The 57,671-nt window shown below is 56.7% G+C and carries 42 protein-coding genes (1 of these 42 running past the window's edge); 30 read left to right on the forward strand and 12 right to left on the reverse strand.

Translation table 11 applies throughout. The features are described 5' to 3' along the window. Positions 1-1,525, reverse strand: a 1,525-nt coding sequence (locus AC1ATL_RS03075; RefSeq protein ID WP_476568377.1) for an IS3 family transposase, incomplete at its 3' end; no start/stop codon positions are given. 56 nt (positions 1,526-1,581) lie between these two features. Here AC1ATL_RS03075 and AC1ATL_RS03080 point away from each other — a divergent pair. The 3 genes from AC1ATL_RS03080 to AC1ATL_RS03090 all read left to right on the forward strand — a co-directional run bounded on the left by AC1ATL_RS03080 (position 1,582) and on the right by AC1ATL_RS03090 (position 2,561). Continuing rightward, complete coding sequence (locus AC1ATL_RS03080; protein ID WP_432623939.1) at positions 1,582-1,728, forward strand: helix-turn-helix domain-containing protein; 147 nt, start codon at positions 1,582-1,584, stop codon at positions 1,726-1,728. A gap of 187 nt (positions 1,729-1,915) precedes the next feature. Next, positions 1,916-2,212 carry a type II toxin-antitoxin system RelB/DinJ family antitoxin gene (locus AC1ATL_RS03085; RefSeq protein WP_476568380.1) on the forward strand — a complete coding sequence of 99 codons (297 nt, stop codon included), beginning with the start codon at positions 1,916-1,918 and terminating at the stop codon, positions 2,210-2,212. Next, a complete protein-coding gene (locus tag AC1ATL_RS03090) occupies positions 2,190-2,561 on the forward strand; it encodes a type II toxin-antitoxin system PemK/MazF family toxin (protein WP_476568382.1) in 372 nt (123 codons plus the stop codon). The genes AC1ATL_RS03085 and AC1ATL_RS03090 overlap by 23 nt, the downstream gene beginning before the upstream one ends. A 496-nt stretch (positions 2,562-3,057) precedes the next feature. Here the strand turns inward: AC1ATL_RS03090 and AC1ATL_RS03095 are convergent, their stop codons facing one another. Continuing rightward, positions 3,058-4,128, reverse strand: coding sequence for a YeiH family protein (locus AC1ATL_RS03095; RefSeq protein WP_476568384.1), 1,071 nt, complete (start codon positions 4,126-4,128; stop codon positions 3,058-3,060). A 177-nt stretch (positions 4,129-4,305) separates the two neighbouring features. On the opposite strand from AC1ATL_RS03095, the gene AC1ATL_RS03100 reads away from it, so the two are divergent. Further along, the gene (locus tag AC1ATL_RS03100; protein WP_432623943.1) at positions 4,306-5,175 is read left to right on the forward strand and encodes a putative ABC transporter permease; all 870 of its coding nucleotides are present in this window, start codon (positions 4,306-4,308) and stop codon (positions 5,173-5,175) included. Positions 5,176-5,256: 81 nt separating this feature from the next. Further along, positions 5,257-5,706 (forward strand): GatB/YqeY domain-containing protein, encoded by a 450-nt coding sequence (locus AC1ATL_RS03105; protein ID WP_432623944.1) that lies wholly within the window; start codon positions 5,257-5,259, stop codon positions 5,704-5,706. 95 nt (positions 5,707-5,801) lie between these two features. Here AC1ATL_RS03105 and AC1ATL_RS03110 read toward each other — a convergent pair whose 3' ends face one another. The 4 genes from AC1ATL_RS03110 to AC1ATL_RS03125 all read right to left on the reverse strand — a co-directional run bounded on the left by AC1ATL_RS03110 (position 5,802) and on the right by AC1ATL_RS03125 (position 9,240). After that, positions 5,802-6,482 carry a methionine ABC transporter permease gene (locus tag AC1ATL_RS03110; protein WP_432623945.1) on the reverse strand — a complete coding sequence of 227 codons (681 nt, stop codon included), beginning with the start codon at positions 6,480-6,482 and terminating at the stop codon, positions 5,802-5,804. 1 nt (position 6,483) lies between these two features. Next, a complete protein-coding gene (locus AC1ATL_RS03115) occupies positions 6,484-7,302 on the reverse strand; it encodes a methionine ABC transporter ATP-binding protein (protein ID WP_432623946.1) in 819 nt (272 codons plus the stop codon). Positions 7,303-7,397: 95 nt separating this feature from the next. Continuing rightward, positions 7,398-8,243 (reverse strand): MetQ/NlpA family ABC transporter substrate-binding protein, encoded by an 846-nt coding sequence (locus tag AC1ATL_RS03120; RefSeq protein WP_476568388.1) that lies wholly within the window; start codon positions 8,241-8,243, stop codon positions 7,398-7,400. A gap of 196 nt (positions 8,244-8,439) precedes the next feature. Beyond that, positions 8,440-9,240 (reverse strand): Cof-type HAD-IIB family hydrolase, encoded by an 801-nt coding sequence (locus AC1ATL_RS03125; RefSeq protein WP_476568390.1) that lies wholly within the window; start codon positions 9,238-9,240, stop codon positions 8,440-8,442. Positions 9,241-9,374: 134 nt separating this feature from the next. Between AC1ATL_RS03125 and AC1ATL_RS03130 the strand changes: the two genes are divergently transcribed. From AC1ATL_RS03130 to AC1ATL_RS03170, 9 genes are all read left to right on the forward strand, one after another. Beyond that, complete coding sequence (locus AC1ATL_RS03130; protein WP_476568392.1) at positions 9,375-10,523, forward strand: M20 metallopeptidase family protein; 1,149 nt, start codon at positions 9,375-9,377, stop codon at positions 10,521-10,523. A gap of 91 nt (positions 10,524-10,614) precedes the next feature. Next, complete coding sequence (locus AC1ATL_RS03135; RefSeq protein WP_476568394.1) at positions 10,615-12,312, forward strand: NAD+ synthase; 1,698 nt, start codon at positions 10,615-10,617, stop codon at positions 12,310-12,312. A gap of 80 nt (positions 12,313-12,392) precedes the next feature. Beyond that, positions 12,393-12,602, forward strand: coding sequence for a hypothetical protein (locus tag AC1ATL_RS03140; RefSeq protein ID WP_476568396.1), 210 nt, complete (start codon positions 12,393-12,395; stop codon positions 12,600-12,602). A 159-nt stretch (positions 12,603-12,761) separates the two neighbouring features. After that, entirely contained in the window at positions 12,762-15,137 is a 2,376-nt protein-coding gene (gene pflB / locus AC1ATL_RS03145; RefSeq protein ID WP_476568398.1) for a formate C-acetyltransferase, read from the forward strand. A 118-nt stretch (positions 15,138-15,255) separates the two neighbouring features. Next, on the forward strand, positions 15,256-16,134 hold the full coding sequence (gene pflA, locus AC1ATL_RS03150) for a pyruvate formate-lyase-activating protein (RefSeq protein ID WP_476568400.1): 879 nt from the start codon (positions 15,256-15,258) through the stop codon (positions 16,132-16,134). 173 nt (positions 16,135-16,307) lie between these two features. Continuing rightward, positions 16,308-16,943 carry a DUF3000 family protein gene (locus AC1ATL_RS03155; RefSeq protein WP_476568402.1) on the forward strand — a complete coding sequence of 212 codons (636 nt, stop codon included), beginning with the start codon at positions 16,308-16,310 and terminating at the stop codon, positions 16,941-16,943. Next, positions 16,924-18,225 (forward strand): HRDC domain-containing protein, encoded by a 1,302-nt coding sequence (locus tag AC1ATL_RS03160; protein WP_476568404.1) that lies wholly within the window; start codon positions 16,924-16,926, stop codon positions 18,223-18,225. Before AC1ATL_RS03155 ends, AC1ATL_RS03160 begins: the two co-directional genes overlap by 20 nt. Before the next feature lie 53 nt (positions 18,226-18,278). Then, positions 18,279-19,649 carry a trigger factor gene (gene tig / locus AC1ATL_RS03165; RefSeq protein ID WP_476568406.1) on the forward strand — a complete coding sequence of 457 codons (1,371 nt, stop codon included), beginning with the start codon at positions 18,279-18,281 and terminating at the stop codon, positions 19,647-19,649. Between the two features lie 162 nt (positions 19,650-19,811). Then, a complete protein-coding gene (locus tag AC1ATL_RS03170) occupies positions 19,812-20,450 on the forward strand; it encodes a 3'-5' exonuclease (protein WP_476568408.1) in 639 nt (212 codons plus the stop codon). Between the two features lie 169 nt (positions 20,451-20,619). Here the strand turns inward: AC1ATL_RS03170 and AC1ATL_RS03175 are convergent, their stop codons facing one another. Beyond that, the gene (locus AC1ATL_RS03175; RefSeq protein ID WP_476568410.1) at positions 20,620-21,372 is read right to left on the reverse strand and encodes an ElyC/SanA/YdcF family protein; all 753 of its coding nucleotides are present in this window, start codon (positions 21,370-21,372) and stop codon (positions 20,620-20,622) included. Between the two features lie 285 nt (positions 21,373-21,657). Between AC1ATL_RS03175 and AC1ATL_RS03180 the strand changes: the two genes are divergently transcribed. After that, positions 21,658-22,314 carry an ECF transporter S component gene (locus AC1ATL_RS03180; RefSeq protein ID WP_476568412.1) on the forward strand — a complete coding sequence of 219 codons (657 nt, stop codon included), beginning with the start codon at positions 21,658-21,660 and terminating at the stop codon, positions 22,312-22,314. Positions 22,315-22,452: 138 nt separating this feature from the next. On the opposite strand, the gene AC1ATL_RS03185 is transcribed toward AC1ATL_RS03180, so the two are convergent. From AC1ATL_RS03185 to AC1ATL_RS03195, 3 genes are all read right to left on the reverse strand, one after another. Next, entirely contained in the window at positions 22,453-23,163 is a 711-nt protein-coding gene (locus AC1ATL_RS03185; RefSeq protein ID WP_476568414.1) for an SDR family oxidoreductase, read from the reverse strand. Positions 23,164-23,206: 43 nt separating this feature from the next. Further along, a complete protein-coding gene (locus AC1ATL_RS03190; protein ID WP_476568416.1) occupies positions 23,207-23,983 on the reverse strand; it encodes a hypothetical protein in 777 nt (258 codons plus the stop codon). A 217-nt stretch (positions 23,984-24,200) separates the two neighbouring features. Next, a complete protein-coding gene (locus AC1ATL_RS03195; protein WP_476568418.1) occupies positions 24,201-25,274 on the reverse strand; it encodes an ROK family protein in 1,074 nt (357 codons plus the stop codon). A 325-nt stretch (positions 25,275-25,599) separates the two neighbouring features. On the opposite strand from AC1ATL_RS03195, the gene AC1ATL_RS03200 reads away from it, so the two are divergent. The 9 genes from AC1ATL_RS03200 (at position 25,600) to AC1ATL_RS03240 (ending at position 34,211) form a co-directional block, all read left to right on the forward strand. Continuing rightward, positions 25,600-26,292 (forward strand): nucleoside/nucleotide kinase family protein, encoded by a 693-nt coding sequence (locus AC1ATL_RS03200; RefSeq protein WP_476568420.1) that lies wholly within the window; start codon positions 25,600-25,602, stop codon positions 26,290-26,292. A gap of 25 nt (positions 26,293-26,317) precedes the next feature. Beyond that, positions 26,318-27,577: an MFS transporter gene (locus AC1ATL_RS03205; RefSeq protein WP_476568422.1), complete on the forward strand. Its 1,260-nt coding sequence runs from the start codon at positions 26,318-26,320 to the stop codon at positions 27,575-27,577. A 517-nt stretch (positions 27,578-28,094) separates the two neighbouring features. Beyond that, the gene (locus AC1ATL_RS03210; protein ID WP_476568424.1) at positions 28,095-29,309 is read left to right on the forward strand and encodes an MFS transporter; all 1,215 of its coding nucleotides are present in this window, start codon (positions 28,095-28,097) and stop codon (positions 29,307-29,309) included. Between the two features lie 303 nt (positions 29,310-29,612). After that, the gene (locus AC1ATL_RS03215) at positions 29,613-30,611 is read left to right on the forward strand and encodes an alcohol dehydrogenase catalytic domain-containing protein (protein ID WP_476568426.1); all 999 of its coding nucleotides are present in this window, start codon (positions 29,613-29,615) and stop codon (positions 30,609-30,611) included. Next, on the forward strand, positions 30,608-31,108 hold the full coding sequence (locus AC1ATL_RS03220) for a MarR family winged helix-turn-helix transcriptional regulator (RefSeq protein WP_476568428.1): 501 nt from the start codon (positions 30,608-30,610) through the stop codon (positions 31,106-31,108). The genes AC1ATL_RS03215 and AC1ATL_RS03220 overlap by 4 nt, the downstream gene beginning before the upstream one ends. Beyond that, the gene (locus AC1ATL_RS03225) at positions 31,101-31,859 is read left to right on the forward strand and encodes an ABC transporter ATP-binding protein (RefSeq protein WP_476568430.1); all 759 of its coding nucleotides are present in this window, start codon (positions 31,101-31,103) and stop codon (positions 31,857-31,859) included. The genes AC1ATL_RS03220 and AC1ATL_RS03225 overlap by 8 nt, the downstream gene beginning before the upstream one ends. Further along, a complete protein-coding gene (locus AC1ATL_RS03230; RefSeq protein WP_476568432.1) occupies positions 31,856-32,524 on the forward strand; it encodes an ABC transporter permease in 669 nt (222 codons plus the stop codon). Before AC1ATL_RS03225 ends, AC1ATL_RS03230 begins: the two co-directional genes overlap by 4 nt. Continuing rightward, the gene (locus AC1ATL_RS03235) at positions 32,517-33,182 is read left to right on the forward strand and encodes an ABC transporter permease (protein ID WP_476568434.1); all 666 of its coding nucleotides are present in this window, start codon (positions 32,517-32,519) and stop codon (positions 33,180-33,182) included. The genes AC1ATL_RS03230 and AC1ATL_RS03235 overlap by 8 nt, the downstream gene beginning before the upstream one ends. Positions 33,183-33,278: 96 nt before the next feature. After that, complete coding sequence (locus tag AC1ATL_RS03240) at positions 33,279-34,211, forward strand: ABC transporter substrate-binding protein (protein ID WP_476568436.1); 933 nt, start codon at positions 33,279-33,281, stop codon at positions 34,209-34,211. A gap of 476 nt (positions 34,212-34,687) precedes the next feature. Here AC1ATL_RS03240 and AC1ATL_RS03245 read toward each other — a convergent pair whose 3' ends face one another. Then, positions 34,688-35,572, reverse strand: a complete 885-nt coding sequence (locus AC1ATL_RS03245; protein WP_476568438.1) for an Abi family protein — start codon at positions 35,570-35,572, stop codon at positions 34,688-34,690. A gap of 455 nt (positions 35,573-36,027) precedes the next feature. Here AC1ATL_RS03245 and AC1ATL_RS03250 point away from each other — a divergent pair, with 455 nt between their 5' ends. Continuing rightward, positions 36,028-36,891, forward strand: a complete 864-nt coding sequence (locus tag AC1ATL_RS03250; protein ID WP_476568440.1) for a hypothetical protein — start codon at positions 36,028-36,030, stop codon at positions 36,889-36,891. Between the two features lie 89 nt (positions 36,892-36,980). On the opposite strand, the gene AC1ATL_RS03255 is transcribed toward AC1ATL_RS03250, so the two are convergent. Next, a complete protein-coding gene (locus tag AC1ATL_RS03255) occupies positions 36,981-41,063 on the reverse strand; it encodes a YobI family P-loop NTPase (protein WP_476568442.1) in 4,083 nt (1,360 codons plus the stop codon). A gap of 265 nt (positions 41,064-41,328) precedes the next feature. Between AC1ATL_RS03255 and AC1ATL_RS03260 the strand changes: the two genes are divergently transcribed. The 5 genes in view from AC1ATL_RS03260 to AC1ATL_RS03280 are tightly spaced (at most 11 nt apart) and all read left to right on the forward strand, a layout consistent with a single transcriptional unit that may run on beyond the window. Further along, entirely contained in the window at positions 41,329-43,305 is a 1,977-nt protein-coding gene (locus AC1ATL_RS03260) for a DEAD/DEAH box helicase (RefSeq protein WP_476568443.1), read from the forward strand. After that, the gene (locus tag AC1ATL_RS03265) at positions 43,302-44,336 is read left to right on the forward strand and encodes a hypothetical protein (RefSeq protein ID WP_476568445.1); all 1,035 of its coding nucleotides are present in this window, start codon (positions 43,302-43,304) and stop codon (positions 44,334-44,336) included. Before AC1ATL_RS03260 ends, AC1ATL_RS03265 begins: the two co-directional genes overlap by 4 nt. A gap of 11 nt (positions 44,337-44,347) precedes the next feature. Then, entirely contained in the window at positions 44,348-49,207 is a 4,860-nt protein-coding gene (locus AC1ATL_RS03270) for an Eco57I restriction-modification methylase domain-containing protein (protein WP_476568447.1), read from the forward strand. Beyond that, complete coding sequence (locus tag AC1ATL_RS03275) at positions 49,204-55,740, forward strand: DEAD/DEAH box helicase (RefSeq protein WP_476568449.1); 6,537 nt, start codon at positions 49,204-49,206, stop codon at positions 55,738-55,740. Before AC1ATL_RS03270 ends, AC1ATL_RS03275 begins: the two co-directional genes overlap by 4 nt. Continuing rightward, positions 55,740-57,671, forward strand: the 5' portion of a protein-coding gene (locus tag AC1ATL_RS03280) for a UvrD-helicase domain-containing protein (RefSeq protein WP_476568451.1). Its footprint extends 570 nt past the window's final position; only the first 1,932 of its 2,502 coding nucleotides appear in the window; it begins with the start codon at positions 55,740-55,742; its stop codon lies off the right edge, out of view. The genes AC1ATL_RS03275 and AC1ATL_RS03280 overlap by 1 nt, the downstream gene beginning before the upstream one ends.

Here is a 57,671-nt window from a genome sequence, read left to right on the forward strand (position 1 = left end):
TGCGTTTATGGAAGAACTCCTGCTTGAGACGGCCGAAGAACCCCTCCGCGGCCGCGTTGTCCGGACTGCATCCCTTCGCGCTCATCGAACGCGTCAGATCGTGTTCCTTGCAGATGCGGATCCATTCCGGCCACCTATAGTGGCAGCCACGGTCGCTGTGGATGATCGGCCTCTCGCCGTCCTTGAGCGTGGAGCACGCGTCCAACAGCATGCCGTTGGCCAACGCCGCGTTGGGGCTCGTTCCGATCGTCCACGCGACCGGAAGCCCGTCGTAGCAGTCGATCACGGGCGACAGGTACGCCTTGCCCGCGGGGATGGAGAACTCCGTGAGGTCCGTGACCCACAGCATGTTCGGCCGCTCGGCGTGGAAGTCGCGGTTCACCAGATTCGCTGGCGCTTTGGTCAGCTCGCCCTTGTACGAGCTGTACCGCTTCGCGCTCTTGAACAGGGGCACCAGACCATGCGAGGTCATCAGCCGCATGACCCGTTTGGCCGATGCCCTGACGCCCATGCTTTTCAGCTCCAGGTGGATCCGCTTGTATCCATAGCGGCGTCTGCTGTTCTCGAACGCCTCGCGCACGAGCTCCAGGAGGGAAGCATCCTTGTCGGGACGTTTCATGGCGTTGAGCTGGTAATGGTAGGTGCTGCGCGCGATGCCGACCACGGGCAGCAGGCTCCTGGCGGTCACGCCCAGCGTCTCGCTAACGGTCCTGACGAGGAGCGTCTTCTCGCGGTTGGTCAGGTTTTCCGGGTCTGCGCCCGGCTCTTTTCCCAACAGCTCCAACGCGCCCTTCCGGATCGCGATCTCGATGTCCAGCTCCTTCTTCTCCCGCCGCTGCCGTTCGATGTCGGCGTCCAGCTCGTCCAGACGGGCCCGCGTCTCCGCCAGCCTCCTCTCCAGCGACGCCACCGCGTCCGCCAGGCCGGCCGCGTCCCCTGAACCGCCAGCGGCCGTCGGCGCGTCCGGGACCACGGGCCGCGCGACGGCCCTCCCGTTCCCGGCCTTTCCCTTGCGTTCCTTCGTCACGGGCGTCTCCTTGGATCCGGCGAGCATCTGTCGTTTCCAGTTTCTCACGACGGACGCCTCCACGCCCAGCTCGGCGGCCGCCTCACGTGATTTCAGCCGTCCGGACGCGACCGCGACCACCGCCTTCCGCTTCAGTTCCTCGGGCACCGGCCCGTGCCTCAGCTTGCGTTGGCCGGGCGCGAGCTCGTCGATCCACGCCATGAGCAGTTCCTTGCTTTTCGGATATCCCAGCATCCGCATGGTGCGGCTGAGCCGTCTGCCGTATTCGAGGTAGTGGTCCACCGCGGCCTGTTTCTGCTCGTCGCTGTAGCGCCTGTGGCGTTCCCCGCGCCTGGAGGGGACGCCGGTGCGCTCCTCCTCGAGCCGGTCTTTGTGCCACATCCACAGCGAGCCCCTGCTGGGATAGCCGAGCTCGCGGATCACGTCGGCGGCGCAGCGTTCGTATTTGATGTACAGGTCCACGGCCCTGTCTCGCTGCTCCCTGCTGTATTTAGCCATAAGGGGGTTCTCCTCCCGGTCAGGGAGTCCAAGAAAACGTCACCACCTCGGTCTAGGTGCTGCTGAACAAGACCATTGCCAAACGGCTCGGACTGAGTGAGGTCACTGTGCGCTCCTGCATATCTGAGATCTCGGGTACGCGAACCGCGGCGAGCTTACCATCACCGCCATCAAGGCCGGATACTGACCGGTTGCGGATTTGAACTCCGGTGAGTGGTAGTGCTTTTTGCCATGAATACCATCATCTCCCATCGAGTCGGGAAATGCGGAGCCAAAAAATTCATATCTTGTCGCTTGCGTGCGAAATGCAGTCGAGTGGGTTGTGATTAAGCGTCGAAACTATGTATAATTTACATAATTCTTATGTAATAAGCACGGATGGGGGCTGCTATGGCTGTGAAGGAACGGACGACCATTGCGTTGGATCCCGAGGTCAAGCGCGAGGCGACGGACGTACTTGAGCAGATGGGTCTGAGCCTGAGCTCGTTCACGGAGATCTGCCTGCGGCAGGTGGTGCGTGACAAGGGCATGCCGTTCACACCGAGTCTGAGGCCGGTCCGATCCGACGGGTATCCGGTTCCTCCGGCTCACGATGCGTATCGGTTCGAGCGCTCGAAGAGCACGGGCAACATCGTGTTGCCTCAGGAGTGGGACGATCCGGCGGATGACATCTATGATCATGCGTGAGCCGGAAGTATACGACGTGTGGCTGATGCGCGTCGAGTTCCCCGATCATCCCGGCGTGGGCAAGGTCAGACCTGTCATCGTCACCAGGGTTGAGGGCGATCAGGTCTCGGGTATCGTCGTCAAGGTGACCAGTGTGACGACATGGAACGGTCCGGGTGACGTGCCGTTGCTTGATTGGCGTCAGGAGGGGCTATACAAGCCATCCGTGGCGAGATGCTCGCAGCGTTTCTGGTTTGGCGATGGTGACTTGTTGAAGTATTTCGGCAGGTTGTCGTTGCGTGACGCGAACGACCTTGATGCAGGTCTTGAGGCGACGGGCGATATCCCGCCTCACCGGTCGTATCCATGATGCTGACGTGGTCAATGTGTTTTCTCCCCGGGTGTTACCTGCAATGCGGGGAATTGTGAGCGGCGCCGGCTGGCGAAGATACTAGGCTTCAATGGAACGTTCCCGGATTATTTTCGGGTGCCTGTAGGTGCCTCGTGGAAAATGAGCGTGACCGACAGGTTTCCCAAGGACAGAAAACCTCGGAATAAAGCCAAAAACAGTCGATCACGGTTATCATGCGAGGTGCGCATGATAACTGTAGTCATGGTCTTAAGTGTCTCATGGGCTTGAGACTGGGGGAGAATGTATGGCTCTCGTTATTGTGCCGGCGCGGGCGCCATGGACAGGTGCCACAAGCTCGGTCTTGTGCCGTGGTTGGCGGTGACGGGATCGATGACGAGTCGAGCAAAACGCTGCCGGTCCATATACGACAAGCCTCCCGCAGGTACGGGAGGCTTGTGATTCGTCGATTGCGGATAAAAATCACCGTTGCGGAACGGTGTACGACTTGTTTCGATCAGAAGAACAGGAAGGCGATACCGACGCCGAAGAACATGAGCAGCACCGAGGTGATGAAGCTGGCGGCAAAAGCCGGCAGGCCCTTGGCGGCGATGGCTTTGAAATTCACGTTGATGCCGAGCGCGGCCATGGCCATGCCGAGTATGGTGTAGGACACGTCCACCAGATTCGCGGCGATGGCGTTCAGGAACGGCACGTAGGTGCCGAGGACCGACGCGGCGATGAAGCCGAGCATGAAGTAGGGGAAGGTGATTTTGCGCTTGCCGCCGGTGGAGGCAGTGTCCTTGGCCTTATCCCACCAGATGGCGATGATGATTGCGGCAAACACCAGCATGAGCACACGGCTCAACTTCATGATGGTGGCCATGTTCAGGGCTGTGTCGCCGAACGCGCCGCCGACGGCGACCGCATGGGCGATTTCATGCAACGTGGCGCCCGCGGCCACACCCTGCTGCGTGGGGGACATACCGAACAGCGGGAAGACGGTGATTTCGATCAACGCGAAGATGGTGCCCATGATGGCCACGGTGGCCACGGCCATCACCACGTCATCTTCCTTCTCCTGTTGCTGGTCTTCGCCTACGGTGATGGAGCCGGCTAGACCCATCACGGCGGCCGCGCCGCAGATGCCGGTGCCGCCGGCGGTCAGGATGGCCAGCATCGGGCTGACCTTGAACGCGCGGGCCAGCAGATAGGTGACTACAATGGTCAGGGTCACGATCACGGCTGCGATGGGCAGGCATTTAACACCTTGGGTGAACAGCATCTGTAGGTTGAGCTTAAAGCCAAGCAGGATGATGCCCAGACGCAATAGTTTGTTGGAGATCAGGCCGGCGGCGTCCTTCACCCCGGCCGCGCGTTTGGCGCTGGTCTTCACATATATGCCTCGGATCGGGAACTGGATGATCATGCCGATGATCAGTGCGATGATCAACGCGCCGAACAGCGAGAACCCGGGGAACTGCTTGAGCCAGGATCCGATGAAGGAGATGGCCAAGGTCAGAGCTGCGATGAGCAACATATCGGTGGTGGTGATGCGATTCCACCATTTCGTACAGAACTCTCTCATGCCTTCATATTGAACACCTGTTGAAAGTATCAATCAAATGGGATTATCCGATGGTTGTCATCGGTTTCTCCGATGACGCATGGTTATGCCTCACTGGCTTGGGATCGGGTGGGCCGCCTGTGAAGGATTTTTATGATGCGAGTTGGAAAATGCGTGCCGGGAACGTAAGGTCGTCGTATGGGTTTGCTGAATCTTGCGGAACAGGTGGTCCTGTGGTGGATGTGCTACTCCTGCATCGGCTGGGTGTGGGAGACCGGGCTCAACCTGGTGCTGAAGCACAAGTGGGTGGATCGAGGCGCGCTGAACGGCCCGATCTGCCCGATCTACGGCAACGGCGCGCTGCTGGTGATACTGCTGCTGCACGACGTGACCAATCCGGTGGCGTTGTTTCTAGGAAGCGGCGTCATCGCCTGCACCTTGGAATACGTGGTGTCGTGGCAGTACGAGCGCATGTTCCACATTCGGCTTTGGGATTACACCGATAAACCGTTCAACATCAACGGTCGCGTCTATTTGAACGGATTCCTGGCGTTCGGCGCGGGCGCCACGCTGGTCAAACTGGTCGTACAACCCTGGCTGGCGCAACTCACCGCCACCATACCCCAACCGTGGCTCCATATCGCGGCCTGGGGTCTCCTGGCCGTAGCGTTCGTCGACTGGCTGGCCAGCACCATGGGCATGGCCGACATGGACAACAGGCTCGCGCGGCTCGGCGAGGACGTCAAGGCCGGGCGTCTGGAGGCGATCGACAAGGCGAACGACGATATGGCCGAGGCGAACGCGCGCATGGAGCATCGTCTTGCGCAGGCCCAGCGGTCCGCTCAGGAACGTCTTGACCAGACCCGCGAGCGTATCGACGGCACAATCGCCGATATTCGTACGGTCGGACGAAAAGACAAGCCTGCCGCGTTGGACAGACTCACCAAGGAGCATGTGCGTCGTGCGTTGAGCCGTCAGCAGGTCCGTCTGCTTCGGGCGTTCCCTTCGATGCGTTCGTCGACGCATCGCGAGCTGACCGATCGCATCCACGATCTGCTGGAACGCTGACGGTTTCCGTTTGCGGAGGGCGTCTGGTGACTATTGTGGTATAAAGACGTGTGCCGAACGATTCGGAAAAGAGGAATGAACATGTCGATGAAGGATACGTTGAAGAAGGCCAAGATCGCCGCGATGAAGGCCAAGGACAAGGCGAAGCTCAATCCGATCAACCTGACGCTCGCGGACATTCAGAACATGGAAATCGCCAACGGTCATGAGGCCACCGACGAAGAGGTGCTGAAAGTCATCCAGAAGGGCGTCAAGACCCGTCGTGAAACGGCCAAGCTGTATGAGGATAAGGGACTGACCGATAAGGCTGCTCCTGAAACCGCCGAAGCGGATTTCCTGGAGACCTTCCTTCCGGCGGGCGCCACCGACGAGGATTACGACAAGGCCGTCGCCGATGCCATGGCGGAAGTGCAACCGGCAGGTCCCAAGGATATGGGCCGTGTCATCAAGGCGGCCCGTGCCGCGCTTGAGGGCAAGACCATCGATGGAGGCAAGCTGGCCGGTCTGGTCAAGGCCGAACTCAACAAGTAACATTTCCGGCCGTATATGGTCTTATATGGAAATCGGGTCCAGACGGATTGTGTCTGGACCCGATTCTTTTGTGATTGGACGTTCGGTGGAATGTCTCAGCGTTCGTGATGGTCGATGCGGTTGGACACCACGTCGCCGATGGTCTGCACGATCTGCACGAGGATGACGCACAGTATCACGGCCGCGGTCATCACATCGTACTGGTAGCGCTGGTAGCCGTAGCGGATGGCGATGTCGCCCAAGCCGCCCGCACCAACGGTACCGGCCATGGCGGAGAAGCCGAACAGGGTGATGAACGTCAGTGCGGCGCCGCGGATCAGCGAAGGCAGGCTTTCGAACAGCAGCACTTTGAACACGATCTGCAGATTGCTGGCGCCGAAGCTTTGCGCGGCTTCCACCAAGCTGCCGTCCACTTCGGCGAGCGATTGTTCCACCACGCGGGCCACGAACGGCGCGGCGGTGAGGACCAGTGGCACGATGGCGCCCGGCACGCCGAGCGAGGTGCCTACGATCAGCCTCGTCAACGGGATGATGGCCACCAGCAGGATGATGAACGGGATGGATCGCACTATGTTCACGATCCAGCCGAGCACGGTGTTGAGCGGCGCGTTAGGGCGGATGCCCTTCTTCGCGGAAGTGATGAGCAGCACGCCGATCGGTAGGCCGATCACATACGCCAGCAGCGTCGCGACGGCGGTCATGATGATCGTGTCGCGCACGCCTTCGGCCAGCAGTTCGCCATATTCGGCGATGAATTGCGAGATAACCTGTCCCATTTCACTTCACCTCTTCCTTGGTCCGCGTATCCGCCTGCCCGTCGGATGCGGTGGAATCGTGCCTATGACGGTGGCTTTCCACCTTCGCGTCGGCTATCAACGTCTTCAGAATGTCGCTTTGCGGATTGGCGAACAGTTCCTCGGTGTCGCCCATCTCCACGATTCGGCCGCCGTCGATCATGGCCACTCGGTCGCAGATGTTACGTGCCACCGACAGGGAGTGCGTGATGATGACCAGCGTCACGTTGAGCTCGCGATTGATGCGTCGCAGCAGGTCGAGAATCTGCGCCGTGGTGGTGGTGTCGAGCGCGCTGGTGGCCTCATCGCACAGCATGATGGACGGATTGTTGGCCAACGCGCGTGCGATGGCGACGCGCTGCTGCTGGCCGCCGGAAAGCTGGCTGGGATACCGGTCGGCAAGATCGGCCAGTCCGACCAGGTCGAGCAGGTATCGGGCGCGCTCCTCACGCTTGGCTTTCGGCGTGTGGTTGAGTTCAAGCGGGAACGCGACGTTGCGCAGCACGGTGCGCTGCTGGAACAGGCTGAAATTCTGGAAGATCATGCCGATTCCAGCGCGCACGCCCGCCAGATCCTTGCCTTTCACGTCGGTGATGTCCCTGCCGTCGATGAGCACCTTGCCGGATGTGGGCCGCTCCAGCAGGTTGATGCAGCGCACCAGCGTGGATTTGCCCGCGCCGGAGGAGCCGAGGATGCCGAACACCTCACCCGAATCGATGGTCAGGTTGATGTCGTGCAGCACCTCATGCGCTTCGGCACCGCTGCCGTAGCTTTTATGCAGATGGTCGATCTGAATCGTCATAATGTCCTGTTCCTGTTTTCATGGTTCATAGCAAGAATGCCGCAGGACATGTTATCCTGCGGCATTGAATTAATCGGCAGCCGGAGCGGTCGGCCTTAGAAGACCGGAACCACGGCACCCTTGTAGTTCTTGTTGATGTAATCGCGGACCTCGTCGGACTTCAGGGCCTTCTTGAGCTCCTTGGTCTTGGCGGTGTTCTCGTTGCCCTTCTTGACCACCAGGATGTTCTGGTAGGTCTTCGCGGCCAAACCGCCGGCCTTCTCGGTGGCCAACGTGTCCTTTGTCGGGTCGAAGCCCGCCTGGATGGCATAGTTGCCATTCAGGGCTGCGATGTCGACGTCCTTGATGACGGTCGGCACGACAGCGGCCTCAAGCTCCTTGAACTGCAGGTTCTTCGGATTGGAGGTGATGTCTTTCGGCGTGGTGTTGATGTCCTTCGGATTCTTCAGCTTGATCAGTCCGGCATCCTGCAGGAGCAGGAGGGCACGCGCCTCGTTGGTGGCGTCGTTCGGCACGGCCACAGTAGCGCCGTCCTGAAGATCGTCCAGGGTCTTGGTCTTGCCCGGGTACAGGCCGAACGGCTCGAAGTGGATGCCTTCCACGGACACCAGATGGGTGCCCTTTTCCTTGTTGAAGTTGTCGAGATACGGCTTGTGCTGGAAGTAATTCGCGTCGACTTCACCCTCTTCAGTGGCGGTGTTCGGTTGCACATAGTCGGTGAATTCCTTGACTACCAGCTTGTATCCGTCCTTCTCAACGAGCGGCTTGACGGCCTTGTTCAGAATTTCCGCGTGCGGGGTAGGGGAGGCGGCCACGGTGATGGTCTTGTCGTCTTCCTTGGAGGAGGCTCCATTCGAATCGGAGTTGCCGCAGCCGGCCAGACCGAAGGTCGCGAGGGTGGTGACGGCGAGCAGAGCGCCGAGAATCTTCTTGCTATGCATGGTTGAGTTCCTCTCTCGAATCGTCTTACGGCCCGTACGTCTGTATGCTTGCGGGCCAACGATTGACCAATATAGAGGAAACCTCACCGGCAACACGGCGCCCGACTATCGGAATTACTTATAGAGTGTGCGAGAACCGTAGGAACTTGCGAGATTCGCAGCTTCAAATCGGAAGAAAAATTCTGCGGTACGCCTTTTACAGGATGTCGAAATGCCTGAGCGCGTTCGCGATGCCGGCGTCGTCGACATTATCGGTGACGTAATCCGCCACCGACTTTGGCTCGTCCGTCGCATTGCCCATCGCCACACCGATGCCGGCATAGCGCAACATGTCCACGTCATTGCCGCCGTCGCCGAACGCGATCGCATTGTCCTTCGACCAGCCGAAATGCTCAAGCACGACCTGCATACCGACCGCCTTGCCTCCATCCGCGGGAATCAGGTCGGTGAAAGCAGGATGCCATCGCACGCCGCGCACATTGCCGCACAGGGAGGAGATGCGTGCTTCCGTATCCCTGTCGATATACGGGCTGATCTGGAACGTGCGATGAGAGCCGATACGTTCGCGCGGGTCATGGACATCGATTTTCGGCGCGGTTTTGCCGAGACTGTCCCACGTGCTTTCCAACGTTGCGTTGGTCCGGTTGAAATACCCGTAGTCGCTTTCCGCATAGTTGGCGATCACGTCGGTATGCTCCTCCAGCCAGGAGGTAATGATCTCCACGTCGGCCTGGTCGATAGGATGCTGATAGCTCAGGCCGTCGCGAGTGGTGCAGTATTGACCGTTGAGACCCACGATGCCGTCGAAACGCACGGGAATGGTGTCCAGCACCACACCCATGTAAGAGGGTGCGCGGCCCGAACAAATGAACACCTTCACGCCCTTCTCCTGCAACGCGTGCAGCGCGTCGATGGTTGACTGCGGCACCACATGCGTGACGAAACTCGTCAACGTGCCGTCGATATCAAAAAACGCCGCCCTGATGTCCGATCCCATGCCAGCCTCCCTAATGAATACCGTGTCAGACCACCATCCAGCTTACGGGAGGATAAGAGGAAACGCCGTCGACGACATGGAACAGCGGACACGAAAATAGGAAAAACGTCCGCATATGCCTACAATCGACAACCATGAGCGAACATATCGAGATCACGCCGGAGATCATCGAAATCCGACACTACCTGCACGCGCACCCCGAACGCAGCTTCAAGGAATACGAGACAAGCGCCTACATCGAAAAACTGTTGCGCGCGCATGACATCGAAGTGCTCAACAATCCGCTGGAAACCGGCGTGGTCGGCCTGATCCGCGGCGAACAGCCGGGACCGCGCATCGCATTGCGCGCCGACATCGACGGCCTGCCCATCCAAGAGGACACCGGTCTGCCGTTCTCATCCGTCAACGACGGCGTCATGCACGGATGCGGCCACGACCTGCACATGTCGTACATGCTCGGCGCGGCGTTCTGGCTCGCCAAGCATCGCAAGCGCATCAAGGGTTCCATCAAACTGCTGTTCCAGCCGGCGGAGGAGCTCGGACTCGGCGCCAAATCCATGGTCGACGCAGGTCTGCTCGCCGACGTATCCGCTGCCATCGGCGCGCACAACAATCCGAACTACGCGCCGGGGCAGATCGCGGTCGGCCCCGAACCGATGATGGCTGGCTGCGTGAAATTCCACGTCACCTTGCATGCTACCGGCACCCATGCCGGCTATCCGCATAAGGGAACCGGACCGATCGAGGCGCTCGCTACGATGATTCTCGCATTGCAGACCATCGTGAGCCGCAACGTCTCGCCATTCCATCCGCTCGTGCTGTCCATCACCGAACTGCACGGAGGCCACGTGTGGAACGTCGTGCCCGACAAAGCGAGTTTCCAAGGCACGGTACGCTATTTCCACAAATCCGACGGTGAGCTGGTCGAGAAGCGCTTCAAACAGCAGGTCCAATCCATCGCCTCCGGATATGGCATCACTGCCGACGTCGACTGGGATGACTTCCAGAATCCGCTCGTCTCCGACACTGAACTGTCCAAAATCGTCGCCGACAGCGTACGCGACTACGCGCAGCTCGAACCCATCCGCCCGTCGATGGCGGGGGAGGACTTCTGCGATTTCATGCCCGTCACCCTGCCGGTGTTCGCCTTCATCGGCTCCAACGGTGAGGAAGGCTGCCCCGACTGGCACAGCCCGCACTTCGTCGGACTCGACGAATCATTGCAGACCGGCGTGGAATTCTACGCCAACGCGGCATTGACGGTACTCAACGAACTCTCATGACGCATCTCGCGTCCGTCCGCGTTCCATGATCGCGGACGGACGCAATCGCAAAAAACAAACGTCCAACAAACCAACGGTAAGCTAGGCAGATATGACAGACATTCGTTTCGCACTCGCCCAGATCGACACCTGCGTTGGAGACCTCGACTCCAACGCCGACAAGGTCATGCAATACGCGCATCGCGCCGCGCAACAAGGCGCGAAAGTGGTCGTTTTCCCGGAAATGACACTGACCGGATACCCCATCGAGGACCTTGCACTGAGAGCCACCTTCCGCAAGGCCGCTTGGGACAAGGCCAACTGGCTCGCCACCGAACTGGCCGCCGACGGACTCGACGGACTGTACGTGGTGGTCGGCACCGTGGGCACCGACCGCGAGACATCCAAACCACGCAATCGTCTCGTCGTACTGCACAACGGCGTCGTCTGGGCCGGCTACGACAAGCACTTCCTGCCCAACTACGGCGTATTCGACGAATTCCGCATCTTCAGCCCCGGCAACAAGTCCATGGTGCTCGACGTGGACGGAGCCCGCATCGGCGTAGCCATCTGCGAGGACATCTGGCAGGACGGAGGCCCCGTGGCCGAACTCGCCAAGGAGAACATCGACCTGCTGCTCACCATGAACGGCTCGCCATACGAGGAAGGCAAGACCGATACGCGATTCGACCTCGCCGTGAGACGCGCTGCCGAAGTGCGCGCGCCGATGATCTACCTCAACCAAGTGGGCGGCCAGGACGACCTCGTCTTCGACGGCGGAAGCTTCGTCGTGGACTCCGACGGCACCCTGCTCGAGCGCTCGCCGATGTTCATGGAGGACCTGAGCTTCTTCGATTTGGACACATCCGCCGAACATCAGACGGTCGGCGTGATTGTGGACAAGCCGGATCCGGACGAGGAGGTGTACACCGCCTGCGTGCTGGGGCTGAAGGACTACATGGCCAAGAACCATTTCAAGGGCGTGTGCCTAGGCCTGTCCGGAGGCATCGACTCCGCGCTTGTCGCAGCCATGGCCGCCGACGCCGTGGGCGGCGAGAACGTGTATGGCATCTCCATGCCGAGCATGTACTCGTCCGACGGTTCCAAGGATGACGCCGCAGATCTGGCGCGCAACATCGGCGCGCATTACGACATCCAGCCCATCGAGCCGCTGTTCGTCTCCTTCCAGCACCAGCTGAAATTGGAAGGGGTCGCCGCCGAGAACCTGCAGGCGCGCATTCGAGGCGTGATCGTCATGGCTTATTCGAATTCCAAGGGGCTTCTGGCCGTGGCTACCGGCAACAAGTCGGAACTGGCCTGCGGTTATTCCACGATCTACGGTGATGCGGTCGGCGGCTATGCACCGATCAAGGATCTGCTCAAGACCCGCGTGTGGGAGATCTCCCGTTGGCGCAACAAGGCCGCGGCCGCCGGCATGGGCATCGGGGGACTCCACATCGTGGGCAACGAGCAGGGGAGCGCTGGCGTTCCTCTGCCGGACGGCGTGATGATCCCTGTCAATTCGATCGAGAAGGCGCCATCCGCTGAGCTGCGTCCCGGTCAGAAGGATTCCGATTCCCTGCCGGAGTACGCGCTGCTCGACCAGGTGCTGGCGATGTATATCGAGCATGCGCACGGTCGGGCCGATCTGCTTGCCGACGGCTTCGACGAGGCCACCGTGGACACGGTCATGCGACTGGTGGACCGCGCCGAATGGAAGCGTCGCCAGTATCCGCTTGGCCCGAAGGTGACGGCGTTGGCGTTCGGCCGCGACCGCCGTCTGCCGGTGACCAACGCGTTCCGCGAGTAAGACGAAACACACGCAAGCAAGACATTCGGCCGCGGACCGGATGGACGGGCCGTGATTGCAGGAAGGGATGAAGACCGTAAATGGAAAAGCAGTGGTATTTCAACACGGTCACGGAGCAGCCGGAACTGGGCATGATCTCTCCGGCAAGCCACCGCATGGGGCCGTACAGGACCCGTGAGGACGCGCTCGACGCGTGGAAGATCGTGCAGGAGCGCAACCTCAAATGGGAGGAGCAGGACCGCGAATGGAAACGCTGGTCCGGTGGCTCCGGCTCGTCCTCCGAAAACTGACCCAGTGTCGATTCACGAATGAAAGCCACGCCTGATTGTGATTTATGTCACTAATTTCAGGTGTGGCTTTCATGTTTTTCACAGACGCCGGCCATTACAATCAAAAGGTAGCGACGACGTAACGATGCGTCGCCAACCAAACACCCAGAAGGAGTGGAAATGGCAGCAGTTGATGCAACGGCGGTCTCCCAGGAAGAACTTGAGGCTAAGGCTTGGGAAGGTTTCGCTGAGGGCAACTGGCAGAAGGACATCGATGTCCGTGACTTCATTCAGAAGAACTACACGCCATATGAGGGCGATGAGTCCTTCCTGGCGGATGCCACCGAGAAGACCAAGCACCTGTGGAAGTATCTCGATGACAATTATCTGGCCGTGGAGCGCAAGCAGCGCGTCTACGACGTGGACACCCACACCCCGGCCGGCATCGATGCTTTCCCGGCGGGCTACATCGACTCCCCGGAAGTCGACAATGTGATCGTCGGCCTGCAGACTGACGTGCCCTGCAAGCGCGCCATGATGCCGAACGGCGGCTGGCGTATGGTCGAGCAGGCCATCAAGGAGGCCGGCAAGGAGCCCGATCCGCAGATCAAGAAGATCTTCACCAAGTACCGCAAGACCCACAACGACGGCGTCTTCGGCGTCTACACCAAGCAGATCAAGCTTGCCCGCCACAACAAGATTCTCACCGGTCTGCCGGATGCCTACGGCCGTGGCCGCATCATCGGCGACTATCGTCGTGTGGCGCTGTACGGCGTGAACACCCTGATCAAGTTCAAGCAGCGTGACAAGGACTCCATCCCGTACCGCAACGACTTCACCGAGCCGGAGATCGAGCATTGGATTCGCTTCCGTGAGGAGCATGACGAGCAGATCAAGGCCCTGAAGCAGCTGATCAACCTCGGCAACGAGTATGGTCTTGACCTGTCCCGCCCAGCGCAGACCGCGCAGGAGGCCGTACAGTGGACCTACATGGGTTACCTCGCCTCCATCAAGAGCCAGGATGGCGCCGCCATGTCCTTCGGCCGTGTCTCCAATTTCTTCGACATCTACTTCGAGCGTGACCTCAAGGCCGGCAAGATTACCGAGACCGACGCCCAGGAGATCATCGACAACTTGGTCATGAAGCTGCGCATCGTGCGCTTCCTGCGTACCAAGGACTATGACGCCATCTTCTCTGGCGATCCGTACTGGGCGACTTGGTCCGATGCGGGCTTCGGCGATGACGGCCGCACTATGGTCACCAAGACCTCGTTCCGTCTGCTCAACACGCTGACCCTCGAGCATCTCGGACCCGGCCCGGAGCCGAACATCACCATCTTCTGGGATCCGAAGCTGCCGGAAGCCTACAAGCGCTTCTGCGCCAGGATCTCCATCGATACCTCGGCCATCCAGTACGAGTCCGACAAGGAAATCCGCTCCCATTGGGGCGATGATGCCGCCATCGCATGCTGCGTCTCCCCGATGCGCGTGGGCAAGCAGATGCAGTTCTTCGCCGCTCGTGTGAACTCCGCCAAGGCCCTGCTGTACGCCATCAACGGCGGCCGCGACGAGATGACCGGCATGCAGGTCATCGACAAGGGCGTGATCGACCCGATCAAGCCGGAAGCCGACGGCACCCTGAGCTACGAGAAGGTCAAGGCCAACTACGAGAAGGCCCTCGAATGGCTGTCCGAGACCTATGTGATGGCGTTGAACATCATCCATTACATGCACGATAAGTACGCATACGAGTCCATCGAGATGGCCCTGCACGATAAGGAGGTCTACCGCACCCTCGGCTGCGGCATGTCCGGCCTGTCCATCGCGGCCGACTCCCTGTCCGCATGCAAGTACGCCAAGGTCTACCCGATCTACAACAAGGATGCCAAGACCACTCCGGGCCATGAGAACGAGTACGTCGAAGGCGCGGACGACGATCTGATCGTCGGCTACCGCACCGAAGGCGACTTCCCGATTTACGGCAATGATGATGACCGCGCCGACGACATCGCCAAGTGGGTCGTCTCCACCGTCATGGGCCAGGTCAAGCGTCTGCCGGTGTACCGCGACGCCGTTCCGACCCAGTCCATCCTGACCATCACCTCCAACGTGGAATACGGCAAGGCTACCGGCGCCTTCCCGTCTGGCCATAAGAAGGGCACCCCGTACGCTCCGGGCGCCAACCCGGAGAACGGCATGGACTCCCACGGCATGCTGCCGTCCATGTTCTCGGTCGGCAAGATCGACTACAACGACGCGCTTGACGGCATCTCGCTGACCAACACCATCACTCCTGATGGCCTGGGTCGCGACGAGGACGAGCGCATCAGCAACCTGGTGGGCATCCTGGATGCCGGCAATGGCCACGGCCTGTATCACGCCAACATCAACGTGCTGCGCAAGGAGCAGCTTGAGGACGCCGTCGAGCATCCGGAGAAGTATCCGCACCTGACCGTGCGCGTCTCCGGCTACGCGGTGAACTTCGTCAAGCTCACCAAGGAACAGCAGCTCGACGTGATTTCCCGTACGTTCCATCAGGGCGCTGTCGTCGACTGACGGTCCTATCGGACGGATGATTGCCGCCGTATGAGACGGCGATGAAGGCAAGGGGCGGAGCTTATGCTCCGTCCCTCTTTTTTCGATAGGATGGGAAGGATGATGAAAGGGGATATCGATGCCTGAACCCATATTCCGTACCACGACCAGGCATATGCTGAGGGATTCCAAGGAATACGCCAAGCAGACTTTGATGGGAGGCCTGTCGGGATTCGAATCCCCGATTGGTCTGGACCGTCTGGACCGCATCCAAGCGCTGAAAAGCGGCGACATCGGATTTGTCCATTCGTGGGACATCAACACGTCTGTGGACGGTCCCGGCACCCGTATGACCGTTTTCATGAGTGGCTGCCCGTTGCGATGCCAATTCTGTCAGAACCCGGACACCTGGAAGATGCGCGACGGCAAGCCTGTGTACTACGAAGCCATGATCAAGAAGATCGAACGCTACGCCGACCTGTTCAAAGCCACCGGAGGCGGCATCACCTTCTCCGGCGGCGAATCCATGATGCAGCCCGCATTTGTGTCCCGCGTGTTCCACGCGGCCAAGCAGATGGGCGTGCACACGTGTCTCGACACGTCCGGTTTCCTTGGCGAGAGCTACACCGACGAGATGGTGGACGACATCGACCTGTGCCTTCTCGACGTCAAATCCGGCGACGAGGAGACATACCATAAGGTGACCGGCGGAATCCTGCAGCCGACCATCGATTTCGGACAGCGTCTCGCCAAGGCGGGCAAGAAGATCTGGGTGCGGTTCGTGCTCGTGCCGGGCCTCACCTCATCCGAGGAGAATGTCGAGAACGTGGCGAAGATCTGCGAGACCTTCGGCGACGCCGTGGAACATATCGACGTGCTGCCCTTCCACCAGCTTGGACGTCCGAAATGGCACATGCTGGGAATCCCATATCCGTTGGATGACCAGAAGGGGCCTTCGGCCGCGATGAAGCAGCGTGTGGTCGAGCAGTTCCAGGCGCACGGATTCACCGTGTACTGATGGTCCTTTGACAGGAGCCCACATAGACGGAATGAAACACCGGAATCGTGAGATGCCAACTTGGCATCGCGATTCCGGCGTTCTCTTCGTGAACGGAAAAATCTTCACATTCGACGCGTGACGAAATGACGCGAAATACGACAAAAAAAGGTCTTCTGGCGTAGTCTTGGACTATGGCAGACATTTTCGATTTTCCTCAGGGCGTGCGCAACGTGGCGTACGACGATGACAAGGGACCACGTATGGGCGACGACGCCCGGCGCTCCACTCTCTTTCGCCCTCACGGCGTTCCCGACCGGGTCTGGGATGCCGTGCTGTCCGTGGAACGCATGCCACGATTACAGGGCATGGCATACCACGAGATTCCTGTGCCGAATTCCATGGCGAATTTCGGCATTGGCGTTGAACTGGAATACGACGACGGATGCCCGTCCGGTTGGATCATGGTGCTGTATTCGCTCAAATTCCAGGAAGACTGGCACTCGCACTGGCGCTGCGTGGCCTTCGCCTCCCTGCCGCTGCCGGAAAAGGATGGCGATCGTATGGATCCCGGCATGTATTGGGAGTCGATGATGCGGTTCCTTGACCCTGATGATTCCGAGCACGTGTCGGGAACCGTTACCGTCGCACGCAACACGGCTTTCGGGCATGATCCGGACGCACCGATGGCGGGTTGCGAGATCCGCGTGTCTTGGACGCCATTAGACTATGCCGATGGAGGTCTCGACGCCGGCTCCCAAGTCGGACGGTGGGCGGCGTTCCTCCGGTCCATGACGCAATCCGAGGAGGATGTTTCCGTTGATCGATGAGCCAAAGCTGCAGTCGGAACCACGTGAAGGCGTGCCTGATGTGATCGACACACTGCCCGCGTTCCGCGAATACTGCAGTGCTTTGGCTTCCTCACATGGCTCCCTCGCGGCGGACGCGGAACGCGCATCGGGATTCCGATACGGTCACGAGGACTGGCTGGTGCAGTTCAAACGCGACGGCGCCGGCATAGGCCTGCTCGACCCCCAGGCGCTTGCGGTCGCGGGAGCTGATTGGAACGATTTCAATCGCGCGGTCGGCGACGCGGTGTGGATCCTGCACGACTCACTGCAGGACCTTCCGGGATTCGCGGACCTCGGCATGAAACCGCAGCGACTGTTCGACACCGAAATCGCGGCGCGACTGCTGGGATTGAAACGATTCGGGCTCGCCGCCGTCACCGAGCATTTCCTGGGACTGACTCTCGCCAAAGAGCATTCCGCGGCGGACTGGTCGTATCGCCCGTTGCCCCGCGATTGGCGCAACTACGCCGCGCTGGACGTCGAACTACTCATCGAGCTTGAGACGAAGATGCGTGCCGAACTCAAACGCCAGGGCAAGATGGAATGGGCTCGGGAGGAGTTCGAATACGCACTCAAAGAAGGTCTGGGACCGCGCAAGGGGCATCCGATTCCATGGATGCACGTCTCGCATATCAACGAAGTCATGCGCGACCGCCAGGCGTTGGCCATCGTCAGGGCGCTGTGGACCAGACGGGACGAGCTCGCGCGTGAACACGACATCGCGCCGTCGCTGCTGCTCGCCGACAGCACGATTATCGAAGTGGCCAAGCGCAAGCCGCACAACGCGGCGCAGTTCCGCGCGATCCGGTCCATCAACGAACGCGTCCGCATGCACACCGATTCGGAGCAGGACAAGATGTTCGAACGCTATGCCCCGATCCAGCGCAAGATCAAACCGAGCATGTGGAAGCGCGTCATCCAGGAGGCGCTCGCTCTGCCGCCAAGCGAATGGCCGGAGACGGACGGTGCCGCCGGCCATCGGCACGAGTCGCAGTCGTCGGCTCCCAAATCCATCCGCGCGTGGAAGGAACGCTATCCGGAACGCCTGAAAGTGCTCAACAGGGCGCGCAAGGCGGTTTCGCAGATAGCTGAAGACACGCGCACGCCGGTGGAAATCATCATCAAACCGCAGTATCTGCGCAACCTGTGCTGGACGGACGAACCGCGAAAGCGTGATGTGGCACAGTTCCTTACGGAGCAGGGCGCGCGCGACTGGCAGGTCGCCCTTGTCGCAGAGTCCGTAAGTCGCGCTATCATGTAGAGGTTGCCTAACGGCAGAACAATGAAGAACCGTATTGTTTCAGGAGCGCAAGCGTGAAAATCAGCGTCAGGAATCTTGAGCCGACCAAGGTGAAGCTCACCATCACCGTCGACCCGGAGGAATTCAACCCGTATCTCGACGAGGCTCGCAAGGAAATCGGCAAGCAGGTCAACGTGCCTGGCTTCCGCAAGGGTCATGTGCCCGGCAAGATCATCGACCAGCGCATCGGCTTTGGCGCCGTCGCCGGCGAGGCTGTGAACAACGGTGTGCCGGAGCTGTACTCCAAGGCTCTCGAAACCAAGAAGATCCACCCGATGGCTCAGCCGGAGATCGACGTTCAGGAAGTGCCGGAATCCGCCAAGGATGAGACCAAGCTGAAGTTCGTCGCCACCGTCGAGCGTCGTCCGGACATCGAACTGCCGGCTCTTGACGGCATGGAGATTGAGGTTGCCAAGGCTGAGGTCACCGATGAGGACATCAACAACCGTCTGGAAGCCCTGCGCCAGCGTTTCGGCACTCTCGTGAGCGTCGACCGTCCGGCCGCCAAGGGTGACTACGCCAACATCGACCTCAACGCCGAAATCGACGGCGAGAGCGTGGACTCCCAGGAAGGCGTGAGCTACGAGCTCGGCTCCGGCACCATGCTCGACGGACTGGACGAGGCTCTCGAAGGCCTGTCCGCCGGCGAGGAGACCACCTTCGAAGGCACTCTCGAAGCTGGCAAGCATGAAGGCGAGAAGGCTCAGATCAAGGTCAAGGTCAACTCCGTCAAGGCCGAGGAACTGCCGGAACTCGACGATGACTTCGCTTCCGAAGCCTCCGAGTTCGACACCCTTGACGAGCTGAAGGAAGACCTGAAGAAGGTCGCCGCTCAGGATGCTGAAGGCCGTCAGGCCACCGCCGCCCGCGACGCGTTCATCGCCAAGCTCGAGGAAGGCCTCGAGATTCCGGTGCCGAAGGGCGTCAAGGCCGAAATGGTCGAGCAGCAGCTCAAGAATGTGACCGCGGATCCGTCCAAGGCCACCAAGGAGCAGAAGGCCGAAGCCGAGCAGACCGTCGAAAAGGAACTCCGCGACCAGATGGTTCTCGACGTGCTCGCCGAGAACATGGACGTCAAGGTCTCCCAGGGCGAAGTGTTCAACTTCCTCGCTTCCATCGCCCAGCAGTACGGCATGGATCCGAACGCTTTCATCCAGGCCATCATCCGCAATGGCCAGATCGGCTCCGCGGTGCAGGAAGTCGGCCGTTCCAAGGGCCTGCTCTCCGGCATGCGCGCCGTGACCTTCAAGTCCGAAGGTGAGACCCTGGACCTGAGCGCCTTCCTTGGCGAAGCCGCCGAAGATGAAGAGTCCGAAAGCGTCGAAGCCGCTTCCGCGGCCGCAGCCGTGGCCGATGAGCTCGCAGCCGACAAGGATGCCGAGTGAATCGCAAAGCCCGATAGGCTGAAGCGCTGAATACGCGTGGGCCGGAATCCCCAAGTGGGTTCCGGCCTTTTTCTTTCGCAGGAATAATGCTGTTGGAATATGGCCGCTGAAAATCCGTATACGGCGAGTTCCGACAAGCGTCATGGGATGGGAGGACATGTGATGGATCAGGGGTACGCGGTAGTCGATTTCGAGACCACGGGATTGAGTCCGGCGAAAGGCGACCGGGCCATTGAGATCGGCTTGGTCCACGTGTCGCCGGACGGCACGCTTGAGGACGAACATGAGACGCTGATCCATGTCGATCGCAGTGTCGGCGCCTCATGGGTGCATCACATCACCGCACGGGAACTATTGCATGCGCCGGACTTCGAAGGCATCGCGCATGAACTGCGCGACCTGCTGGCCGGACGCGTATTCGTGGCGCACAACGTGTCGTTCGATTCGAGGTTCCTGCTTGCTGAGTACTCCCGTATGGGCGCCTCGATCCCCGTCGACCAAAGCACCATGCTGTGCACGATGAAACTGTCCCGCTCGTTGATCGGCCGCGGCAAGCTTTCCGATTGCTGCGAATACTTCGGCATCGCGAATGAGGATGCACACAGCGCGCTGAGTGACGCTCACGCCACGGCGATATTGCTTGGACGGCTGATTGAATCCGATCCTGAATGGCCAGGCTTCAAGCGTCGTCTCGAATCGGCCACTGACGCAGCGGATCGATGGCCCACGTTCTCCTCGTTGCCGAAGAAGGAATGGCTGCCGCGAAGCACACACGCTGACGGGAATGCCATGACCTGGTGATTCTGCGGGAGCTTTGGCTTTCGTTCGTTGTTGGAAACCAAGGTGGAGTCCGGCGAACTCGGTGCGAAAACCGGAAAAGGCTTCTATGAGTGGGAAGGCGAAACGGGACGGGAGATCATCCGCGAACGTGACGAACACATGCTACGGGCGTCGGCGGAGGAACGTTCGGTCACGAGAACAGGAATTTGATTTCGGCGAAGAACTCGCGGAGCATGTTGTTCGCCAGCATGTCACGGGGAGAGCCAGCCGCGATGCCCTGCGCCTCCGCAAGACCGTTCTTATGCGCGATCTGCAGCGCGCGGAACATATGGAAATCGTTGGTGATGATGCCTACCTCGGCGTTGGGCTTCGTGATCAGGCCGCTGCTGTTCGAGATGTTCTCCTGGGTGGTTCGCGACTTCGTCTCCTTGAGGATGCGGTCCTTCCCGATGCCGTGTTCCTTGAGATAATCGGCCATGCCCTGGGCCTCCGGGAACGGCTCGTTCACGCCCTGACCGCCGGAGACGATGCAGATGGTTTTCGGATTCTCGTTGAGATATTCGACCGCCGTGTCGAGCCGATAGCGCAGCACCTTGCTCGGGCCGGACGCGCGCACCTGCGCGCCGAGCACCACCACGTAGTCGAGATCCGGACCTGCCTGTTCGTCCATTCTGCTGATGACGCAGCCCTCCACCGTGCCGAACGCCACAAGGCCGATGGCGATCAGGGCAACGATGATGTCCTGGACAATACGGGGGAAATTCGACCACCAGTCTGCCGCGATGCCGATCGCGATCAGGATGAGGCAAGCGGCGACGCCCAGCCAGACCATCCAGAAACCGGTGCCGGACCGGGCCCTCATCACGATGAACGCATAGAACGCCGACAGCAGGGCCAGCGCAACGCATAGAAGGATTCCGAATCGTCGCACCATCGTCTTCATGCCAACAACCTCTTAACGCGTGTGCCCATGCTCTTTTTATGTCACCACTCAATTCCTGTTCAAGGGTAAGTGAAACGGCGGGACGGGGCGGCGCATTGTGCGCGATGCAGACGATTCCTTCGCATTTTTCCGGAAGATGGACTCCTTGTTTTTTGACGATACGTATCGCTCGTATAATGGCGCGCGTCGCTCCTGCCCGAGCCGCGCAGGTCGAGGGGTGGCCCACGGCGATTGCCGCGATCTCCAATTCACGGTGCGTGGCATCGACCGAGAGAAGGATTCATTATGGCGAAGCCATTCCCCGAAATCATTGCTCATGATACGGATATGAAAATCACGGAACGCGCCCAGGAAACGTCGAAGGAAACACATGGAACACTTGCATGGCGTGTGATCGATATCGCCGTCGGCGCGGCGGTCGGCGTGATGTCGGGAGTGATGTTCTGGGTGTTCGATGGCCTGTCATATGGTCTTTTCCCGCTGCTGACGCTGGTTCTTCCGGGCTCCGCCGCGTTGCTGCACGCATTGTTCTATTTCCCGGCCACTTTGGGATTGCTGATCGTACGCAAGCCGGGAGCCTCGGCCTATGTGCTTCTGGTCGCCTCGTTCATCGAAGTGGTGCTCGGCACGAAATACAGTGTGAGTCTGGTGGTGATCGCCCTCGTGCAGGCGGTGGCCGCCGAAGCGGTGTTCGCCCTGTTCCGCTACCGTCGTTGGACGCTTGGTGTCACATTGCTGTCGGCCATGGCGATCGGCCTCGTATACAACTTCTACCTGCTGTTCTTCTACTATCAGGCGTTCTCGTTCTTCAGCCCGCGCGGTCTCATCGGCACCGTGTGCGAGCTGTTGAGCGCATTGGTGTTCGCAGGTTTCGGCTCATGGGGCCTGTACCGCGCGTTGGCGCGATCTGGCGTTCTAAATCGCTTCGCCTCCGGACGGTGAACGTTCCGGATGATTCCGTTCCGACCGATCCGTGCGCTGGGTTGTGGATCGGTCGGAATGAAACCCTGGCCAATCTTGGTGAGCCGAAGGTCATTTAGGAAACCTCAAGGCTCCGCAGAGTGGGCTTACTGGATGGGCTTACCGGTAGTTGCGTTCGATGAGAATGTCGGAAACGGTGAGATTCGCCTCGTTGACGAGATTGAACAGGATCACTTCGGCGAGTTCGGCCGGGCTCATGAAGGAGTGCTGCTTGTCGAGCGACACGTAATCGTGGCTGTCGCGGTAGAAGTCGGTGTCGATGCCGCCGGGGTAGACGCCCACCACCTTCACGCTCGTGCCCTTGTAGGCGGCCTTCAGACTCTGCGTGTAGCCCTTTTCGCCCCACTTGGTCGCGCAGTACACGGATTCGTTTGCGTTGCCGCGTGTGGCGGCGGTGCTCATCATGTTGGCGATCTTCAGATCTTGCTCGCCGCAGGCCTTCAGTGTCGCCACGCTCCACAGGATCATGCCTTTGAGGCCCTTCAGGCACTTGTCCACGTCGGCCGCGACGTAGCCGGTCGGCGCCTTGAACGAGGGTTGGCCGGCATTGTTGATCAGCAGGTCGATATGGCCAAGCTTCGCGATTTCGACGATGGCGTCGTTCACGAAGGTCTCGTCGGAGACGTCGCCGACGAACGCGCGATAGCTATCGGAACCGAACCGGCCGGCAAGCTCGGTCTGGCGTTCGGCGTTGAAGTCGATGCCGGCCACCAGCCAGCCTTTGCCGATGAGCTGGCACGCCAGCTCATAGCCCAGACCCAGGGCGCTTCCGGTGACGACCGCGATGTGCTTTCCTTCGGCTGTTGACATGTCAGGCTCCTTGATATTCCTCGGGCAACATTCGACGTGGCCATCATACCGTCGGATGTTGGATTCCACGAATCGATTCCATGAACCATTCGAGAATCCGCTGCTCGCTTACGGGCTTGAAATCCCACGCGTCCAGACCGACGTTCACGCAATGCGGGTCGGTGCCGTCGGGAACGTCCTGATGCGTGTGGCCATACAGCAGCCAGCCCTCGCAATCGGGCGCATCATCCGCGAACTCGTTCCAGTTCCCGGGCCAATCGTCATGTTCCTGCAGCATCGATGACAGGCGTGGGAAATGGCTCATGCCAACGGGCTGCAGCGCGGTTTGAGGTGCGGTTGGCTCCGTGGAATCGCCCGAATCGTCGAGTAGCGGCATCTCCATATCGATCTCGCGGTAATCGTCGATGGTCTCGAACACGTTTGCATACAACATGTCGTTGGAGCGGAGCCGGAAGTTGCGGTCGTGGTTGCCGATGATCATGTGCAGATGCCGGCAGTTGATGCGGCGCAGACAGTCGAGCGTGTGCTCGACGGTGCATCGGTAGGACAGGTCGCCAAGGATCCACAGTTCGTCGGCATGCCCGACGATTTCGTTGATGTTGCCGATGATGGCGTTCTCATGGCGTTCGATATCGCAGATGGCCTTGAACGACGTCTTATTGTCATGCACGTACTGTTTGATCCACGTGTGCGCGGCGGTACGGCCCTGCGCCTGCCAGATGTCACGATATTCGGCGCGGAGCCTGCCATTGTTCAGGAATCCGCGCAATGCGGTGACCAGCGGATGCCCAAAATGCGTGTCAGAAGTGAAATAACGCATGTGATTCCTTACGCTATGCGGCTAACGATGCTCTAACGTTCTTTCAATAATAGGTGGACGGCTTGTGCGGGCAGTCGCTGCGGAACGCCGGTCGGTCTGTCGACGGGACTATTTGACGCCCATGTCGGCTGACGTGCGGTTTTCTTGACGATTTAACGACTATCCATTTGTTTCCCTGTTTGGGAGGGAATGGCGAGGAATCGTCCGTTGATTGCGGTCAGCTGCAGAATATGCCATTGGCAAACGTCGCATTTCCCAATACCTTGTCGGCCGCCGCATACGACAATCCGACAACGCCAGCGCGGCTGTCATCGGGGCATACTTCAATGTGCAGATTTTTGGTGGCAAGGGGTTGGGCCCTGCCCCAAATGCGTTCGCGGATGCCGGATATGAAGAGTTCACCGCATTGGGACAGCTCGCCTCCGATTACAACGTGCGATGGATTAAGCAGATTGATGGCCGCGGATATTACGTCGCCGATGAGCCTTCCCGCTCTTCTGACATGTTGTACGGCCTCAAGATCGCCTTGCTGAACAAGGGAGACTACGTCGGACAATGTGCTGACGTCGCGGCCAAGCGCTTTGAGGCTCTGGATGATGGCCCAGCCTCCGGCAGAGGCCTCGACGCAACCGGTGTTGCCGCATCGGCATGGATTGTCGGCTCCGGTCTGTCCGAATACGTGGATGTGGCCGATGTCGCCGGCTCCGCCGAACGCGCCATGTAGGATCTCGCCATGCGAGATGATGCCCGCGCCGAGTCCCATACCTGCATGGATGTAGATTAGGTCGCTGATTTGCTGTTCACTGTGGCTCGCCAGCTTGCGCGCCTTGTATAGCGCGCGGATGTTCGCGTCGTTCTCGACGAAGGCGGGCACGTGGTAGCGGTCATCAAAGAAGTCCGGGAGGTCGAGATGTTCCCAGTGGCGCATCACGGGGGCTTCGATGATTTGTCCGGTCGGTTCCTCGACTCGTGTGGTCACCGCAATGGATACCGCGCATGGAACGCCGTGTTCGGTTTCGGCAAGCAGTTCGTCACCTATCTCGCATAGTTCTGGCAGAACGATATGGGGGTCATGTTCCGCACCATGGGGGATTTCGCGTGAAGCGAGGATTTTGCCGTCAAGGGTGCACAGCGCGAGTGTGGTGTGCGTGGTGGCGATATCGATGGAAATGATGCATGCGGCATCCGGGTTGAATGCGAATCCCTGTGCTGGACGGCCTCCGGTGGAATTGTCCATCTGCAACGGAACGACGAGTTCGACGTCGGCAAGCCGTTCGAGGCGTTTATTCACCGTTGGTCGGGCCCATCCGGTGGATTCGGCGACGCTTGCCCTCGTCTGGGCTCCGTGATGCCGCAGAAGGGTAAGTAGGGCTATGGTTCCCTCGTCCATTGGAATTGGGGCGCTGTCTTCGTTTGTAGTCATAGATTCAGTATAAGACCAAACGATTTATTTACTAGAAATGTAAGTAGCATAACGCAACACGCCATAGTTTTGTATAAAAATATACATAAGTATAGAATACTTAAGTACAAGGAAGCTCGTAAGAAAGAACTTGATGAGCGCAATTCCGAAAACAAAAAACGCCAATACGCAAACACGACAAAGGAGTTCAACGATGGTGGATGTCATCAAGGGAGTCGAAGAGGCAAAGCGCAGAGTGGCCGGTCTGCTGGAACGCAATGAGCGTGTCATCCTCGGCATTGTGGGGGCGCCCGGCGCGGGCAAGTCCACGCTTGCGCAGATTCTCGCCGAATCGTTCGTCAACGGCGTGCCTGCCGAATACACTTCGTCGGGCAAGGCCATCGAGGGCAAGGATTTCTCCGCGTGGGTTCCCATGGATGGCTACCATCTGGCGGACGTGGAGCTTCGTCGTCTGGGAAGGCTTGATCGTAAGGGTGCCATCGACACGTTCGACGCACGTGGCTATCGTTCCCTGCTGTTCCGTATCCTCGACGGCGAGGACGGTGTCATCTACGCTCCGATGTTCGAACGCGATCTTGAGCAGCCGCTGGCCGGTGCGATTCCGGTGTTCCCTTGGACGCGCCTAGTGGTGACGGAGGGCAACTATCTGCTCGATGGCACCGATGCTTGGAAGGGCGTGCGTGCCGCGATGAGCGAGGTCTGGTATGTGGATGTTGATGACGATCTGCGCCGTGAGCGTCTGATTGAACGGCACATCCAGTTCGGCAAGGAACCGGATTACGCACGTCAGTGGGTCATGAACGTCGATGAGGTCAACGCGAAGCGCATCGCCGCGCATAAAGATCAGGCCGATGCGTTTGTTGAAGTCGAAACGTTGGATTTGTGAGCGGATAAGCGGATAGGAGCGGATGATGAGTGCTGCAAACGAGAAAACTGTAGGACAAAACGAAAACGTCGGAAGTGCCAGGAGCGTTGGAAGCGGGCGTCTCAAGACGTTGATTCCGGTCATGGCCACGTTCTTCGTCATGGGTTTCGTCGACCTGATCGGCACGGCCACGAACTATGTCAAGGTCGAATTCTCCCTGACTGATTCGATAGCGAATCTGTTCACCGTCATGGTGTTCTTCTGGTTCCTCATCTTCTCAGTGCCGACAAGCATGCTGATGAACCGCATCGGCCGGCGGAACACGGTTCTGCTGTCCATCGTGGTCACGGTCGGTGCGATGGTCCTGCCGGTCCTGGCATATGTCGCCTGTCCGGACGGATCCACCCAACGATTGGTGCTGATTGTCGCCTCGTTCGCGCTGCTTGGCATCGGCAATACGTTGATGCAGGTGTCGCTGAACCCGTTGCTGACGCTCTTTGTTAAAGGCGACGGCCTCGCCTCCACGCTGACAGCCGGACAATTCATCAAGACCTTCGCCTCGGTGTTCGGTCCCATCATCGCGGGCTGGGGTATGTCCCGCTTCGGTTCATGGTGGCTGCTGTATGCTATCTACGCTGTGATAGGCGTTCTGGTCGGCGTGCTGCTGTTCTTCGACAAGATCGAGGAGGAGCCGGCGCGCAGTGGGAAGACCGGAATCGTGGAATGCTTCAAGCTGCTGGGCAATCGTGCCGTACTGCTGTGCTTTATCGGCATTATCTGCCATGTCGGCATCGACGTGTGTGTGAACGCGCAGTCGCCCCGCATCCTTATGGAACACACCAATGTTCCGCTGACCGTTGCGGCCGGTGCCGCCTCCGTGTTCTTCGCGTTCCGACTGATCGGATGCTTCACGGGCAGTCTGGTGCTTTCGCGAATCAGCAATCGTATGGGAATGCTGGTCTGCGGCGGTCTGATGGTGGTCGCTTCACTTGGTCTGGCGGCGTTCTCTCTGATCTCCTCGAATCCTCCCCAGGGGCTGTTCTATGTGTGCGTTGCCGCGATCGGCTTCGGCAACTCCAACGTGTTCTCGCTGTTCCTATCGAACGCGTTGCTTGATCAGCCCGACCGGCAGAATGAGGTTTCCGGCCTGATGATGATGGGCCTTATCGGCGGTGCCATCCTGCCGTCGATCATGGGCGTCGCCTCCGACGCCATGGGGCAGTTCGGCGGCGTGCTGGTCGTGCTTGCCGCAGCCGTCTACGTGCTGGTCATCGCCATCTGTCACAAGGCCATCGAATCCAAGTAACGGTTCCCGGTCCATACCACAACATCGCCCGTCGGTTCCCATATACCTTCCATAGGAAGCCGATGGGCGATATTGCCGTATGGACAGACCTGGCGGAACCGGCATCGTTGCCATCCATTCCTCTTCGAATGCTCTCGGCCTTGTTCAGTGCTGCGGGCGGTTTTCCGCTGTCCGATTCCTTGGATTCGTATCGTCCGGGGCGAGCCCTGCGAGAATCGCCTCATAGTGGGCTACCTTGTTGTCCATGTATGCTGGGTCGCCTTCGCTTCCTCCAAACGCCTGTACGCTTCCTTCCACTGCCTCAGAATGATCTCGTAGCGTGCGCGCAGATTCTCCTCGGATTCCTCCATCAGGCACAGCCGACAATACTCTTGAATCTCCTCGATGGAGACGCCGCAGCTTTACTGGTGGATTCCTCGCAGACCTGGTAGATGTGTTTTCGCTTCCGAGCGATGGCGGCGAACAAGGAGGTTGTGTCGGGGGAGTGTATAGACTCGGTGCGGGAGGAAGAAGAACAATGACACACCATAACGCGTCAGAAATGAAACACTACGCCGGTTGGGCGGTGTTCTCCGCGGCGATCGGCCATGCGCTCGACGGTCTCGACCTGATGATCCTCAGCTTCGCGCTTTCGGGCATCATGGCTTCGTTCGGCATCGACAACACCACCGCCGGAACACTCACATCAATCACCCTCGCCGGCGCATTCGTAGGCGGACTGATCTTTGGCACCTTGGCCGACAGATTCGGCCGAATCACCATGCTCACCTATTCGGTCATCTTTTTCGGCCTATTCACCTTATGCTCGGCGTTCGCGCCGAACTTCTGGCTGATGGCCATCTTCCGCTTCATGGCCGGCCTGGGCATCGGCGCTGAATTCGGCTTGGGTATGGCCATCGCCTCGGAGGTCTCCAGCCCGGAGAACCGCGCCAAGGCATCATCGGCCGTAGGTCTGGGCTTCCAGATCGGCGTTCTCGTCGCCGCGCTCGCTTCCGCTCCGATCATCAACGTGTTCGGTTGGCGCGGTCTGTTCGCCGTTGGCATCATTCCCGCCATCGTTGCCGTCGTCATCCGCAAATCGGTACCGGAACCGCCTATTTTCGAACGCCACAAGGCATCCGGCAAAAGGCATGGCAATCTTGCCGACCTATTCCGCACCCCGACGCGGGCGAAATACTCCATCGTCATCATCGTGCTGTCCACTGTGCAGAACGCTGGCTATTTCGGCATCATGACATGGCTGCCCAAATACCTGAATTCCGAATTGGGACTGTCCCTGACCTCTACTGGCATGTGGACCGCGGTCACCGTCATCGGCATGATGATCGGCATCTCTGTGTTCGGCTGGCTGGCCGACAAAGCCGGCCGCCGTCCTGCATTCTGGATATTCCAGATTGGAGCCGCCGCGGCGGTGCTCATCTACAGTCAGCTGCATGATCCGACCGCACTGTTGTTTGGCGGCTTCTTCATGGGTATGTTCGCCAACGGCATGATTGGCGGCTATGGCACGCTCATCGCGGAATTGTTCCCCACCGAAATGCGCGGTACCGCACAAACCGCCCTATACAATGCCGGACGATTCATCGGCGGCGCCTCGGCACCCGTGTGCATTCCGATCATTGCTGCCACCCATGGCTTTGGATTCGCCATCGGCTGTGTCGCATGCATTTACGTGGTTGCGTTCATCGCCATGTTCTTCGTGCCGGAAAAGAGGGGCGTAGCCCTGGACTGATACGTTCTCGTTTCGTTGCCGTCGACGAAACGAAACTCATAAATCAATACGACGGTTCTCGAGCACGGGGTGGATTCGATACATCGAATCCACCCCGTGCTCGATTCAAATCGGCATAAACCAGAGCATCGCATTCACCGGCGCCAGCGACGACTTGACCGGCAGAATCGACGACCAGACTATGGCCGATAGTGCACCCACCATGCTCACTTTTGATATGGTACAAGTTTTGTACTATAAATTGGTACAAGACTTGTACTGAATGGTTGGACTGACCATTTATCCGATTGATAGGAAGAATCCATGACTGACAGCATGATGGCAGTGGTGTTGCGCCGGCCGGGAGGGCCGGAGGCGCTGGAGCTTACCGTCGTACCGAAACCCCATGCCAAGCCTGGTTGGAGCGTGGTGAAGGTGAAGGGCTTCGGTGTTAACCATTCGGAGATCTTCACCAGGAAAGGGCTTTCCCCCTCGGTGCGGTTGCCTCGTGTGCCCGGCATCGAATGTGCCGGGCAGATCGAACAAACCAGTGACGAAGAGCGCCTGCCCACGGGACAGACAGTCGTCTCCCTGATGGGTGGCATGGGACGCGAATTCGATGGCGGGTACGCGCAGTACGTACTACTGCCTAACGAACAGATATATCCGGTGCGCACCGATTTGTCTTGGGCGAATCTTGCTGCCGTGCCGGAGACGTATTACACGGCATATCAGTCGATGCTTGCGTTGGGCGTCCAAGCCGGGGACGTGGTTCTGGTACGGGCGGGTACGAGCGGCGTTGGCGTGGCATTCTGCCGGCTGGTCAAGGCGCGTTTCCCGGATTCAAAGCTCGTTGCATCCACGAGGCATATGGACAAGGCCGGTCGGCTTATGAGTGCGGGGTTCGACCGCGTGATCCGTGACGAGGACGGGCATCTCGACATCGGTGCGGATGAACGGTTCGACAAAGTGCTGGAATTGGTGGGACCAGCCACTCTGCGCGATTCCATCGCGCATACACGGCAAGCGGGCACGGTATGCAGCACAGGCCAACTCGGCGGACAATGGACCCTTGACGATTTCGACCCAATTATGGATCTGAGGCGGCAAGTGCGGCTCACCGGCTGCTATTCGGGGGATGTGGATGGCAGATTGGTGCAGGACATGTTCTCCTACATCGAGCGCTGGCAAGTCCCGGTTGCTCCAGAACGGGTATTCGACCTTGCTCACATACAGCAAGCACATGAATACGTGGAGCATGAACAAGGTTTTGGAAAGGCAGTGGTTCTCACCAATATCAACGACAAGGGAGTGGCATTATGACACAGCAACGAGAGGACGCATCGAGCGACTACGAACTGGAACACCCCCAGGAGGCGAACGCCTCGCATGAGGTCATCAGGGCATTCAACGACCAGATGGCGGTCTATGAGCATTACGCGCGCAGCAAGGGTCTGCACGGCAAGGCGTTGGACATCTTGCTGTGGATGTATTACACGGACGGTCCGATCACGCAACGGTTCATCTGCTCGCGCACGTATGCGACCAAGCAGGTGGTGAACATGACGATTAAGGGCTGGCGCAACAACGGCTGGGTCGAGGAAGTCGAGCACACGGGAGGAGACGGCAGAGAGCGTCGGCTTCGCCTCACCGAGGAAGGGCGGCGCATGGCCAAGGAAATCCTCGACCCGTTGCGCAACGCGGAGATCAACGCAATCGAGGTTATCGATCCGGAGATGCGCCAAATCTTTGCCGCGATGAGCACGGCATACGTGAAAGCGCTGAAACAAGAGCTTCATATAGGAAAAGACAATGATTGAGTTTGAACATGTGCACAAGACCTATGCGGATGGAACCGTCGCCATAGAGGACCTGACGCTGAACGTCGAAACCGGGGAGTTCATGGTGTTTGTCGGCCCATCCGGTTGCGGCAAAACCACGATGCTCCGGTTGATTAACCGCATGGAGGAAGCGACCGAGGGACAGGTACGCGTCGAGGGAAAAGATGTCATGAGTCTGAACCCAATCGCGTTGCGCCGCTCCATCGGCTATGTTATCCAAGGCGGCGGCCTGCTGCCTCACCGCACCGTTGCCGACAACATCGCCACGACACCTCTTCTCAAAGGCATGCCACGTCGCCAGGCGAGGACCAAAGCTTTGGAACTGATGCCGGTCGTCGGCCTCGACCAGTCGCTGGCCAGACGGTATCCATCCCAGCTTTCCGGCGGTCAGGCCCAACGTGTCGGCGTGGCGCGGGCCTTGGCGGCCGGCACTCGCACGCTGTTGATGGACGAGCCCTTCTCCGCTATCGACCCGGTGGTGCGGCGTGACCTTCAGCGTGAGATCAAGCGGATCCAGCGCGATACTGGCGCCACGGTGGTCTTCGTGACCCATGACATCAACGAGGCGCTGCTGCTCGCCGACCGCCTTGCCGTGATTGGCCCTCATGGGCGCATCGAGCAGCTTGACACGCCTGACCGGGTGCTCTCCGCTCCTGCAAACGCTTGGGTCCGCGATTTCATCGAAGTGGGACGCCCGCAGATTCACGCCGGAACGGAGACGGGCGAATGAACTGGCTCATGCAGAACGCGGACCGCATCGCCATGCTGGCGGGGCGGCAGGCCGCGTACAACCTGATGCCGATGACGGTGGGATTGTTGCTTTCCGTACCGCTCGGACGGCTGTTCAACGCGACGGGACGCATGCGCTCCATATTGATTGCACTCTGTGGAGCGTTGTATGCGATTCCGTCCCTGCCTCTGCTGATGCTGCTGCCTTCCTTGCTCGGCACCAAAATTCTCAACCCGGTGAATCTTGAGGTCGCGTTGACCATCTATGCCGTCGCATTGCTGGCACAATCCTGCGCCAATGCTCTTGCGTCGGTCGATCCGGAGCTGATCGACGCGGCGTCCTCCATTGGATACGGACGCATGCGTCGCTTCCTGGACGTGGAATTGCCTCAGGCGGGTCCCGTGATTCTCGCGAATCTGCGCGTGGTGTCGGCGAGCTCGATCAGCCTGATTACCGTGGGCTCCCTCACTGGCGTGGAATCGCTGGGTTCCCTGTTTCTCGAAGGGTATCAGCGTGACTTTCCGCTGGAAATCATAACCGGCATCATCGCGACGCTGGCCATCGCCTTGGCCTACGATCTTGCGCTCGTCTGGTTGGGTAATCTGCTGATGCCTTGGAAACGCGCAGAGCGCCGTACATCGACGAGGGAGGAAAACGATGAGTGACGCTTATCTGGGCATGCTGTCATGGCTTGCGGGTCCGGCGCAATGGTCCGGCCCCACATCCATCCCTGCACGAACCGGCATCTATCTCGCGCAATGCGCGGCCACACTGGTACTGGCCAGCGCGGTGGCGCTGCCGATCGGTCTGTGGATCGGTCACACCGGGCGATGCCGTGCTCTCGTTGTGCCGCTGACCAGCGCCATGCGATCCCTGCCCACCCTCGGCATGCTGCTGCTGATATCCCTATGGCTGGGAATCGGTTTGAATGCCCCGCTGCTGGCATTGTCGCTGCTCGCCATCCCACCGATCCTTTCCGGAGCCTATGCCGGAATCGAATCGATAGACCCGCAGCTCACGCATGCCGCGCGATCCGTCGGATTCACCGAATGGCAGGTGCTGATTCATGTGGAGATCCCTCTGGGGCTGCCGGTGATCGTCTCCGGATTGAGAGCGGCGAGCGTTCAGATTCTCGCCACTTGGACGGTCGCGGCCTATCTGCCCATCGAAGGCCTAGGACGCTATCTCATCGACGGATTGGCGATGCAGGACTATGTGATGATGCTTGCGGGTTCGGCCATCATCATATTCCTCGAAATCATCATCAACGCGGCATTCGGACTCGCCGAACACTTGGCGATCAAGGCAACGCATCGGCGTTAAGCGTCATCTGGAATCGTTCGGCACCGTTCGGTCTACAGCCGGTGAACATGGAATCCGACTTACATATATCCGTACAAATATAAGGAGAACAACACAATGAACTTTCATCATAATCGCATGGTTTCGGCTATCGCCGGCATCGCATGCCTGTCGCTGGTATTGGCTGGCTGCGGCTCATCCGACCCATTCTCGTCAACCGACGATTCTGCCAAGAAACAGAGCCAAGGTGAAACGGTCGTCATCGGTTCGGCGGATTTCGCGGAAAGCGAGATCATCGCCAACATCTATGCCGGCGCTCTGAAGCATGCGGGAATCGACGCGGAGGTAAAGGCAAGAATCGGCTCCAGGGAAGTGTATATGAAGGCGCTGGAAGACGGCTCCATTGACATGATGCCTGAATACACCGGCAACCTGCTGCAATACCTTGACAAAAACGCCACCTCAAGCGAGGAGAACGAGGTCTACGAGAATCTGCACAAAGCGCTGCCGGACAACCTTAAGCTGCTCGACAAAGCCGAGGCCCAGGATTCCGATGGCTTCTACATCACCAAGAAAACCGCGCGGGACAAGGGCATCGTCTCCATCGGCGACTTGGACAAGCTCGGCGGACATCTTACTGTCACGGCCCCTCCAGAATTCGCTAAGCGCCCCTATGGCACCACTGGCCTTCATGACATCTACGGTCTTGACGTGACGTTGCTGCCCATGAGCGACGGTGGTGGACAGTCCACGGTGAACACGTTGCTTGATGGCAAGGCGCAGTTCGTCAGGTTGGACTCCACCTCGCCCATGATCGAAGCCAACGACCTGACGCAGCTCAAGGATGACAAGCACATGATTCCGGCGCAGAATGTCGTGCCGGTCATCGCCGCCAACAAGAACACGGATGCCATCGCGCGGGCCATCAACGAAGTGCAGGCAAAGCTCACCACCCAGGTGCTGATGACGTTGAACGCGCAAAGCACCAACGGCAAACGTTCTGCGGATGCCATCGCACAGGATTGGCTGGCAGGGGAAGGCCTGAACTAAGGTCATCCTGATCTTGGAACTTAAGCGGCGTTGAGGCGCATGGTTGGAACACCGTGCACCTCAACGCCGTGTTTTTATATGGTTCATTTGGATACGCGTACAGCCGACTTGCCGGTGTTGTTCTTCTTGGCTGATTGCTTGCCTTCGGTCTTTTGATTAAGGACTTTGTCGAAGAGCTTCTGGATTCGGATATTGATTCATCCACCAGTTTGATGATACGGCTAATCCAATGATTGATGAGTGGGTTTTGCACGATAATCTCGCATCGACTTTTGATTAGGAGATCGACTTGATGAAAAAGCGATACATAACCACTGAATTGCAGGATAGGTTGGCTGAGATGCAGTGTGTTATTCGTCAATTCCATCGTCTCTAGGCCGATGTTCCGTATTATCTGAGGTGCGTCATACGATGCTGGGCTTTTCTCATGACAATGAGATTCGGAGAGCTGACAAATATTGGCTAGACGGCCGTGTCTAATGCCACCGTTTAGGGTGACATAATCCCCAGAAATAGTCATCATTCGACTCAGCTTGCTTTATAAGCATGGATGAATATGTGGAATTCTTTTTTATTCCATCGATTAAGTCCATGAGAACAATAAGCGATTTCCATACGGAGCGGTCTTCATAAGCATATGAGCCATAGCGCTCAGCTGTGGCATCAAGGACTGGGGGAGGAAGGACGATTTCCCTGTTCCAAAGACGGCAATGGTGCGAGCAAATGTTGCGTAGATACACCATGCTGTGAATGATTTGCGCAGCACGTTGACGATTTTTCCCTAGAGAAAGCGACTGATTGAGTTCGTCAATAGCTGTTGTGTTAGTATGCAGTGAGATCATTTTTGAGAGAGTGTCAAAGGGCATCGCCTCGACCGCCGCCCATATGGGAATAGGTTCGTTGTTATTCCGATAATGGCGGATGCATACTTCGCTGGAGCGTTCAAGCCATTTGTGAATGTTCTCAATCAGAACTTCTCTGGCTTCGGTGCCGTCAGGATATTTGATTGTTTTATATGAGCTGAGATTAGTGTAGGAGTAGGCACCTCCATTTTGGGCAAGGTAGTAAGCAAAATGGGCGCGAAGCGTTTGTTCTAAGGATGATGTTCCACGAAGAATGAGTAGACGTAGCTGTTCATCCATCAAATAGGGAATCATGAAATCCTTAATGTGCGTTCCATTTCGAAAGTGATTATTGCCGTGAGAAGGATCAATCTGAAAAGCTCGGAAGTAGCCGGACAATCTGTAATAGTTGCAATCAAGGAGTACGGTGCTGAAATCGGAGAATCCGGTGATATCCAAGCCGCGTTCTTTGACTAAAAGCGTCATCATTTCCTGTATTGTTTTTGGCTGCTTCGTCATAGCGTATCCTTGTGCGACTTGATAAAAAAAGAGCCCCCGGATTTGAGCATTGTTAAGAGGCTTGGAGGCTACTGTTATTAATTATGATAGCATAGTTGGTTCGCTTGGTCGATTCGAGCGTGTCTCAAGGAATGCTCTACCGTTGTTACAGAGAAGAAGAGATCTACCGCATTTCAGGACGTAAACGTAGCCTTGGGCGGGCGCTGATATAAAGGACTGTACATTCTACGGCGATTGAACATGCCGCACGAATGACGAAGTATTAATCAAAGTGCTGAGTGCGCGCAAGTGCGCGCAAATGCGTGCAAATGCGCGAGTATGCCTTGATTGAGTTGCTGACTTGAACGCAGAAATCTATCTGTTGGAAGCCCATCGCGCTCGCGAAGGAAACATGGCTCATGGTGAATGCGGATTGTCCGCATGTCATCCATCGAACAAGTGAAGGAGCATATACCATGGGCGTTAAGCATAGTGCGTCTTATCAGAGTGGGGAGAACATGGTTAAGAAAACCGATGAGGAACTTTATGATGTGGCGATAGATATGATCGGAAGCGTTGCAAAACTTCCGGTTATCAGGGTCGATAGGGACGCGTTCCTGCGGCAGCAATTCGCCAATTCTGAATATCTTGACGAGATTCTGGAACATGGCCCGCAGCATGTGTATACGACGGATTCGCTGCGAAGAAAAGCAGACGGGGTGATTAAGCAGTCTACGAATCGGACCACTCTTGCCACTTTTGTGTCAGGAATACCGGGCGGGCCCGTCGCAGTTGCAGCTGGAAGTGCTGACGTGGCCCAGTACTTTGGTTTTGCGATCAATCTGGCGCAGAAGATCGCCTATCTTTTTGGTGAGGACGATTTGTTCTCCGGTGAATCGGAACTGAATGAAGGTGCCAAAGTCCGCGTTCTTGCATATTTGGGTGTGATGCTTGGCGCGTCAGGATCGACAGTGGTGGTTGGAAAAATCGCCAGAGAAGTCGGCAAGAACATGGGCAAGAAGATCGCGCAACAGCCTTTGACGAAAACGGTCTGGTATCCGCTGCTTAAGAAAATCGGTGCGATGGTTGGCAAAAAGGTAGTGAAGGAGTCGGTCGGAAAGGCCGTTACCAAGGTCGTGCCCGTTGTCGGCGGTGCGATTTCCGGAGTGATAACTTATGCGACGTTCAAACCCATGGGTGGCCGATTGGCCGATGTGCTCGTGCGCAATTTAAACGGTGAGTTCGACGAGACCGGCATGGAGCTCCGCCCGGAATTCAGGAAGGCCGAACCCTCGGAAGATGGCGAAGTCACGATTCATGCGATCGAAATAGATGACTGAACAGTGATGGGCTGGGTGGCTGGCAGATAAATAATCTGCCAGCCACCCAGCCCATCACCCATCTTTGTTATACGTTGATAGCCGCAAGATTATTCACCCTGTTTGAAGAATTCATTCCAGGGTTTTTGATCTCGTTTAATTTTGATTGAATCTTCCCCATTGATCTCAATTTGCGGTATGAGCTCTGATTTCAAATTTTGTATGGCTTCGACGATCTGTCGATTCTCGGCAGTGTCTGGAAGGAGAATGCATTTGCTGTTAGGGGCGGTGAATTTCAGATATTCATCTCCAAGTTCTTGAAAAATTTGTTTCATTTTTTTAACAATCTTGTTCTCAGGTTGGTCTTGACTAACTGTATATTCAAGAGCATCGGCAAACATAATGATTGCTAATTGGCGCTCAAGTCCGGCCTTGCGAAGAAACAGGGTGTTGTCTAATCCATCGTCATATTCGGCAAGCTTCTGAAGTGTCTTTTTGTCGATGGCTTTTCCCTCTTTGATTAGGGCAGCTGATGCATTGAGGAGATCTGGCTCGTTGGCTCCTTCCGTGTAGTCGTGGAAATTGTCCATAATGACTTCCGCGGATCTCTTTAATTGTGGATCCTTATCGCAGACGATATGACATGCCTCATTAGGGAGGAGATTTACATCACTAAGATAATCAGCGAATTCCTGTGATTCCTCGATCCAAGCTTTCCGCACGGGCCATGGTTGTCCATCTAAGAATTCAAAGGATTCCGCTGTATCAGTAACGATCTCATTCTTGAGAAGCAGAGCATATATCTCAGGGCAATGTTCAAGGTCTTGCTTATCCGACTCGATGGATGAGATGGGAATAGGACCGTCGAGTTTGAGTTCTTGGAGAAGTCGTATTTTCTTATTGCTATTCAGAATGGTGGATGGAAGATTGATTGTATCTTCAGCGAGTTTTTCTTTATCAAGATTCTCGCCTGTGTCGCTCTGTTCGAAAGAGTCATGTTTTTGGATCCACGTGGTCATTGAGGACTCATGTTCGGTGAGTACGTCGTGGGTGAAAGCCCACTGCAGGTTCGTCGGAGTGAAATGAACTGCATCGTATTCCATGAGTGCATCGGCATAATCTTCAAAACGATCCTCAAAAAAGGGAAGACGGGCAGATGGCGAGTGCCTATTCAGCAGTGTATGGATAAACTGTTCCGTATCCTTTTCTTCATCGCCCTGCTGGCGAATATCGTCAAGGATGCGGAATAAGTCGTCAGTGACATTCTGGCTGGATGAGCAATCCAATGTATATTCCTCGTCTGTCAGAAGACCGAAATATTCCTCAAGGTGTCCAAGCACATTTGCATACACTGCTCTACTGACGTGCATAATCCTATTGAGTGCAGGAAGTTTGTCGCAGGCTCTATATGAATCGTCTTGATTATTATTTGATTGGCTTATGGTATCCAATGCTGTTTCAAGATTGCTTCTTGAGAATACATATAGGCTCTGTTCGACACAGGGGTATCGCAATCCAGAACTTGAATCCTTATAACCCAGCTCGGAGAGGGAGTCTATTCTAACCTTTCCATTGTCGAGAATCTGGATTATAGATTCAACGAGTGCCGGAGCGATATCGGAATCCTTAAAGATTGAGATGCTTCGCCAATGATTCTGTAGAAAATCGGCCAGATTACTATCTACGGTGTATTGGATCTCACTTGATAGATGGTGGAACACCACATCAAGTTGCCGACAAAGCATGTCAGTGTCTGTTGTTTCTCGTTGAGTTAGGAAGCTAAGTAACTTCTGGCTGTGGCCTGCCATCTTAATGAGCAATGGATTGGCACTATCGGCAAGACGGTCCAGATATGCTGAAACGAATTCAGAGGTTTCGTTGTCCAGCGGGGATAGCATTTCGGTAATTTGGTTGGTATCACGTTTGGTATCCGAATCGTTGCAGTGCGAGAGCATATAGTGCAATAAGTCAATATTCAATACTCGATGTTGCTGGAATATTGCTCTATCTTTACGCTTAATCCGACGAAGGACATCTTCGGAGTCCTCAGCGTCAAGTTTGAACTGATAGTCAGGATTGTTGCCGTCAATATGATGAAGAATGAAGTTCAGCGCGTTTCTAGTTATACCTTCATCTGTATATATCGTGGAATAGAGCATATAGTCCTGGCCGATCCACCCATGTAAGATGAGCCGGTACAGTAGAGAATCGTTCCCACCTAATAAATCAAGAAGTTCTTGATTGGGATATGCTTTCGATTCTTCATAGTGGATAATAAATGCCCAATCGCCGGAACGAAGTTTCTCAATCGTTTGGGCTTTTTCATTTTTCTTTTCTATTAGGTCTGATTCTTTCTCTTCTTTCCATCGATTGATATCAAGCGATTTCCCCATGATCCTCTTAAAAGTTTTTATTGTGGGGGTGAGGTTAATTGAACTGTTATTGTAAGGATAGGGATTATGAAAAACTGCTTCGATTTCGATTCGATCGGTTTCTTTGCAGCGAGAAATATTCTCCCAGAGCTTTGGTCTGTCAGCATCGGTCACGCTTTGGTCGCCGTCTGCAATACGAATGTCGACCGAATCGCAATTTTCGGCTGATTGATTAAATAGATCAGCAAGTATCTCAATTAGAGTCGTTTTAAGTTTATGTGCGTATTCTTCAGTGGTCTCAGCATCCACGAATTCGTTGATGCTTGATTCTAAATCTCTGATTTCAGAGTTTAGATAAGGAATTTCGTTCTGTATTATTTCTCTTATTTTCTTATAGATATAGTCAAGACTGCTTCGCCCATTCTGTAGTTTTACGGCATCGTCGAGGTAACAGTTTTTGTATACAAGGATTGCAAGTAGGTTGACAGGGGTAAGCCCAAGATTTGTTCTTTCTGAATTAAGCAGCTGCTCTTTGTAGACAATGAACTCATTGCGAATATTAATCCAGGTGCGTTTATCGGGAACTGCATCTGCGACGAGTTCAAGAAGGTTGATCATTTGGGAATTATTCGTATCAAGAACATCTTCTAATGTTTCTAATGCGATTTGGTATGAATTGCTTGCCGAAACGAATGGCACTACTGGAATGATAAGGTCAAAGAACTTCGCGCGAGAGAAGGAATGAGCCAGAGATTCTTTATTGCTCACCTGTTCGTCCGTCGAAACATATTGATTGCTGAATATCGCATCATGAATAGCGTATACGAATTGTATAGGTCCATTAGTCTGAGAATTCTTTTCCTCTGCGGAACGAGAGAAATGCAATCGCCGAATGTTTTTTTGGATTGTCGATTCTGTGTACTGCAGTTTTGGATTATTATTAAGGATTTGATTCAGCTCACGTAATGAATCGAAGATCTGAGCATCTTGAAAGCGATCAAGATCTTCAAAAAATACAGTTCGAATGTCTGTCTTTTCAAAAATATATATGATCTCATCAAGATACTGATCAAAATAAGAGTCCGAGTTTTCTCCGAGAGTAATGCCTGCTGCTCCGACATCTACTTTGGCTAGGTGGATGCGGGTGCCGAAATAATGAAATAGCGTGAATGCTGCTATTGATAGTAGGCCAATTATGACGATTTCAGCGAGAACTTTGGTAATGCTTGTTGGGAGTGGTAGCCAGGTCAGAGGTTGTTGAATATAGCTATAAGGCCATTTATAGAGATTGAGAATAAACAGTAGAAGTGTTCCACAGGCAACGGAAGAAAGTATCTGCTTGCCTAGTCCGATTTCGTTCATCCTGTAGAAATGCGATGCCGGAATCTTTCTGGGGTCTGTTCCATATAGAAGCTGCTTAATGATCTCTTTTTGGATGAGATTGGTTATGGATGAATCGTTGGAAGGTTTTGGAGAAGTGCCGGATGGTTCTTTCGAAGCGGAACCATCTTCATTCAAGACGGAATCGGCTTTCTCGCCACCCCATTCCTCAAGCTGTGCAGCCAAAGGAGCCAGCGAGATCGTTCTGGTTGTATAAGGGCGCTCTTCCTCAAGATCCTCGACGACTTTTTCGAGGATGCTGCTTTTCCCGGAACCATAGACGCCAGACAGAGCTATGTTGTGTATTTTATTATCGGCGCCTTTTAAAGCTTTTTCTAGTTTTTGTGCATATAATGCGTGACTTGATTCATCATACTGCGGATATAGGGGCTTAAGCTCCGGTATCTCACTTTCAGTTGCTGCGTTGCTCTTCTCGGTCATGTTGTACCAGTGTAGCTATATTCAATGATTTGCTCTCTTCTGTCGGTAGGCTCGTTCGGCATTCGTATTTGTTGCATTGAGCCGTGATGGGGAGGTGAGGATTCGGCAAAGTAATAATCAAAAAAATGTAGATAATTTCAAGTGCCAATGGCCAAAACATGTTGTGCATCTATCATTCATGCGGCAAATTGATGAATCTCACCCCCAATGGCATACAATATATGCGAAAACATTGGGATTGAGAGCATATGGGGAGCACACGGCAATGAAGCATGGCGCGCATTCGGAACGAGAACTGCTTTCTCCAGGCATGAGGGTTCTGGTTCGCGGCCAGGAATGGCTCGTGGACAAGGTCGAGCCGAACAGCCTGGGGAATCACGCCGTCTCGTGCACCGGCATATCCGCTCTGGTACGGGACATGTCGGTCACGTTCCTTGATGACTTGGACACAATCACGCCTGTCGATCCAGTGAGAACCCGTTTCATTCCCGACACCTCGGCAAGAGCCGCGAAATCGCACTTGTTCATCGAGAGTCTGCTACGCGCCACTGCGCCGACCGATGCGAAGATTCATGTCGGCAACAAGGCCGCCATGGACTCACTGCCATACCAGCTCGTTCCGGCGAAGAAGGCGCTCGCCCAACCCCGTCAGCGTATCCTCATCGCCGACGCCGTCGGTCTCGGCAAGACCTTGGAGGCCGGCATCCTGATGTCGGAACTCATCAAACGCCGCAAAGGGCGTCGTATTCTCGTGGTGACGGCGAAAAGCATGATGGTTCAGTTCCAGAAGGAGATATGGGAGCGATTCACCATTCCGCTGATCAGCTTGGATTCCTCACGTATCCAGCAGATCCGTTCCGAGATTCCCGCGAACGCCAACCCGTTCTCCTATTACGACAAGGTGATTATCTCCATCGACACGTTGAAGCGGGACATCCAATATGGTGCGGCGCTTGATGCCTCGTATTGGGACATCATCGTGATTGATGAGGCCCAGAATGTCGCCGACCGTGCCGCCAACGGCCGCAGCGCGCAGCGTGCCAAGCTTGCCAAACGCCTTGCCTCCCGTTCCGATACGTTGATCATGCTGTCCGCCACGCCACATGATGGTCGTGCCCGCAGCTTCGCCTCGTTGATGAACATGCTCGATCCGACCACGTTGCCCGATCCGGAACAGTACGACAAGCAGGATGTCGAGCATCTGTACGTCCGTCGTTTCAAGAAGGACGTGATGGCCGAGGTATCGGGCAGTTTCCCGGAGCGCAAGGTGACGCAGGAGAAGTGCATGGCCACCGCAGCCGAGGAAGAGGCGTTCGATTATCTGACCGATATGAAACTCGTCATGGACATGCATCAGACAAGAAGCAATTCCTTCTTGTTCAAGACGATGCTTGAAAAGAGCCTGTTCTCATCGCCGGCAGCGTGCATCAAAACCATCGACGAGCGAGTAAAACGGCTTGCCAAAAAAGACGTGTCCGACCAGACCGGAGACATCGACAGGCTTGAAGGCCTCAAGGCCGCTTTGGAGAAGATCGGACCGATGCAGTTCTCCCGATACCAGAGATTGCTGCAGCTTCTGCGCAGTGCCGATTACGGTTGGCATAACGGCGAAGATGCTGACGATCGTATTGTGATTTTCACAGAACGCATCGAGACGAAGAACTACCTCGAAAAGCATTTGCGGCAGGATCTCAAACTACCGAAGAAGGCCATCGTTTCCATGGACGGTGGCATGAGCGATGTGGAACAGCAGAAAATCGTCGAGGATTTCGGAACGAAATCCTCGCCTGTACGCATTCTCGTGGCTTCCGACGTGGCTTCCGAAGGTCTGAACCTGCATTATCTGAGCCACAGACTCATCCATTTCGACACCCCCTGGTCGCTGATGGTGTTCCAGCAGCGTAATGGACGCATCGATAGGTACGGGCAGCGCCAACAGCCCGACATCCGCTTCATGATGATCTCTCACGTAACGCAAAGATTCAAGGCGACGCGCATATTCTCGAGATTCTGCAGCAGAAGGAAGACCAGGCGCGTAAGGATATCGGCGATCCGTCTCTGCTTATGGGCAAATTCGATGTCGATCAGGAGGAGGCCGTCACCCGCGAGGCGATTGAGTCCGGAGAGTCTGCGGAGGATTTCGCTGCCAGACTTAATATTCCCGATGAGGACATCGATCATCCGGATGAACGTTCCGAAGATGCCGAAACCGCTCCGGATGACGATGTTTTCGACCCATTGAGTTTCTTCAATCTCACCGCGTCGGATGATTCCAATGCCACAGATGCCAAGGAAAACAAGCCCGCGGGGGAGAGCGCGACTGGGAGTGCCGATAGTGGTGATATTGCCAATTCCTCCACGCTGATGTCCGATTACGAGTATGTGGATGAGGGACTTTCCTGTGAGGAGTTCCGGCAGTCGGCAGGTCTCAAATCGAAGCGTCAGTTGCGTGATGCCCATGGATTTGCGGTGGAGTTCCAGGAGGATAGCCCGTTGCGTGCGTGGCTGCGCAGACGTGTGCCGAACACGCAGGTACTGCGGGACAACATCGCCGAATGGAGCGATGACGCGAAATACTGCGAGGACCAAGCCAATGGTCTGCTGGCCCGCATCAACGACGAATCATGGAGCCGGATCCAATACCTGTGGGAATTGAATCCGATCACGGAATGGGTCGGACTGAAGGCATCCTCACTGCTGTATCAGCGCGACGAGGCCCCGATCATCGGCGTGACCAACGGCAACCTGTATACGGATGAGACGATTGTGCTGATGAACGGCATGATAGCCAACAAACACGCGTCGCCAGTAATCGATGAATGGTTCGGTGCACGGTACCGCGATGGTGAATTCATGGGCATACTGCCTCTTGAGGAAGTATGGCGTATCACCGGATATCGTGGGAACTTGGTTCCGGGAACCAGCGAACACCGTTATGTGAATCGGGAGAATTCCGCAGCCAGTTCCGAACAAGTAGACGCGGCTCAGTCGTTGCTGGAGGATGCGGTATTGCGTGGCAAGAGCATGCTCAATGATTGCGGCGAGCAATACCAGGCGCAGGCAGATGAGGAAGTGACCAAGCAGATGGACCGCATCGAGCACTGGTCCCATGCGCGCAAGGCACTGCTGCAATCCCAAGGCAAAAGCACCAAGGAAAACACAAGACAGGTTGATCGGATGCTCGAACAATATGCCGACTGGGTTCAGGCCACATTGGACGCTTCCGGTGAACCGGTGATCCGCATTGCGGCCGCATTCGTAGGCAAGGAATAGAGGGGGAGACCATGGCGAAGGAACTGAACGAGACATTTCCGGGCATCGAGGCGGTCAACGACTTCTACACGCCGTACTACATGAAGGAATACTTCCCGGATGAAGTGAAGAATGCCTCCGCACCTTGGAAACAGCTTCCTCCAGAAGAACGCCCCGTGCGGTTGCTGAAGGATATGCGCCAGACATTCACCGAAGTCGTCAACAATAATGAGAACGACCTGTTCCCAGCTGAGCGGGTACGGAATTTCATCGACGGTATGCTTGGTGCACTCGGCTATACGCAGGAGGAAAATCAAGCCAAAGATGAAGGACTGTCTGACCGGATTTCAGGAAAGACCATTCCTGTCCACTATCAGGTCAATAACGCCGATGGCTCGCCAAGTTTGCAGGTTCTGGCAAGCCTGTCCGATAGCGAGGAGACCGGTGTTCTGGAAAGCCTTATCGAAGATGGTTCCAGTGAAGGCGGCGTTTCCTGTGAGGAATATGCGCGCATGTTGCTCGCCGATTTCGACGAGCCGGCACGGTGGATCGTCATCATGGGGCTGCATCAGATAGCGCTGATTGACCGTCGCAAATGGAATGACAAGAAGTGCATGCTGTTCGACCTGGATGAGATCTTCAGCCGGCATCAGGACCATGTGTACGCTGCAATGGCCGTGCTGTTGCGGCGCGACAGTCTTTGTCCGGATGAAGGCGACAGTCTGCTTGACACGTTTGATGACAAGTCCGCGAAGAATGCGGTCGAAGTGTCCGACAGTCTGCGTTCCGCATTGCGTGAATGCGTGGAGATTCTCGGCAATGAGGTCATCCACGACTGGATTTGCAATAAGGGACGGAGCATTGACGAAATCGATGCGGGCGAATTAACCGTGCAGGCGTTGCGATACATGTACCGTCTCCTGTTCCTTCTGTTCATTGAGGCGAAACCGTCGCTCGGCTATGCTCCGATGAAATCCGACATCTACCGCACTGGTTATTCGCTGGATAGTCTGCGAGATATTGCGGAACAGATGCGCGGCCGTATGGATGAGGCTGGTGATTCCACCTATTTGGCGGACACGTTGCGCCGACTCGATGATCTGGTGTTCAACGGATATCCGAAGACGGACAAACAGTTCAGGGGATTGTCCAGCGAGGAAGCCACCAATGCGGTGTTCATGGTGCCGCCACTCAAGGCGCACATTTTCGACCCGGAACGGACCGCGCTGATCGAACATGCCACGCTTCGCGACAGCGTGATGCTGCGCATTATCGATCTGATGAGCGTTACCAAGGCAGGTAAGGGGACCAAGCGCAGGCAGCGCATCTCCTATGCTGCCCTGGGCGTCAGCCAGATGGGCGCCGTATATGAGGCATTGCTGTCCTACCGTGGCTTCATCGCCAAGGAGAAGCTCTACGAGGTCAAACGCGCCAAGGATTCCTACGATCCATTGAAAGTCGGCTACTTCGTGCCGGAACGAGAACTCGTCAACTATTCAGAGGACGAACGCGTCCGTTACCCCGAAAAGAGCCCGCATGCCGGTGAACTGCGGACCTACGAGCCGGGCACGTTCATCTACCGGCTAGCAGGCAGGGAACGCGAAACGTCAGCCTCCTTCTACACGCCGGACAGTCTCGCACAATGCCTGGTGAAGTATGCGCTCAAGGAGATCGAACCACGTATCCACCAGGCCACCGACATTCTGGATTTGAAAATCTGCGAGCCGGCCATGGGCTCCGCGACCTTCCTGAACGAGACCATCAACCAGCTGGCCACCATGTATCTGAACCGCAGGGAGAAGGAACGGGTCGCTGAGGAAGGCCAACGGGCGGCAATCCCCGCGGAACGCCGGCAGGCCGAGCTGCAGAAGGTCAAGATGTACATCGCCGACCACAACATCTATGGCATCGACCTGAACCCCGTGGCGGTGGAGCTGGGAGAAGTGTCCCTATGGCTCAACACCATCTGCGAAGGATCCTTCGTGCCATGGTTTGGTACCCAGCTACAGTGCGGCAATTCGCTGATTGGCGGCCGCCGCGTCGGATACTTGGAGTCGGATCTGACCAGCAAGACCAAAAACCGGCACTGGTATGAGGTCGAGCCCAAGCATATCGGGTTCAACCAGAGCTCGTCGTCCGTCAGGCGCATCTACCAGTTCCTGACTGGGGATCCGGACATGTGCAAGTATGACGACAAGACTGTCAAAAGCATCGAACCCGAACATCTGGAAACCATCAAGGCTTGGAAGAAGGAATTCGCCAAGAAACCTTATTCCAAGACGGAAATCGGCCTGATGAGATCGTTGTCGAAGACCATTGACGAATTATGGCGCGGCCAGATCAAAGCACGCAGGCAATTGGAGAAGGCGACCCAGGACGATCTGATTATCTACGGTTTCGACGCGAACGCTTCCAAAAAGACCGCGAAGGATTTGGAGGACAAGCAGAAAAACGGGCAGGGCTCGTTTGACTTCGAAGACAGGTACTTCCGCAGCAACAACCTCACCATCCGTGAGAAGGATGAGATGCTCCGTATCGCCTACCATTCGGAGAAGGCCGAAAACGCCAGCGAATACGCTCGTCTGAAACTCGCCATGGACTACTGGTGCTCGCTGTGGTTCTGGCCCATCGACCAGGCTGATCTGCTCCCCACAAGATCGCAGTATCTCACGGAAATGTCGCTGATCCTTACCGGTGAGGTCCCGCAGGAAGAAGGGTTCTCGCTGAAGCTGATGGACAACGGCCAGTTCGCGTTTGAGGACGTCATGACCGACAACCATGAGCGCGACTACATATATGACAACATTGTAGACCTCGACGAGCTATGCAAGGGCGATGGGGAACCCGCACGAAGGCTTCGTCTGGTGAAGGAAGTCGCCAAGAAGCAGCGTTTCTTCCACTGGGAACTGGAATTCGCCGACGTGTTCAAAGACGGCGGCTTCGACTTCATGGTGGGTAATCCGCCGTGGGTAAAGCTTCAGTGGGAGGCCGCCAACGCCATCTCCGACGTGAACCCAAAATACGCGGTACAGTCCATCAGCGCGTCTGATTTGAACAAGAAACTACCCGAATTGCTGAAGAGCCAACGCACGTATGACGCATTCATCAGCGAATATGTGGCAACGGCTGGTCAGCTGGCATTCTACAACGCCATCGGCAACTATCCGCTGCTGCAAGGCCAGCAAACAAACCTGTTCCGTTGCTTCCTTCCAAATGCTTGGGATTACACGCGCAAGCACGACGGTGTGAGCGCGTTCGTGCATCCTGACGAACTGTATGGAGACACGCGAGCGGGCGTACTACGCGAGCAGATGTATCGCAGGCTTAGATATCATTTCCAGTTCATCAATGAAAAGAGGCTTTTCTCCGGGGTTCATCATGAAACGATGTTCAGCTTGAATGTGTACCGGAATCCGGAGATGGACAATAAGCTTCCTCGGTTCGATTCCATTTGGAATCTTTATGATCCCAAGACCATTGATGAATGCTATGCATCCGATGGCACGGGAGCCATTCCAGGAGTCAAGAACGAACTAGGCGAATGGAATACGCGAGGGCATAAGAGCCGTGTTATCTCTATCTCCCAGGATGAGCTGTCCATGTTTTCCCGTCTGGTTGGCAGTGGCGAATCAAACGGATGGTCACAAGCGCCAATGGTTGGCATGCATGCGACGGAATTGCTTTCTGCGCTGGAGAAGATGTCGGAGATTCCTCGGACATTGAGAAACTACGCTGATGAGATCACATATTCGGGAATGTGGCATGAAACCAATTCCCGTAAGGATGGCACCATCAAGGACGACATTCACTTCCCGACCTCAACGAAAGCGTTGATTTATTCCAGTCCGTTTATCGGCGTGGCCAATCCGCTGCTGCAATCCACTCGAAGAAACTACAAAGTCAACAGCGACTATGACCCGATTGACCTGACCGACATTCCAGTAGACTATATGCCTCGCGTGAAATACGCGCAGGCATGCACGGACGCGGAATACGAATCACGTGTGCAAAAAATGGCTGATCCGAATCAGAAAAATGGTGGTTTCAGCCGATTCGATGCTGTTTATAGGCTCTGTTGCCGAGGAATGGTCCCATTAACCGGTGAGAGGACGCTGCAAGCGTCCTGCGTTCACCCAGGCTGCGCCTGGGTGCACGCCATAGCGGGCTATGGCGTGCACCCAGAGCGCTACGCGTTGCTCGCGCTTATGAGCGGCCTGGAGGCCGCTCTGCCATATGATTTCTTCATTCGTTCAATCGGCAAGATGAACATCAACGCGACAACATTGAGTCTCCAGCCAGTTCCTGAGACGAATCTTGCTCCCGAAATCCGTCTCCGTGGTCTACTGCTCAATTGCCTGACCAAGCCGTATGCGGATTTGTGGCGATCCTGTTGGGACGAGTCGTACACGTCTATGGGCTGGTCGAAGCAGGATCCGCGACTGACTGCCAGCACGTTCACCTCATTGACGGATGAGTGGAACTGGCATACGCCTTTGCGTACGGACTACGAACGCCGGCAGGCATTGGTGGAATTGGATGTATTGGCATCCATGGCGCTCGGTATCACTCTGGACGAGCTCATCGACATCTACCGTCTGACCTTCACCGTGCTGAGCGGATATGAGGACGACACCTGGTATGACGCGAATGGTCGCATTGTGTTCTCCAAGAAGAATTACGGCGACCTGACTTTCAAGCGTCCCGATTTCGAAAAGATCAAGAACGCGCCTGCGGGCAAGGTGTTCACCCGCACCATTACGGACGATACTCAGCCGGGCGGTCCCCGTGAGCGAACCATCGAATATGTGGCGCCGTTCGACAAATGCGATCGCGTAGAGGATTACAAAGCCGCGTGGAAGTTCTTCACGCAGAAGTACGGAGATGTCAAATGATTCCCATGGTGCTTGCCCGGCATATCCAGTCCGGACTCGCCGATTATGTGGAGACCACGTTCCCCATGACCAACAAGCCATTCCGCGGCTCCATCCGCAAACTCGCCCATCAGGAAGGCATGCTTTCCCAAGAGCCGTTCGTATCCGTCAAACTGCCGTTCCGTGTAGCCGGCAAACACGCGGAATTCCCGTTCCCATGCCTGCATCCCACATACCGACCGTATGCGCATCAAATGCGCGCGTTCGAACGCATTGCCGCCGGCGAATCCACACTGGTAGCCACCGGCACTGGCTCAGGCAAGACCGAATGCTTCCTGTACCCGATTCTCGACTACTGCTATCGACAGCGTCTGCTCGGGCGCAAAGGCATCAAAGCCATCCTCGTCTATCCGATGAACGCGCTTGCCACCGATCAGGCGAAGCGATTGGCAGGACTCATCCACGACAGTCCGGAACTGCGCAACAACGTGACCGCGGGCATGTACGTCGGCCAGATGAGCCAAGGCGGCAGCGACAAGGACAATCACGCCATGACCGCCACCAACATTGTGACCAGTCATGAGGAGCTGCTCAAGAACCCGCCGGACATCCTGCTCACCAACTACAAGATGCTCGACTACCTGCTGGTACGCCCCAAGGACTCCCGGATCTGGGACAATAACGACCCGGAAACGCTCAAATACTTCGTTGTGGACGAATTGCACACCTTCGACGGCGCACAGGGCACTGACCTGGCTTGTCTGCTTCGCCGGCTCGCCGACAGGCTGAACACCACCAGCGACGATATGTGCTTCGTAGGCACGTCGGCCACCATGGGCACCGAAGAGACGGTACGCGACGTTTGCGCGTACGCCAGCCAGATCTTCAACACCACGTTCACACCGGAATCCGTGGTGACTGAGGACAGACTTCGCGTCGACGAATTCTTCGCCACAGATGACTATGACGACACCATGCCCACCGCTGCGCAGGTCGACCGGCTCATCGAACTCGAGGAGGATGTCAACCCCGACGAATATCTCACCCATGCGGCACAAGCATGGCTTGACGAAGCACCCACTGGGTCGATCTCCACAGACAAGGCTCGCATCCGGCTCGCCGAATCCCTGCGCCATTCCAGGTTCCTGGCCAGCTTGTCCTCGCTCATCTGCGACGAACCCCAGCAGATCGACCGCAAACTGCTGGATAGGCTCGCCATCATGGACGCAAGATTCAACGCCTTGCATCCACGCCAGCAGAAGGCCTGCGTGGATGCGCTGATAGCGCTCGTTTCCCACGCGCGCACCGGTTCGGAAGGCCACACACGTCCGTTCCTGAACGTACAGGTACAACTATGGGTCAAGGAACTCGGCCGCGTGGTCGCCAACGTCACCTCGCAGGAAGGGGACATCGACTACCGTCCGGTTGTCGAACTGTCCAAAGATGACCTTAGGACCCGCATGCCGGTGATCAACTGCCGTGATTGTGGAGGAACAGCATGGATTGGGCTCGCCGGCAAGGACGGCGGCATCAGTATGGGCGATCCCAGAATGTTCTACAACGAGTATTTCGCCTACCATGCCGACAATGCGTTGGTGACCTTGCAGCCCTGCTCCATGGACTATGTCCTTGACGGTCATACCGATAACGGAGCCATGGTCTGGTTCTGCAATGCATGCATGAAGGAACAGGCCGTGGGACGTTTCGAATCCACGGAACGTGAATGCCCGGCATGTGGAGAGCGGCGTATATCCATGGTTGCCAGGGGAATGGAACCCGTTTCCGACGGGCAACGGCTCCGCAAACATTACCGTTGCCCGTTCTGCGGCAGCGTACAGGACATCGCCATGGTCGGTGTGAGAACCACCACACAGGTCAGTGTGATGCTCACCCAACTTTCCGGGGACACCTTCAACGATGACAGCAAGGCCATCGTGTTCTCGGACAATGTGCAGGACGCCTCCTACCGAGCCAGCGTGCTCAACTCCCGCACCTGGCGGTTCGCCCTGCGCAACTCCGCCATGGACTACATGCGCGAGGAACATAAGGACGGCGTTTCCCTCGCCGAATATCTCAACAGCCAGAACGACTATTACCATCGCCGCTATCCGGATGAAAACGAATACATCGTGCGATTCATCGCGCCGAACATGACATGGATGCGCGAGTACGAAGCCGTATTGCAAGGCAATCCCGCAGGACCCGGTCGGCATCAGCTGCTCGATTGGATCGGACGCAGACTCCGATTGGAATCGCTGCCGGAGTTCGGCATGCGCTCCCGTACCGGACGCACGTTGGAGAAATCTGGCTGCGCCGCAATAGCATTCGACCAGATTCTCCTGAAACGTGTGGCGCAAGCCGTGGAGGAACGCTGCCATAACGAGATCGGACTGCGTGAGGATTCCATTAGGGAGGCTGACTGGCCTCGACTGATCATGGCGTTCCTCGACCAGTTACGCACGAAAGGCGCGTTCTTCGACGTGACCTATGACCAGTTCCTGCAGGATGACGGCAACAAGTTCCGGCTTTCCAACAAGAACGTCAAATGGATGCCCGGCATGTACGCGGATGGCATGCCCTACTTTCTGTCAGATAGAGCACCGGTGCGCAAAGGCGCTTTCGACACCTTGGATTCGTCGTCATACCGTTGGATCGTAGACCGGTACCTTACCAACGACGCCCTTGAAGGCGATATCCACCACGAACTGTTGGGAATAGTACTTGAAGAGTGCATAGAAGCTGGATTCGTTACGCAGCAGCGTTATCCAAGCATGAAAACGGAACGCACCGTGTACGGGCTCAACGAGTCCGGCTGCACAGTCAGCGGCAAGGTCACACAGCTGATCTGCGACACGTGCGGACGGAGCTATTCATGCGCCACACAGAACCTTGATTCATGGAACGGAGCACGCTGCCGTATTAGCAAATGCCCGGGCAGACTGGTCTCCGGGACTCCCGCAGCCGAAGCGCTGGAATTGCGCTACTACGGCAAGCTGTACCGCGGGGAGCCGACTGAACGTATCCACGCCGCCGAACACACGGGACTGCTCAACGGCGATGACCGTGCCAAGGTCGAAGAGGAATTCAAACGCAAGGACCGCAAGCCCGGCGACGTGAACGTGCTCGCCTGCACGCCGACCCTGGAGATGGGCATCGATATCGGAGACCTCTCCACGGTGATTCTCTCGTCGATTCCGCCTACCCAAGCTCAATACATCCAGCGTGCCGGCCGCGCAGGGCGACGCGATGGCAACTCCTTGGTGCTGGCGGTGGCCAATACCAAGGAACACGACACGTATTTCTACCAGCGGCCGAAGGACATGCTTGGAGGTGCGGTGAACCCGCCGCACATCTTCCTCGACGCGACCGCCGTATTGGAACGACAGCTCACCGCCTACGCATTGGATCGTTGGGTGCATGCCATGCTGGATGCCGGCAATGAGCCGGCCGATGTGGTGCCTGATAAATTGAAAAACTGCCTGGATAATGTCAACGGCAGTGGCCCCAACGGGTTCCCGGTGAACTTCCTGAACTGGACAGGCCAACATTCTGGCAAACTGCTCGACGGATTCGGACGAATGTTCTCGTTCTCCGAGGAACTTCGTACGCAACTTGAGGGATTCGTACGTGGAACGGAAGATGGCAGCACCATGGCCAGACGCGTCTACGATGTGTTCCAAAAGACCAGTGATACCGTCAGAACGCTTGAATCGCAGAAAAACGACGCAAAGCGACTGCTCGACGAGCTCAAAAAGAAGCCATCCGATTCATCGTTCGAAGAACAGCAGCGCGAATGCGAAGATGAGATTCACAGCCTTGATCGCATCGTCAAAAGCATGCTGAACACCAATACGTTCAACTACCTTTCCGACGAGGGCATCCTGCCTAATTACGCATTCCCGGAGATCGGTGTGACCCTCCACACCATCCTCAAAGAAGACAAGGAACCATCCGATACGACACACGGAATCGAACCCGCCGCGCAGGACAAGACGAAACGCAGGGAAAAGGCCACGCGCGATTTCGTGCGCCCGGCGGCCACGGCCATTACGGAACTGGCGCCGGGGAACACGTTCTTCGCGGGCGGACGCAAATACAGGATCAGCCGTGTGCTCTGCTCGAAAGGCGGTGCCGACGACGAGCTGGCGACATGGCGCCTATGCCCGAACTGCTCGCATGCGGAACCTGTTTCCAGCACAGAGAATCTCGCCAGCTGTCCCTCCTGCGGATCGATGCAGTGGGCTGATAACGGCCAGAAAAGGCCGATGCTGCGTATCGACACCGTCATATCCGATGAGACCTACAGCGAAAGCCTGGTCGAGGACACCTCAGACAGCAGGCCTAAGACCCGATTCCTGAAGAACACAATGGTGGACATCGATCCGGCAGACATCCAATCGGGATGGCAGGTCAAGGGAATCACCAACTTCGGATTCGACTACACGCCTCAGGGCACGGTCCGGGAAATCAACTTCGGTCAGGCCTCCGACAAGGGCACCTCAGTGGAAATCGCCGGCAGCAAGGAGATACGTAACGGTTTCAACGTGTGTCTGAAATGCGGCGCATTGCTCGGCGAGCGCGGGTCAAGGCACGCTTACTTCTGTCCGGAATACAAGAAGGCGCAGGAGCAGCAGTTGGAGCAAACGGGGAACAGTACGTGTCTGTTCCTATACCGCGAGGTCAAATCGGAAGTATTGCGTATGCTCGTGCCGGGGCTTGTCGACGTCCAAGGTGCGGACGGTGCCGCGGAGTCGCTGGCCGCTGCGGTGTTGCTTGGTCTGCGTGAACGTTTTGGCAATGTGGATCATCTGAATGCGACGCTCATGAACGAGCCGTTGCCGGACAATCCCGGACTGCGCAAAACCTATCTTGCGCTATACGATACAGTGCCTGGAGGGACCGGCTATCTTAAGCAACTGTCCGATCCGGATACGATGTTCGAGGTGCTTGCCAAGGCGAAGGAAGTCATGGAGCATTGCGAATGCGCAAAGAATGGTGGCGACGGTTGTTATAGATGCTTGTACGCGTACAGGCAGAGTCAGAATCTGAAGCTCATTTCCCGTAAGACCGCGATGGCGATGCTTACGGGCATCCTCGACCCGTCCAACAAACGTAGCCGTGTGAAGACCGTTTCGAAAATCACCACGAACAAGCTGTTCGATAGCGGACTCGAACAGCAGTTCGTTGAGGCGCTCCGGTGCATGCATGCCCATCCTTTCGCGGAATCCGACGATGCGAAGGGGCGCCGTGCCATCGTCAAGGACGAATTCATCAATAGCAAACCCGGATATTCCGTCACCGTGAATGGAAGCGTATGGAGCGTCGAACCACAAGTCGCATTGGGTCCGGCCGATGGAGTCGCGATTCCCTGCAAGCCTGATTTTGTTCTGACGGTCAGCAATATCGACGAATCCGGCGACGTGGTTGAGCATGATGGAAGGAAGCCGATCGCCATCTTCACTGACGGTCTGCAATACCATGCGGGCATCGTCGCCCAGGATTCCCTGAAGAGGGAGGCGCTTCGTCAGGCAGGCTACCGCGTATGGTCCTTGGACTATGACGATGTGATTGGATATGTGCAGGGCAAGGATGTGGCGCAGCTCGCCGATCCGATGTTGACACCCAAGTCCATGCCGTCTCCGGCGGCTTACAAGGGCACGATTGGCAAGAGGACGGACGAATTCGATCCCGGCGAAGTTTCGGCAATGGTCATGCTGGAATACTATCTTGCGGAACCGAACGCCGAGCAGATATTCACCGTCCAGGCACTGGCGATGAGCTATGCTCTGAATCCGCGGAGCAAGAATGCCGAGCCTCAGGCCGTGGACATGCTGCATCGGATCGAAGCGTTGCATGGCGAGGATGAATCGGCGTTCATGATCTGTTCGTCCTGGAATCCTTCGAACTGTACGAGACTGAAATTCCAATCCGGCTTGTGTCTCGGAGAGGACATGCGGACCACTGAGCCTCACGTCGGCATGGTGTTCTCGGACATCCAACGTGATGCCGCGAAGACGAAGAGCGATGATTACAATCCGTTGAACGTTCTGGACGAGAACGAGACGGAAGCGTTCAAAACGCAGTGGGCTGCCTTCTGGCATTTCGCGAACGTGATGCAATTCTCGGAATATTTCCACGCCATCGGCGATGCCGCGCTTCGCGACACGTCCATGTACGAGCCGCTTCGCAGCGGTCTGCGGAATACTCCTGACGTGCAGGAAGGCAATGACTTCGCATGGAACGATATTCTGGCGGATCCGACCTACGCGTACTGTGCGGATGAAACCAAAGAGGCCGTCACACGATTTATCGAGTCTGGCATACCGGCGCCGGATGCGCTCGGATATGAGCTGCTGGATGAGAACGAGGAAATCGTCGCACAGGCGGAACTCGCATGGGAGAAGGGAAAGATCGCATTCTTCCCGTCCTACGACTTGCAGGCCGATAAGGAGAACGTCGACGAATTCACCAAGCGCGACTGGACTATCATTACGGAAAACAACGATGACCTTGACAAGGTGTTCGCTTCACTGACGGAAGGCACGGAACGCTGATGGCGGATATACACACGATGAACAAGCCCGTGGTCGCGCTCGGCAGCGATCTCATGGGCAGCCTGCTCGATTTGCCAAAGAAAGCGCAGAAACATGCCACGGCGTTTCTGACAAAATTCCAGACGAATCCCCGGTCATCCGGAATCAATCTGGAACGAATCGCCAATGCGAAGGACGAGAAACTGTACTCCGCACGCATCGACCAGCGATACCGTGCCATCATCGCTTTCCAGAAAAGCAGCAACGTGTATGTTCTGCTGTACGTCGGCGACCACGATGACGCCTACAAATGGGCGGAAAAGAAAACAATCGACGTCAACCCGAACACGCGGGCAATCCAGCTGTACGAGATGGTTTCTCAAGAGGAAATCGATGCGGCGATGCATGAGGATTCCCAGAACAAAGTTGGATGGGGGAGCGTTGCCGCGAACGCGCCCCAATCGGATTCCGGTGTGTCTGCATCCGTTTCCCAACCCACGGAAGACCATGCCGGCACGAATCACGAAACAGCTTCAACTACTGCAACTCCAGCTGTGACGGCCAGGACGCCGCAGACGCCACAGCACGCTCCCGAACCTCATACCGGTCCGCTTCCCGATACCTACCGGGCATTGACGGACAATGACATGCGCCGGTTCGGCGTGCCTGACATGTATGTGCCGGTCATGTGCACGAGAAAAACATGGGAAGCGTTTGAACGGTGGGGATCCAAGCTCCCGAAGGACGCCTTCGCATACCTTACCTTCGTTGCCGAAGGACTTCCCAAGTCCGAGGTCTTCGGCCTGCTTGATGAGACTGAAGGCCAGACCAGCGACAGGCTGGGGCTGGAACAGCAGATACCCGCCTCGTCCATCGACTCTGGCGAAGAGACCGATCCGGGGGACTTCCGCGCCGCTCTATCAAGCTATGCGTCACAGCAGTCTTTCGTGGTTGTGCAAGGAGAGGCGGACCTCAAACGCATCCTGGATGCACCGCTGGAACAGTGGCGCGTGTTCCTGCACCCGTCGCAGCGGCTTTATGTGGAACACGACTACCACGGTCCGTTCCGCCTGCTCGGCGGTGCCGGCACAGGAAAGACCGTGGTGGCCATGCACCGCGCGAAGCGTCTTGCTGCGAGATTGCTGAGAAACGGTAGCCATCAGAAGGTGCTGTTCACCACATACTCACGCAACCTTGCCACCGATATCGCGTCGAATCTGAAACTCATCTGCACGGCGGACGAATTCAACACCATCGACGTGGTCAATCTCGACAAACTCGTGAAAGACCTGCTGACGAGCCATGGCTATTCCGGTGAGATCTGGTATGACGGCAGTTTCGATCACGGCAACGATCTTGACGACGCGTGGCGTAAGGCCATCGCCTCCATCGGCGTGAACGATCCGAAACTTACGGTCTCCTTCTTCAAAAGCGAACTCAGCCAGGTGATTGTGCCTCAGCAGGTTCGGAATGTAGCCGATTACATGCGTGTGCTTCGCAAGGGGCGCGGCACGAGATTGAACCGAGCCCAGAAGCTTGCCGTATGGCAGATTGTGGAAACATATCGGCGCATCATGCAGACGAACGACGCGTACGATGTGGACACGGCCATGCAGAACGCCGTGTCTTTGCTCACGCAGAGCGACGCACCGAAAAAATACGCGCATGTGGTGGTTGATGAGGGGCAGGACTTCTCCGCGCCGGCATATCGCGTGATTCGCGCTCTGGTGGATGAGGGCGACAACGATATCTTCATCGTCGGCGACGCGCAGCAGCGCATCTATGGGCATACCGCAGTGCTGTCGAAATGCGGCATCCGCATTCAGGGACGTGCCCGCAAATTGCGGATCAACTATCGCACCACCGAGCAGATTCGTAGTGCCGCCGACTCCATTTTCCGCAGTTCCGGTGCCGATGTTGCGGATTCGGTGTTCGCGGCGGTTCGCGGCATC

This window comes from Bifidobacterium sp. LH_743, assembly GCF_056355775.1.

Bases quoted from the DNA above. Each gene is read 5' to 3' on its own strand.
- AC1ATL_RS03240 (WP_476568436.1), top strand. From the start codon at position 33,279: ATGAACTTTCATCATAATCGCATGGTTTCGGCTATCGCCGGCATCGCA.
- AC1ATL_RS03135 (WP_476568394.1), top strand. From the start codon at position 10,615: ATGACAGACATTCGTTTCGCACTCGCCCAGATCGACACCTGCGTTGGA.
- AC1ATL_RS03095 (WP_476568384.1), bottom strand. From the start codon at position 4,128: ATGAGAGAGTTCTGTACGAAATGGTGGAATCGCATCACCACCACCGAT.
- AC1ATL_RS03130 (WP_476568392.1), top strand. From the start codon at position 9,375: ATGAGCGAACATATCGAGATCACGCCGGAGATCATCGAAATCCGACAC.
- AC1ATL_RS03185 (WP_476568414.1), bottom strand. From the start codon at position 23,163: ATGTCAACAGCCGAAGGAAAGCACATCGCGGTCGTCACCGGAAGCGCC.
- AC1ATL_RS03215 (WP_476568426.1), top strand. From the start codon at position 29,613: ATGACTGACAGCATGATGGCAGTGGTGTTGCGCCGGCCGGGAGGGCCG.
- AC1ATL_RS03205 (WP_476568422.1), top strand. From the start codon at position 26,318: ATGAGTGCTGCAAACGAGAAAACTGTAGGACAAAACGAAAACGTCGGA.
- AC1ATL_RS03275 (WP_476568449.1), top strand. From the start codon at position 49,204: ATGATTCCCATGGTGCTTGCCCGGCATATCCAGTCCGGACTCGCCGAT.
- AC1ATL_RS03115 (WP_432623946.1), bottom strand. From the start codon at position 7,302: ATGACGATTCAGATCGACCATCTGCATAAAAGCTACGGCAGCGGTGCC.
- AC1ATL_RS03170 (WP_476568408.1), top strand. From the start codon at position 19,812: ATGGATCAGGGGTACGCGGTAGTCGATTTCGAGACCACGGGATTGAGT.
- AC1ATL_RS03085 (WP_476568380.1), top strand. From the start codon at position 1,916: ATGGCTGTGAAGGAACGGACGACCATTGCGTTGGATCCCGAGGTCAAG.
- AC1ATL_RS03200 (WP_476568420.1), top strand. From the start codon at position 25,600: ATGGTGGATGTCATCAAGGGAGTCGAAGAGGCAAAGCGCAGAGTGGCC.
- AC1ATL_RS03235 (WP_476568434.1), top strand. From the start codon at position 32,517: ATGAGTGACGCTTATCTGGGCATGCTGTCATGGCTTGCGGGTCCGGCG.
- AC1ATL_RS03270 (WP_476568447.1), top strand. From the start codon at position 44,348: ATGGCGAAGGAACTGAACGAGACATTTCCGGGCATCGAGGCGGTCAAC.
- AC1ATL_RS03140 (WP_476568396.1), top strand. From the start codon at position 12,393: ATGGAAAAGCAGTGGTATTTCAACACGGTCACGGAGCAGCCGGAACTG.
- AC1ATL_RS03225 (WP_476568430.1), top strand. From the start codon at position 31,101: ATGATTGAGTTTGAACATGTGCACAAGACCTATGCGGATGGAACCGTC.
- AC1ATL_RS03175 (WP_476568410.1), bottom strand. From the start codon at position 21,372: ATGAAGACGATGGTGCGACGATTCGGAATCCTTCTATGCGTTGCGCTG.
- AC1ATL_RS03190 (WP_476568416.1), bottom strand. From the start codon at position 23,983: ATGCGTTATTTCACTTCTGACACGCATTTTGGGCATCCGCTGGTCACC.
- AC1ATL_RS03180 (WP_476568412.1), top strand. From the start codon at position 21,658: ATGGCGAAGCCATTCCCCGAAATCATTGCTCATGATACGGATATGAAA.
- AC1ATL_RS03125 (WP_476568390.1), bottom strand. From the start codon at position 9,240: ATGGGATCGGACATCAGGGCGGCGTTTTTTGATATCGACGGCACGTTG.
- AC1ATL_RS03210 (WP_476568424.1), top strand. From the start codon at position 28,095: ATGACACACCATAACGCGTCAGAAATGAAACACTACGCCGGTTGGGCG.
- AC1ATL_RS03255 (WP_476568442.1), bottom strand. From the start codon at position 41,063: ATGACCGAGAAGAGCAACGCAGCAACTGAAAGTGAGATACCGGAGCTT.
- AC1ATL_RS03090 (WP_476568382.1), top strand. From the start codon at position 2,190: ATGACATCTATGATCATGCGTGAGCCGGAAGTATACGACGTGTGGCTG.
- AC1ATL_RS03220 (WP_476568428.1), top strand. From the start codon at position 30,608: ATGACACAGCAACGAGAGGACGCATCGAGCGACTACGAACTGGAACAC.
- AC1ATL_RS03245 (WP_476568438.1), bottom strand. From the start codon at position 35,572: ATGACGAAGCAGCCAAAAACAATACAGGAAATGATGACGCTTTTAGTC.
- pflB (WP_476568398.1), top strand. From the start codon at position 12,762: ATGGCAGCAGTTGATGCAACGGCGGTCTCCCAGGAAGAACTTGAGGCT.
- AC1ATL_RS03155 (WP_476568402.1), top strand. From the start codon at position 16,308: ATGGCAGACATTTTCGATTTTCCTCAGGGCGTGCGCAACGTGGCGTAC.
- pflA (WP_476568400.1), top strand. From the start codon at position 15,256: ATGCCTGAACCCATATTCCGTACCACGACCAGGCATATGCTGAGGGAT.
- AC1ATL_RS03260 (WP_476568443.1), top strand. From the start codon at position 41,329: ATGAAGCATGGCGCGCATTCGGAACGAGAACTGCTTTCTCCAGGCATG.
- AC1ATL_RS03230 (WP_476568432.1), top strand. From the start codon at position 31,856: ATGAACTGGCTCATGCAGAACGCGGACCGCATCGCCATGCTGGCGGGG.
- AC1ATL_RS03120 (WP_476568388.1), bottom strand. From the start codon at position 8,243: ATGCATAGCAAGAAGATTCTCGGCGCTCTGCTCGCCGTCACCACCCTC.
- AC1ATL_RS03160 (WP_476568404.1), top strand. From the start codon at position 16,924: ATGTTTCCGTTGATCGATGAGCCAAAGCTGCAGTCGGAACCACGTGAA.
- AC1ATL_RS03250 (WP_476568440.1), top strand. From the start codon at position 36,028: ATGGGCGTTAAGCATAGTGCGTCTTATCAGAGTGGGGAGAACATGGTT.
- AC1ATL_RS03105 (WP_432623944.1), top strand. From the start codon at position 5,257: ATGTCGATGAAGGATACGTTGAAGAAGGCCAAGATCGCCGCGATGAAG.
- AC1ATL_RS03110 (WP_432623945.1), bottom strand. From the start codon at position 6,482: ATGGGACAGGTTATCTCGCAATTCATCGCCGAATATGGCGAACTGCTG.
- AC1ATL_RS03100 (WP_432623943.1), top strand. From the start codon at position 4,306: ATGGGTTTGCTGAATCTTGCGGAACAGGTGGTCCTGTGGTGGATGTGC.